38 protein-coding genes, 2 tRNA genes and 3 rRNA genes (1 of these 43 running past the window's edge) are annotated in these 57,671 nt (G+C 64.8%); 26 read left to right on the plus strand and 17 right to left on the minus strand.

Annotated elements, in window-relative coordinates; translation table 11 throughout:
• The first annotated feature begins 263 nt into the window (after positions 1 to 263).
• From RHOOR87_RS19335 to glpK, 6 genes are all read left to right on the plus strand, one after another.
• A 16S ribosomal RNA gene (locus tag RHOOR87_RS19335) occupies positions 264 to 1,808 on the plus strand.
• Between the two features lie 221 nt (positions 1,809 to 2,029).
• Positions 2,030 to 2,106 (plus strand) — tRNA-Ile (locus tag RHOOR87_RS0115990).
• A 1-nt stretch (position 2,107) separates the two neighbouring features.
• A tRNA-Ala gene (locus RHOOR87_RS0115995) sits at positions 2,108 to 2,183 on the plus strand.
• A gap of 203 nt (positions 2,184 to 2,386) precedes the next feature.
• Positions 2,387 to 5,266, plus strand: a 23S ribosomal RNA gene (locus RHOOR87_RS0116000).
• A gap of 250 nt (positions 5,267 to 5,516) precedes the next feature.
• Positions 5,517 to 5,630: ribosomal RNA gene (gene rrf / locus RHOOR87_RS0116005) — 5S ribosomal RNA — on the plus strand.
• The 16S, 23S and 5S rRNA genes sit together here with 2 tRNA genes alongside, the layout of an rRNA operon.
• A gap of 238 nt (positions 5,631 to 5,868) precedes the next feature.
• Positions 5,869 to 7,368, plus strand: coding sequence for a glycerol kinase GlpK (gene glpK / locus RHOOR87_RS0116010; RefSeq protein WP_027485586.1), 1,500 nt, complete (start codon positions 5,869 to 5,871; stop codon positions 7,366 to 7,368).
• A 47-nt stretch (positions 7,369 to 7,415) separates the two neighbouring features.
• Here the strand turns inward: glpK and RHOOR87_RS0116015 are convergent, their stop codons facing one another.
• Positions 7,416 to 8,351, minus strand: a complete 936-nt coding sequence (locus tag RHOOR87_RS0116015; RefSeq protein ID WP_015446640.1) for a carbohydrate kinase family protein — start codon at positions 8,349 to 8,351, stop codon at positions 7,416 to 7,418.
• 276 nt (positions 8,352 to 8,627) lie between these two features.
• On the opposite strand from RHOOR87_RS0116015, the gene RHOOR87_RS0116020 reads away from it, so the two are divergent.
• The 12 genes from RHOOR87_RS0116020 to RHOOR87_RS0116075 all read left to right on the plus strand — a co-directional run bounded on the left by RHOOR87_RS0116020 (position 8,628) and on the right by RHOOR87_RS0116075 (position 21,981).
• On the plus strand, positions 8,628 to 9,674 hold the full coding sequence (locus RHOOR87_RS0116020) for a rod shape-determining protein (RefSeq protein WP_015446641.1): 1,047 nt from the start codon (positions 8,628 to 8,630) through the stop codon (positions 9,672 to 9,674).
• Positions 9,675 to 9,686: 12 nt separating this feature from the next.
• Positions 9,687 to 10,637 (plus strand): rod shape-determining protein MreC, encoded by a 951-nt coding sequence (gene mreC, locus RHOOR87_RS0116025; protein WP_027485587.1) that lies wholly within the window; start codon positions 9,687 to 9,689, stop codon positions 10,635 to 10,637.
• Positions 10,634 to 11,119: a rod shape-determining protein MreD gene (gene mreD, locus RHOOR87_RS0116030; RefSeq protein WP_027485588.1), complete on the plus strand. Its 486-nt coding sequence runs from the start codon at positions 10,634 to 10,636 to the stop codon at positions 11,117 to 11,119. Before mreC ends, mreD begins: the two co-directional genes overlap by 4 nt.
• Positions 11,120 to 11,135: 16 nt before the next feature.
• Entirely contained in the window at positions 11,136 to 13,142 is a 2,007-nt protein-coding gene (gene mrdA / locus RHOOR87_RS0116035) for a penicillin-binding protein 2 (protein ID WP_015446644.1), read from the plus strand.
• Entirely contained in the window at positions 13,139 to 14,254 is a 1,116-nt protein-coding gene (gene rodA, locus RHOOR87_RS0116040; protein WP_015446645.1) for a rod shape-determining protein RodA, read from the plus strand. Before mrdA ends, rodA begins: the two co-directional genes overlap by 4 nt.
• Positions 14,255 to 14,350: 96 nt before the next feature.
• Entirely contained in the window at positions 14,351 to 15,361 is a 1,011-nt protein-coding gene (gene mltB, locus RHOOR87_RS0116045; protein WP_015446646.1) for a lytic murein transglycosylase B, read from the plus strand.
• Positions 15,358 to 16,263, plus strand: a complete 906-nt coding sequence (locus RHOOR87_RS0116050; protein WP_015446647.1) for a septal ring lytic transglycosylase RlpA family protein — start codon at positions 15,358 to 15,360, stop codon at positions 16,261 to 16,263. Before mltB ends, RHOOR87_RS0116050 begins: the two co-directional genes overlap by 4 nt.
• A gap of 70 nt (positions 16,264 to 16,333) precedes the next feature.
• Positions 16,334 to 17,584, plus strand: a complete 1,251-nt coding sequence (locus tag RHOOR87_RS0116055; RefSeq protein ID WP_015446648.1) for a D-alanyl-D-alanine carboxypeptidase family protein — start codon at positions 16,334 to 16,336, stop codon at positions 17,582 to 17,584.
• Complete coding sequence (locus tag RHOOR87_RS0116060) at positions 17,584 to 17,874, plus strand: DUF493 family protein (protein ID WP_027485589.1); 291 nt, start codon at positions 17,584 to 17,586, stop codon at positions 17,872 to 17,874. The genes RHOOR87_RS0116055 and RHOOR87_RS0116060 overlap by 1 nt, the downstream gene beginning before the upstream one ends.
• Positions 17,875 to 18,052: 178 nt before the next feature.
• Complete coding sequence (lipB, locus tag RHOOR87_RS0116065; RefSeq protein ID WP_085999890.1) at positions 18,053 to 18,715, plus strand: lipoyl(octanoyl) transferase LipB; 663 nt, start codon at positions 18,053 to 18,055, stop codon at positions 18,713 to 18,715.
• Positions 18,716 to 18,724: 9 nt separating this feature from the next.
• Positions 18,725 to 19,732 carry a lipoyl synthase gene (lipA, locus tag RHOOR87_RS0116070; RefSeq protein ID WP_027485590.1) on the plus strand — a complete coding sequence of 336 codons (1,008 nt, stop codon included), beginning with the start codon at positions 18,725 to 18,727 and terminating at the stop codon, positions 19,730 to 19,732.
• 8 nt (positions 19,733 to 19,740) lie between these two features.
• The gene (locus RHOOR87_RS0116075) at positions 19,741 to 21,981 is read left to right on the plus strand and encodes a carboxy terminal-processing peptidase (RefSeq protein ID WP_027485591.1); all 2,241 of its coding nucleotides are present in this window, start codon (positions 19,741 to 19,743) and stop codon (positions 21,979 to 21,981) included.
• Between the two features lie 145 nt (positions 21,982 to 22,126).
• Here RHOOR87_RS0116075 and RHOOR87_RS0116080 read toward each other — a convergent pair whose 3' ends face one another.
• The 8 genes from RHOOR87_RS0116080 to RHOOR87_RS0116115 form a co-directional block, all read right to left on the minus strand.
• Entirely contained in the window at positions 22,127 to 23,989 is a 1,863-nt protein-coding gene (locus tag RHOOR87_RS0116080) for a sulfotransferase (RefSeq protein ID WP_027485592.1), read from the minus strand.
• Between the two features lie 92 nt (positions 23,990 to 24,081).
• Complete coding sequence (locus RHOOR87_RS0116085) at positions 24,082 to 26,943, minus strand: TonB-dependent receptor (protein WP_081602835.1); 2,862 nt, start codon at positions 26,941 to 26,943, stop codon at positions 24,082 to 24,084.
• A gap of 202 nt (positions 26,944 to 27,145) precedes the next feature.
• A complete protein-coding gene (locus RHOOR87_RS0116090; RefSeq protein ID WP_015446655.1) occupies positions 27,146 to 28,465 on the minus strand; it encodes an aspartyl/asparaginyl beta-hydroxylase domain-containing protein in 1,320 nt (439 codons plus the stop codon).
• Between the two features lie 58 nt (positions 28,466 to 28,523).
• On the minus strand, positions 28,524 to 30,266 hold the full coding sequence (locus tag RHOOR87_RS0116095) for a M1 family metallopeptidase (protein WP_015446656.1): 1,743 nt from the start codon (positions 30,264 to 30,266) through the stop codon (positions 28,524 to 28,526).
• Positions 30,267 to 30,306: 40 nt separating this feature from the next.
• Complete coding sequence (locus RHOOR87_RS0116100) at positions 30,307 to 31,713, minus strand: leucyl aminopeptidase family protein (protein ID WP_027485593.1); 1,407 nt, start codon at positions 31,711 to 31,713, stop codon at positions 30,307 to 30,309.
• Between the two features lie 100 nt (positions 31,714 to 31,813).
• Complete coding sequence (locus tag RHOOR87_RS0116105; protein WP_027485594.1) at positions 31,814 to 32,512, minus strand: HAD family hydrolase; 699 nt, start codon at positions 32,510 to 32,512, stop codon at positions 31,814 to 31,816.
• Positions 32,513 to 32,524: 12 nt separating this feature from the next.
• Positions 32,525 to 33,865 (minus strand): substrate-binding domain-containing protein, encoded by a 1,341-nt coding sequence (locus RHOOR87_RS0116110; RefSeq protein ID WP_027485595.1) that lies wholly within the window; start codon positions 33,863 to 33,865, stop codon positions 32,525 to 32,527.
• Between the two features lie 274 nt (positions 33,866 to 34,139).
• The gene (locus tag RHOOR87_RS0116115; RefSeq protein ID WP_027485596.1) at positions 34,140 to 35,546 is read right to left on the minus strand and encodes a Do family serine endopeptidase; all 1,407 of its coding nucleotides are present in this window, start codon (positions 35,544 to 35,546) and stop codon (positions 34,140 to 34,142) included.
• 415 nt (positions 35,547 to 35,961) lie between these two features.
• Here RHOOR87_RS0116115 and RHOOR87_RS0116120 point away from each other — a divergent pair, with 415 nt between their 5' ends.
• The 3 genes from RHOOR87_RS0116120 (at position 35,962) to RHOOR87_RS0116130 (ending at position 40,823) form a co-directional block, all read left to right on the plus strand.
• Positions 35,962 to 39,222, plus strand: a complete 3,261-nt coding sequence (locus RHOOR87_RS0116120; RefSeq protein WP_027485597.1) for an LAGLIDADG family homing endonuclease — start codon at positions 35,962 to 35,964, stop codon at positions 39,220 to 39,222.
• 58 nt (positions 39,223 to 39,280) lie between these two features.
• The gene (locus RHOOR87_RS0116125) at positions 39,281 to 39,970 is read left to right on the plus strand and encodes a hypothetical protein (RefSeq protein WP_027485598.1); all 690 of its coding nucleotides are present in this window, start codon (positions 39,281 to 39,283) and stop codon (positions 39,968 to 39,970) included.
• Positions 39,971 to 40,070: 100 nt separating this feature from the next.
• Positions 40,071 to 40,823 (plus strand): hypothetical protein, encoded by a 753-nt coding sequence (locus tag RHOOR87_RS0116130; protein WP_007511742.1) that lies wholly within the window; start codon positions 40,071 to 40,073, stop codon positions 40,821 to 40,823.
• A gap of 181 nt (positions 40,824 to 41,004) precedes the next feature.
• Here the strand turns inward: RHOOR87_RS0116130 and RHOOR87_RS0116135 are convergent, their stop codons facing one another.
• The 4 genes from RHOOR87_RS0116135 to RHOOR87_RS0116150 form a co-directional block, all read right to left on the minus strand.
• A complete protein-coding gene (locus RHOOR87_RS0116135) occupies positions 41,005 to 42,117 on the minus strand; it encodes a macro domain-containing protein (protein WP_027485599.1) in 1,113 nt (370 codons plus the stop codon).
• 12 nt (positions 42,118 to 42,129) lie between these two features.
• Complete coding sequence (locus RHOOR87_RS0116140) at positions 42,130 to 42,714, minus strand: DUF4433 domain-containing protein (RefSeq protein ID WP_007511739.1); 585 nt, start codon at positions 42,712 to 42,714, stop codon at positions 42,130 to 42,132.
• Positions 42,715 to 42,946: 232 nt separating this feature from the next.
• Entirely contained in the window at positions 42,947 to 43,231 is a 285-nt protein-coding gene (locus RHOOR87_RS19340) for a helix-turn-helix transcriptional regulator (RefSeq protein WP_027490010.1), read from the minus strand.
• A 228-nt stretch (positions 43,232 to 43,459) separates the two neighbouring features.
• Positions 43,460 to 43,780, minus strand: a complete 321-nt coding sequence (locus tag RHOOR87_RS0116150; protein WP_027485600.1) for a helix-turn-helix transcriptional regulator — start codon at positions 43,778 to 43,780, stop codon at positions 43,460 to 43,462.
• 279 nt (positions 43,781 to 44,059) lie between these two features.
• On the opposite strand from RHOOR87_RS0116150, the gene RHOOR87_RS0116155 reads away from it, so the two are divergent.
• Entirely contained in the window at positions 44,060 to 46,696 is a 2,637-nt protein-coding gene (locus tag RHOOR87_RS0116155; protein WP_027485601.1) for a TonB-dependent receptor, read from the plus strand.
• 10 nt (positions 46,697 to 46,706) lie between these two features.
• Complete coding sequence (locus RHOOR87_RS0116160; protein ID WP_027485602.1) at positions 46,707 to 48,890, plus strand: Atxe2 family lasso peptide isopeptidase; 2,184 nt, start codon at positions 46,707 to 46,709, stop codon at positions 48,888 to 48,890.
• Here RHOOR87_RS0116160 and RHOOR87_RS0116165 read toward each other — a convergent pair.
• The 3 genes from RHOOR87_RS0116165 to RHOOR87_RS20510 form a co-directional block, all read right to left on the minus strand.
• Positions 48,875 to 50,623 carry an asparagine synthetase B family protein gene (locus tag RHOOR87_RS0116165; RefSeq protein ID WP_027485603.1) on the minus strand — a complete coding sequence of 583 codons (1,749 nt, stop codon included), beginning with the start codon at positions 50,621 to 50,623 and terminating at the stop codon, positions 48,875 to 48,877. The two genes, RHOOR87_RS0116160 and RHOOR87_RS0116165, sit on opposite strands and share 16 nt — an antisense overlap.
• On the minus strand, positions 50,623 to 51,258 hold the full coding sequence (locus RHOOR87_RS0116170; RefSeq protein WP_231381819.1) for a lasso peptide biosynthesis B2 protein: 636 nt from the start codon (positions 51,256 to 51,258) through the stop codon (positions 50,623 to 50,625). Before RHOOR87_RS0116170 ends, RHOOR87_RS0116165 begins: the two co-directional genes overlap by 1 nt.
• Positions 51,259 to 51,358: 100 nt before the next feature.
• Positions 51,359 to 51,499 (minus strand): benenodin family lasso peptide, encoded by a 141-nt coding sequence (locus RHOOR87_RS20510; RefSeq protein WP_155950967.1) that lies wholly within the window; start codon positions 51,497 to 51,499, stop codon positions 51,359 to 51,361.
• Between the two features lie 427 nt (positions 51,500 to 51,926).
• Between RHOOR87_RS20510 and RHOOR87_RS0116180 the strand changes: the two genes are divergently transcribed.
• Entirely contained in the window at positions 51,927 to 52,343 is a 417-nt protein-coding gene (locus tag RHOOR87_RS0116180; protein ID WP_027485605.1) for an H-NS histone family protein, read from the plus strand.
• Between the two features lie 177 nt (positions 52,344 to 52,520).
• On the opposite strand, the gene RHOOR87_RS0116185 is transcribed toward RHOOR87_RS0116180, so the two are convergent.
• Complete coding sequence (locus RHOOR87_RS0116185; RefSeq protein WP_027485606.1) at positions 52,521 to 53,141, minus strand: GntR family transcriptional regulator; 621 nt, start codon at positions 53,139 to 53,141, stop codon at positions 52,521 to 52,523.
• 516 nt (positions 53,142 to 53,657) lie between these two features.
• Between RHOOR87_RS0116185 and RHOOR87_RS20515 the strand changes: the two genes are divergently transcribed.
• Positions 53,658 to 54,095, plus strand: a complete 438-nt coding sequence (locus tag RHOOR87_RS20515; RefSeq protein ID WP_155950968.1) for a hypothetical protein — start codon at positions 53,658 to 53,660, stop codon at positions 54,093 to 54,095.
• Positions 54,096 to 54,138: 43 nt separating this feature from the next.
• Positions 54,139 to 57,671: the 5' portion of an RHS repeat protein gene (locus tag RHOOR87_RS19345; protein WP_196806990.1), read on the plus strand. It continues 484 nt past the right edge of the window; 3,533 of the gene's 4,017 nt are visible here — the first part of the coding sequence; it begins with the start codon at positions 54,139 to 54,141; its stop codon lies off the right edge, out of view.

Here is a 57,671-nt window from a genome sequence, read left to right on the forward strand (position 1 = left end):
GGTGTTGACGGTCGTAAAAAGCGATGTAGAATGGGCGGCTCACCCGGGACGAAAGGTCACGGGGCGATCACCGAAACGGTGGTCGGCAAGGTGAAGATCTTTGACAGTGTGCGCAGGTGAATTGTGTGGACGTCTTGTGCTGGAGGGTTGCGACCTGTCCAAGCAATGCAAGCGTCCCACCAAGTAAAAAGTCAGTAATGAGTTTTGATTGGTTGGGAACATACGCTTCAGAAAGATAGATCGACTTCGGTTGATCGAAAACTTAAGTGAAGAGTTTGATCCTGGCTCAGATTGAACGCTGGCGGCATGCCTAACACATGCAAGTCGAACGGCAGCACAGAGGAGCTTGCTCCTTGGGTGGCGAGTGGCGGACGGGTGAGTAATGCATCGGGATCTACCCTGACGTGGGGGATAACCTCGGGAAACCGGGACTAATACCGCATACGTCCTACGGGAGAAAGCGGGGGACCTTCGGGCCTCGCGCGGCAGGACGAACCGATGTGCGATTAGCTAGTTGGCGGGGTAATGGCCCACCAAGGCGACGATCGCTAGCTGGTCTGAGAGGATGATCAGCCACACTGGGACTGAGACACGGCCCAGACTCCTACGGGAGGCAGCAGTGGGGAATATTGGACAATGGGCGCAAGCCTGATCCAGCAATGCCGCGTGTGTGAAGAAGGCCTTCGGGTTGTAAAGCACTTTTATCAGGAGCGAAATACCACGGGTTAATACCCTATGGGGCTGACGGTACCTGAGGAATAAGCACCGGCTAACTTCGTGCCAGCAGCCGCGGTAATACGAAGGGTGCAAGCGTTAATCGGAATTACTGGGCGTAAAGGGTGCGTAGGCGGTTACTTAAGTCTGTCGTGAAATCCCCGGGCTCAACCTGGGAATGGCGATGGATACTGGGTGGCTAGAGTGTGTCAGAGGATGGTGGAATTCCCGGTGTAGCGGTGAAATGCGTAGAGATCGGGAGGAACATCAGTGGCGAAGGCGGCCATCTGGGACAACACTGACGCTGAAGCACGAAAGCGTGGGGAGCAAACAGGATTAGATACCCTGGTAGTCCACGCCCTAAACGATGCGAACTGGATGTTGGTCTCAACTCGGAGATCAGTGTCGAAGCTAACGCGTTAAGTTCGCCGCCTGGGGAGTACGGTCGCAAGACTGAAACTCAAAGGAATTGACGGGGGCCCGCACAAGCGGTGGAGTATGTGGTTTAATTCGATGCAACGCGAAGAACCTTACCTGGCCTTGACATGTCCGGAATCCTGCAGAGATGCGGGAGTGCCTTCGGGAATCGGAACACAGGTGCTGCATGGCTGTCGTCAGCTCGTGTCGTGAGATGTTGGGTTAAGTCCCGCAACGAGCGCAACCCTTGTCCTTAGTTGCCAGCACGTAATGGTGGGAACTCTAAGGAGACTGCCGGTGACAAACCGGAGGAAGGTGGGGATGACGTCAAGTCATCATGGCCCTTACGGCCAGGGCTACACACGTACTACAATGGTCGGTACAGAGGGTTGCAAGACCGCGAGGTGGAGCCAATCCCAGAAAGCCGATCCCAGTCCGGATTGGAGTCTGCAACTCGACTCCATGAAGTCGGAATCGCTAGTAATCGCGGATCAGCTATGCCGCGGTGAATACGTTCCCGGGCCTTGTACACACCGCCCGTCACACCATGGGAGTGGGTTGCTCCAGAAGGCGTTAGTCTAACCGCAAGGGGGACGACGCCCACGGAGTGGTCCATGACTGGGGTGAAGTCGTAACAAGGTAGCCGTATCGGAAGGTGCGGCTGGATCACCTCCTTTCAAGAAACGACGGCGTGAGTCTTCACGCAAGACGTCCACACAAGACACCTGTACTTCACGCGAAGGGTTTGCTTTACGCAACGTCCCTGTTGCGAAGAGCAGACATCAAGACCGGCCATCCATGGCCGGACTCTTCACAACAGCCGCTTCGAACGAGGCTTACGGCCACGTCAAGCGGGACCAGGTAGCTTGGCTCGCGGGTTCTGGGGTTCACCTTTCATGGGTCTGTAGCTCAGGTGGTTAGAGCGCACCCCTGATAAGGGTGAGGCCGGTGGTTCGAGTCCACCCAGACCCACCATGGGGCCATAGCTCAGCTGGGAGAGCACCTGCTTTGCAAGCAGGGGGTCGTCGGTTCGATCCCGACTGGCTCCACCACTCAAGCGCCGCGTGAAGTATCAGCACACACAAGATTTGAAGTCATCCGGCATTGAGGCCGGTGTGACGTTCTTTGAAAACAAGTAAACGAGTGACAAGCGTCTTGGTTCGAACCGAACCGAGGCAAGTGTTAAGGCACGAAAACGAAGTAACTTGGCTGCACCTGAGGAGGGTGCATGCCCCGAGGCGACTTGGGGTTATATGGTCAAGCGACTAAGCGTATACGGTGGATGCCTTGGCAGTCAGAGGCGATGAAGGACGTGGCAGCCTGCGAAAAGTGTCGGGGAGCTGGCAACAAGCTTTGATCCGGCAATGTCCGAATGGGGAAACCCACTCCGCAAGGAGTACTGCATGGTGAATACATAGCCATGCAGGGCGAACCCGGGGAACTGAAATATCTAAGTACCCGGAGGAAAAGAAATCAACCGAGATTCCCTGAGTAGCGACGAGCGAACGGGGACTAGCCCAAAAGCACATTGTGTTCTAGTCAAACGGCATGGAAAGGCCGGCCATAGATGGTGATAGCCCAGTCGACGAAAGGGCACTTTGTGTGAAATTGAGTAAGGCGGGGCACGTGAAACCTTGTCTGAACATGGGGGGACCATCCTCCAAGGCTAAATACTCCTGACTGACCGATAGCGAACTAGTACCGTGAGGGAAAGGCGAAAAGAACCCCGGAGAGGGGAGTGAAATAGACCCTGAAACCGTATACGTACAAGCAGTGGAAGCCCGCAAGGGTGACTGCGTACCTTTTGTATAATGGGTCAGCGACTTACTGTCAGTGGCAAGCTTAACCGTATAGGGGAGGCGAAGAGAAATCGAGTCTGAATAGGGCGCATAGTCTCTGGCAGTAGACCCGAAACCGAGTGATCTATCCTTGGCCAGGTTGAAGGTGCGGTAACACGCACTGGAGGACCGAACCCACATCTGTTGCAATAGATGGGGATGAGCTGAGGATAGGAGTGAAAGGCTAAACAAACTCGGAGATAGCTGGTTCTCCTCGAAAGCTATTTAGGTAGCGCCTCGGACGAATCTTCCTGGGGGTAGAGCACTGTTATGGCTAGGGGGTCATCGCGACTTACCAAACCATGGCAAACTCCGAATACCAGGACAGACTATCCGGGAGACACACGGCGGGTGCTAACGTCCGTCGTGAAAAGGGAAACAACCCAGACCCGCAGCTAAGGTCCCAAAGTCATAGCTAAGTGGAAAACGATGTGGAAAGGCATAGACAGCCAGGAGGTTGGCTTAGAAGCAGCCATCCTTTAAAGAAAGCGTAATAGCTCACTGGTCGAGTCGGTCTGCGCGGAAGATTTAACGGGGCTAAGCTATGCACCGAAGCTCGGGGTGTGCACGCAAGTGCACGCGGTAGAGGAGCGTTCCGTAAGCCTGTGAAGGTGGATTGTAAAGTCTGCTGGAGGTATCGGAAGTGCGAATGCTGACATGAGTAACGATAATGGGGGTGAAAAGCCCCCACGCCGAAAGCCCAAGGTTTCCTCGCGCAACGTTCATCGGCGCAGGGTGAGTCGGCCCCTAAGGCGAGGCAGAAATGCGTAGTCGATGGGAAGCTGGTTAATATTCCAGCACTTTTCTACAGTGCGATGTGGGGACGGAGAAAGTTAGGTCTACCGGGCGTTGGTTGTCCCGGGGAAAGGCGGTAGGCATGGATCTTAGGCAAATCCGGGATCCTTTATGCCGAGCACCGAGACGAGCCCTTTTGGGCGAAGTGACCGATACTACGCTTCCAGGAAAAGCCACTAAGCTTCAGCTGTAGAAAAACCGTACCGTAAACCGACACTGGTAGGCAGGGTGAGAATCCCAAGGCGCTTGAGAGAACTCGGGTGAAGGAACTAGGCAAAATGGCACCGTAACTTCGGGAGAAGGTGCGCCCTTCGATGTGGTCACGTGCGTGACTGAGCATTGAAGGGTCGCAGTAACCTGGCCGCTGCGACTGTTTATCAAAAACACAGCACTCTGCAAACACGAAAGTGGACGTATAGGGTGTGACGCCTGCCCGGTGCTGGAAGGTTAATTGATGGGGTCAGCCGCAAGGCGAAGCTCTTGATCGAAGCCCCAGTAAACGGCGGCCGTAACTATAACGGTCCTAAGGTAGCGAAATTCCTTGTCGGGTAAGTTCCGACCTGCACGAATGGCGTAACGACAGCGGCGCTGTCTCCACCCGAGACTCAGTGAAATTGAATTCGCTGTGAAGATGCAGCGTTCCCGCGGCAAGACGGAAAGACCCCGTGAACCTTTACTATAGCTTTACACTGAACGTTGAGTTCTTCTGTGTAGGATAGGTGGGAGGCTTTGAAGTGCAGACGCCAGTTTGCATGGAGCCATCCTTGAAATACCACCCTGAAGTGCTTGACGTTCTAACCTCGGCCCGTAATCCGGGTCAGGGACCGTGTATGGTGGGTAGTTTGACTGGGGCGGTCTCCTCCCAAAGAGTAACGGAGGAGCACGAAGGTACGCTCAGCGCGGTCGGACATCGCGCACTGTGTGCAAAGGCATAAGCGTGCTTGACTGCGAGATCGACGGATCAAGCAGGTACGAAAGTAGGTCTTAGTGATCCGGTGGTTCTGTATGGAAGGGCCATCGCTCAACGGATAAAAGGTACTCCGGGGATAACAGGCTGATACCGCCCAAGAGTTCATATCGACGGCGGTGTTTGGCACCTCGATGTCGGCTCATCACATCCTGGGGCTGTAGCCGGTCCCAAGGGTATGGCTGTTCGCCATTTAAAGTGGTACGCGAGCTGGGTTCAGAACGTCGTGAGACAGTTCGGTCCCTATCTGTCGTGGGCGTTGGAGATTTGAGGGGGGCTGCTCCTAGTACGAGAGGACCGGAGTGGACGTTCCGCTGGTGTTCGGGTTGTCTCGCCAGAGGCATTGCCCGGTAGCTATGAACGGAAGTGATAACCGCTGAAAGCATCTAAGCGGGAAGCACGCCCCAAGATGAGATCTCCCGAGAGCTTGACTCTCCTTAAGGCACCATCAAGACCAGGTGGTTGATAGGTCAGGTGTGGAAGCGCAGCAATGCGTTCAGCTAACTGATACTAATGAGCCGTGCGGCTTGACCATATAACCCCAAGTGGCTTTGTTTTACGCAGGTCCCTCTGCGAAGCTACCGGCCATCCATGGCCGGAGCCTTCGAAAGAGCGATCGTTCCAAGGCACTTGCCAAATATCGAATTCACCTCGACGCTTGTCACTCGTTTACGATTTATCTCACGTGAGATCCCTCTCACGAAAAGAAGAGTCAAAACCCCGCCATCCGTGGCGGACTCTTCAAAAATGCGGAGCCGGCGCGTCAGCGCTGCTCCCACCCCTTCCCTGGCGGCCATAGCGGCGTGGTCCCACCTGATCCCATCCCGAACTCAGAAGTGAAACGCGCATGCGCCGATGGTAGTGTGGCTTTGCCATGCAAGAGTAGGTCACCGCCAGGGGCTTTATCCTTAGAAGGCCTCCCCATCCGGGGAGGCCTTCGTCTTTATCAGCCTCACTCCCCCAACGGCAACGCTCGGGGGCTTTGGTACGGCTGGCGCTTCACCCCGGGTCTCGGCCAGCAGCGTGTTGCCGCCCGTGCGCCAACACCTTCGGCGCCGCTCCGGAGCCCCCCGGGATCCGCCGTGCGCGCGCTCTCTTGCTAATCTTTGCCGGCAGGTTCGCGTGGAAGGAATGGCTGTGGCACAACGTTATGTACTGGCGATAGATCAGGGCACCACCAGTTCGCGCGCCATATTGTTCGACCGGGCCGGTGGCGTGGTCGGCTCGGCGCAGCGCGAGTTTCGTCAGATCTTCCCCCGGCCAGGCTGGGTCGAGCACGATCCTCAGGAGATTCTGGCCAGCGTGCTGGCGACGGTTGGCGAGGTGCTGGGCGCGGCACGGGTTGGCGCGCGCGAGCTGGCCGGCATCGGTATCGCCAACCAGCGCGAGACCACCGTGGTGTGGGATCGCCATACCGGCCGACCCGTCCACAACGCGATCGTCTGGCAATCGCGACAGAGCCTGGCGATCTGCGAGGGGCTGGAGGCGGAGGGTTATGCCGCGCTGGTGCGCCAGAAGACCGGACTGCTGATCGACGCGTACTTTTCCGGCAGCAAGATCCGCTGGATCCTCGATCATGTCGCTGGCGCACGTGCCCGCGCGGAACGCGGCGACCTGCTGTTCGGCACGATCGACAGCTGGCTGCTCTGGAACCTGACGGGGGGCGGGCTGCACGCCACCGACGTCAGCAACGCCGCGCGCACGCTGTTGTTCGACATCCACATGCGGCAGTGGGACGACGAACTGCTGCGCATGCTGGATATTCCGCGCAGCATGTTGCCGGAGGTGCGCTCGTGCAGCGAGGTCTACGGCCGCACCGTGGCACTGCCCGGCGTGCCGGCCGGCGTGCCGATCAGCGGCGTGGCCGGCGACCAGCAGGCGGCACTGTTCGGCCAGGCCTGTTTCGAGCCCGGCATGGCCAAGAACACCTACGGTACGGGCTGCTTCATGCTGATGCATACCGGGGCCCGGGCCGTACCGTCGCGCCACGGGCTGCTGACCACGATTGCGTGGGAACTGGATGGGGCCGTCGAGTACGCGCTGGAAGGCAGCATCTTCGTCGCCGGCGCGGTGGTGCAGTGGTTGTGCGATGGCCTGCAGATGTTGGCACGGGCCAGCGATTCACAGGCGTGCGCGGAGAGCGTGGAATCCAGCGAAGGCGTGTATGTGGTACCGGCCTTCGTCGGGCTGGGCGCACCGTACTGGCGCAGTGAGGTGCGCGGCGCGATGTTCGGCTTGTCGCGAGGCACGCGCAAGGAGCATGTCGTGCGCGCGGCGCTGGAGTCGATGGCCTATCAGTCGCGCGACGTGTTGGCCGCGATGGAGGCCGACGCCAGCATTCCGTTGAAGGAACTCCGCGCGGATGGCGGCGCGATCGCCAACGACTTCATGGCGCAATTCCAGAGTGACATGCTCGGCGTACCGGTACTGCGGCCGAAGGTCGCCGAGACCACGGCGCTGGGCGCGGCTTACCTGGCCGGTCTCGCCGTGGGCTTCTGGGAAAGCCGCGAGCAGATTGCGGCGTTGTGGCAGGTTGACCGGCGCTTCCTGCCTGCGATGGAGGCGTCGCGCCGTGAGCGGCTGTATCGCGGCTGGCTGGCTGCGGTGAACGCCACCATCGGCTTTCGCGTCGATTGAAGGCCGGCGCGCTGGCCGCCGCGACCGCGCCCGCCTTCAAGCCGCGATCAGTCCAGGCCGTAACCGAACTGGTCCAGGAATGCTGCGGCGAACTCGCCGTAGCTGAAGCGCTGATTCTGCGTGCCGGGGTGCTCCACTTTCAGCGCGCCCATCAGCGAGGCCATGCGGCCGGTCGTCGGCCAGTCCTTGCCGCGCATGATGCCGAAGATCAGCCCGGCGCGATAAGCGTCACCGCAGCCGGTCGGGTCCACGATCTGGCGCTCGCGCGCCGGCGGGATGTGGTGGGTGTCGCTGCCGGCGTGGATGACTGAGCCGCGCGGGCCCTGGGTCACGATGTACGCCGTCACCTGCTCGGCGATCTCGGCGGCACTCCAGCCGGTGCGCGCCTGCAGCAGCTGCGACTCGTAGTCGTTGACGATCACGTAGGTCGACTTGCCGATCATCGAGCGGAACTCGTCGCCGCTGAACAGCGGCATTGCCTGGCCCGGGTCGAAGATGAACGGTACGCCGCGCAGGGCGAACTCGTCGACGTGCTGCAGCATCGCCTCGCGGCCGTCGGGAGCAACGATCGCGAAGTCGATCTGTGGAATGTCCCGCACGTGGTTTTCCTGCGCACTGGACATTGCGCCGGGATGGAAGGCGGTGATCTGGTTGTTGTCCAGGTCGGTGGTGATGAAGCACTGCGGGGTGAACTGGTCGTCGAATTCGCGCACGCCGTCGAGCCGGATGCCGCATTGCTCCATGTGCTTGCGGTACGGCCCGAAATCCTGGCCCACGGCCGCCACCGGCAGCGGGTCGCCGCCGAGCAGCTTGAGGTTGTAGGCGATGTTGCCGGCGCAGCCGCCGAACTCGCGGCGCATCCGCGGCACCAGGAACGACACATTCAGGATGTGCATCTGGTCGGGCAGGATGTGGTTCTTGAACTGGTCCTGGAACACCATGATGGTGTCGTAGGCCAGCGATCCGCAGATGACGGCAGACATGTGTGCGGGAGCCCCCGGAGCAAGGTATGGAAAGAGCGGCAGCCGTGTCCGGCATGAGGCCGGGCCGGACGGCTCCGGTCAAAGCGGTGAATCGTACCGCCATCCGCCCGGATTGGCGACTTCCGGCGGCGGCCCCCAGTTCATTTCGAGGCGCAGAAAGTGTGCTTATGGTCGTGTTGTACAAGGGTTTCTTAACGTTATTGTCCTTGCGCATGCCGGTCACGCTGACTAGACTGGCGAGCTTACTTTTTAGCCAGGCCGAACCACGGCGGACCCATGTTCAAGAAGTTTCGCGGGATCTTCTCCAACGACATCTCCATCGACCTCGGCACGGCCAACACGCTGATCTATGTGCGCGGCCAGGGCATCGTGTTGAACGAGCCCTCGGTGGTGGCGATCCGCCAGGATCGCGGCCCCGGCGGCCCGCGCACGATCGCTGCGGTCGGCAGCGACGCCAAGCGCATGCTCGGCCGCACGCCGGGCAACATCGCCACCGTGCGGCCGATGAAGGATGGCGTGATCGCCGACTTCACCATGACCGAGGCGATGCTGCAGCACTTCATCAAGCAGGTGCACAAGTCGCGCTTCCTGCGCCCGAGTCCGCGCGTGCTGGTCTGCGTGCCGTGCGGTTCGACCCAGGTCGAGCGCCGCGCGATCAAGGAATCGGCCGAAGGCGCCGGCGCCCGCGACGTGTTCCTGATCGAGGAGCCGATGGCTGCCGCGATCGGCGCCGGCATCCCGGTGCACGAGGCGCGCGGCGCGATGGTGCTGGACATCGGCGGCGGCACCTCGGAAGTGGCGGTGATCTCGCTCAACGGCATTGTCTACTCGCAGTCGGTGCGCGTGGGCGGCGACCGCTTCGACGAGGCCATCATCAACTACGTGCGGCGCAACCATGGCACCCTGATCGGCGAATCCACCGCCGAGCGGATCAAGCTGCAGATCGGTTGTGCGTTCCCGCAGGGCGAGGTCAAGGAAATCGAGATCTCCGGCCGCAACCTGGCCGAGGGCGTGCCGCGCATGTTCACGATCAACTCCAACGAGATCCTGGAGGCGCTGCATGAGCCGCTCGCTGGCATCGTGGCGGCGGTCAAGTCGGCGCTGGAGCAGACCCCGCCGGAGTTGTGCTCCGACGTCGCCGAGCGCGGCATCGTGCTCACCGGCGGCGGCGCGCTGCTGCGCGATCTGGACCGGCTGATCTCCGAGGAGACCGGCCTGCACGTGCAAGTGGCGGACGATCCACTGACCTGCGTGGCGCGTGGCGGCGGCAAGGCGCTGGAGCTGATCGATCAGCACGGCAGCGATTTCTTCGCGCCCGAATAAGCCGCGTCCACGATGGCGCGCACCCGTGACGAGTCCTCGCCGCTGTTCGCCGGCAATGCCGCCGGCACGCTGCGGCTGATCGTCTATCTCGCACTGGCCGTGGTGCTGATGGTGCTCGACCATCGCAACGGCTGGCTGTGGCGCCTGCGCTATGCCGCCTCGGCCGTGGTCGAGCCGGTATACCGGCTGGCCGGCCTGCCGGCGGTCGGGATTCGCACCGTGAGCGTGGCGTTCGCCGATCGCCAGCGGCTGACCGAGCAGAACCAGCGCCTGCGCGAAGACCTGCTGCTGGCGAACGCCAAGTTGAACCGGATGGCTGCGGTGGCCGAACAGAACCAGCGGTTGAAGGAACTGCTCGACACCCAGCACAGCCTGGAGCTGAACGTGCAGCTGGCACGGGTGATCGGCGTGGATCTCGGCGCCTACCGCTATCGGCTCACGCTGAACATGGGCGCCCGCGACGGCGTCAGGCCGGGTCAGCCGGTGATCGACGCGCACGGCGTGATGGGCCAGGTGAAGGAAGTGCTGCCGACCACCTCGGTGGTGATGCTGATCACCGATCCGGCGCATGCGATCCCGGTGGTGATCGAACGCACCGGCCTGCGCACGGTGGCCTACGGCTCGCGCGACGGCGACCAGCTCAGCTTGCCGACCATTCCGCTGGCGGCCGACGTGCGCGCGGGCGACAAGCTGCTCACTTCGGGGATCGGCGGGCGCTTCCCGCCGGGCTTCCCGGTCGGTGAGGTGCGCTCGGTGGCGCCCTCGGCGACCGGCATGTTCCTGGTGGCGATGGCGCAGCCGGCAGCGGATCTCGACCGCGGCGAGGACGTGCTGCTGCTGCACGACCTGGCCGAGCCGGATGGCCCGCCGGCGCCGGTGACGCCGATGGGGCCGCCGACTGATCTGGCGCCGACCGGCGCCACCTCGGCCGCCCCGCCGGCAGCCGTCGGAGCGCCGCGATGAACCGGCAACGCCTGAGCCTGTGGTGGTTCGTCGGCACGCTGGTGTTCGCGCTGGTGTCGATGCTGGTGCCGCTGCCCGGCGTGCTGGAGCCGTTCAAGCCGTACTGGCCGGCCCTGGTCCTGTTGTATTGGTCGCTGGAATCGGAAGACCGGGTCACCCTGGGGCTGGCCTTCAGCGTGGGTCTGGCGGCGGACCTGCTTAACGGCGTGGTGCTGGGTGAGCAGGCGCTGCGCCTGTGCGCGCTGGCGTTCATCGCGTTGCGTTTCCGTTCGCGGCTGCGCTTCTTCCCGATGTGGCAACAGGCGCTGGCGGTGCTGGCGCTGCTACTGAACGACCGCATCCTGCTGCTGATCGTGCGCGTGCTGGCTGGCGCCTCGCTGCCGCCGGCCAGTTGGTGGATCTCGCCGTTCGTCGGCGCTGCACTATGGCCGTTCCTGTTCTTGCTGCTCGACGACCTGCGCGCGCGGCTGCGGATCCAATGAGCCGTGAACCCGTGACATGAAACCCCGGCGTTCGATCAAGGACCCCCGCGGCGAAAGCCTGTTGTTCCGGCGTCGCGCGCTGGCCGGCTTCGTGCTGATCGTACTGTGCCTGTGCCTGCTCGTCGGCCGCTTCGTGTTCCTGCAGGTGCTGCATCACGACGAGTTCGTCACCCGTTCGCAGGCCAACCGGGTCAAGCCGCGCGCGATCCCGCCGGCACGCGGGCTGATCTACGACCGCAACGGCGTGCTGCTGGCCGACAACGTGCCGGCGTTCCGGCTGGAAGTGGTGCCCGAACAGGTCAAGGACATGCCGGCGCTGCTGGAGCGGCTGGGCCAGGTGGTGCCGCTGGACCAGGACGACCTGGACGCGTTCCGCAAGCAGCTCAGGCAGAGCCGGCGCTTCGAGAGCGTGCCGCTGAAGCTGCGCCTGAGCGAAGACGAGATCGCCCGCTTCGCGGTGAACCGCTGGCGCTTTCCCGGCGTGGACGTGGTGCCCTACCTGACCCGGCGCTATCCCTTCGGCGGGCTGTTCGCGCACGTGGTGGGCTATGTCGGGCGCATCGATGCGGACGACCTGGAACGGCTCGATCCGCAGCGCTACCAGGGCACCAGCCACGTCGGCCGCAGCGGCATCGAGCGCTCCTACGAGAACATCCTGCACGGCACGCCGGGCTACGAGCTGCTGGAAGTGAATGCCGACGGGCGCACCCAGCGCGTGCTGGAAACACACGCGCCCACGCCCGGCAGGAACCTCTACCTGAGCCTCGACGTGCGCCTGCAGAAGGCCGCCGAGGCGGCGTTCGACGGCCGCCCCGGTGCGGCGGTGGCGATCGATCCGCGCAACGGCCAGGTGCTGGCGATGGTCAGCGTGCCCAGCTTCGATCCCAACCTGTTCGTCAACGGCATCAGCCAGGCCGACTACGCCGCGCTGACCAACGACCCCGACAAGCCGCTGTACAACCGCGCCCTGCGCGGCGTGTACCCGCCCGGCTCCACGGTGAAGCCGCTGATCGGCCTGGCCGGGCTGGAGACCGGCATGCGCACGCCGCAGGACAGCGTGGTCTCCACCGGCGTGTTCTACATTCCCGGCCAGCAGCGCGGCTACCGCGACGACCAGCGCGGCGGCGTGGGGCGGGTCGATCTGGTCGGCGCCATCGAGCAGTCGGTGAACACGTATTTCTACAAGCTCGCGCTGGACATGGGCATCGACCGGCTCAGCGAATACATGGGCAAGTTCGGCTTCGGCCGGCCGACCGGGATCGACCTGATCGGCGAGTCGTCCGGCGTGCTGCCCTCGCGCGAGTGGAAGGCGGCGAACCTCAGGCAGCCGTGGTATCCCGGCGAGACGGTGATCGCCGGCATCGGCCAGGGTTTCTGGGCGGTCACCCCGCTGCAGCTGAGCCATGCGATCGCCACCTTCGCCGGCCACGGCATCCCGTACGCGCCGCGCGTGGTGATGGCCACCCAGGACGGCGTCAACGCGAAGCCGCAGGCACTGGCCAATCCGCCCAGCGGACCGTCGCTGATCCGCAAGCCGTCCGACTGGGACGTGGTGAACCAGGGCATGCAGCAGGTGATCTACGGCGCCCGGGGCACCGGCCGCAAGCTGGGCGTCGGCTTCCCGTACCTGATGGCAGGCAAGAGCGGCACTGCCGAGCGATTCTCGCGTACCTCCGAGGCCTATGACACTAATCGCAACACGGCCTATCTGGCCACCCGCCACCGCGCCTGGTTCGTTGCCTACGCGCCGGCCGACAACCCGCAGGTCGCGGTGGCGGCGATCCTCGAATCCGGTGCCTGGGGCGCGGAGGCAGCCGGACCGATCGTGCGCGCGATTCTCGATACCTGGCTGGCCGGGCGCGGTGGCGTGATTGCCGACGCGAAACGCCTGCCGGTGTCGGTCGCGCCGTTGGCGCCGGCTGCCGTGCCGGCCGGGAACGTTTCGCCCGACGCCGGCGTGGAAGACAGCGAGCCGCTCGAGGATCTGCCGGCGCAGGCGACGAGCAGCGGGGGCACGCCATGATCGAGGCGCTGTACGCACGGGCGCGCCGTTTCGCGCGCCGCCTCCTCAGCCGGCCGCGGATCGACCTGCCGCTGGCGCTTGGTCTGTTCGTGCTGGCGCTGACCGGGCTGGTCACGCTGTACAGCGCCGGCGACGGCAATCTGGCGCTGGTCGGCGGCCAGGCCGCCCGTTTCGTGCTGGGCGGCGCGCTGCTGCTGGTAGTGTCGCGCATCCCGCCGGCGGTGCTGCGCGGCTGGACGCCGTGGCTGTACGCCGGCAGCACCGCACTGCTGGTGGTGGTGGCGATCCTGGGCGAGGGCCGCGGCTCGATCCGCTGGCTGGACCTCGGCTTCATGCGCTTCCAGCCGTCCGAACTGCTCAAGCTGACCATGCCGATGATGGTGGCCTGGTACCTGCACCCGCGCCAGCTGCCGCCCGGCTGGAAGGACATCGTGATGGTCGGCCTGCTGATCGCGATTCCGGCGGGGTTGATCGCCGAGCAGCCGGACCTGGGCACCGCCGTGCTGGTGACCGCGGCCGGCGCGTTCGCGCTGTTCCTGTCCGGCATGGCATGGTGGCGCATCGGCCTGCTGCTCGGCGCGGTCGCCGGCATGATCCCGGTCGGCTGGCACTTCATGCACCAGTACCAGCGCGAGCGCGTGCTGACCCTGCTCAACCCCGAGTCCGACCCGCTCGGCAACGGCTGGCACATCATCCAGTCGCAGATCGCGGTGGGCTCCGGCGGCGTCTTCGGCAAGGGCTGGCTGCACAGCACGCAATCACGGCTGGATTTCCTGCCCGAGCACACCACCGACTTCATCTTCGCGGTGTTCTCCGAGGAGTTCGGCCTGGTCGGCGTGGCCGCCTTGCTCGCGCTGTACGCGTTCATCATCGGCCGCTGCCTGTGGATCGCGATGGAGGCGCGCGACACCTATTCGCGCCTGCTCGCCGGCGCGATCGGCATGAGCTTCTTCGTCTACGTGTTCGTCAACGGCGGCATGGTCGCCGGCATGCTGCCGGTGGTCGGCGTGCCGCTGCCGCTGATCAGCTACGGCGGCACCTCGGCGGTGTCGCTGCTGACCGGCTTCGGCGTGCTGATGTCGATCCACGCGAACCGCAAGATGCACCTCTGAACGTTGCCGGTTTTCCGCCCGCCCTTCACCCGGAGTTGCGCCCGCGTGCGTGTTAGGCTTTCGACGACATCGTTGTTCTGTGAGCGAAGCCACGACATGACAGTTGCACCCATGCCGTTCCCGGTCCGTTTCCTCGCCATCCTCGCCTTGCTGTGGATGGGCGCGCCGACCCCGGCCACGGCGACGACGCATCCCGGCCAGGCCGAGCTGGTGCGCGAGGTGGCGCGCGAGACCGGCAAGAGTCCGCAGGCGCTGAATGCGCTGCTCGACGGCGCGACGAGGCAGCAGGCCATCCTCGATGCGATCAGCCGCCCGGCCGAGGCCAAGCCGTGGAAGGACTACCGGCCGATCTTCCTGACCGAGCAGCGCATCGCCGATGGCGTCGCGTTCTACCGCGCGCATCGGGCATTGCTGGAGCAGATCGGCAGGCAGTACGGCGTGGCGCCCGAGTACATCGTGGCGATCGTCGGCGTGGAGACCAGCTATGGCCGCAACACCGGCAAGTACAAGGTGCTCGACGCGCTGGTCACGCTGGGCCTGTACTACCCGCCGCGGGCGACGTTCTTCCGCGAGCAGCTGAAGGAACTGCTGGAGATGCCGGACAACCGCCTGGCTGGGCCGATCGACACCCTTACCGGCTCCTACGCCGGCGCGCAGGGCTGGGGCCAGTTCATGCCCACCAGCATCCGCGATTTCGCGGTGGACGCGGATCAGGATGGCCATATCGAGCTGTCGAATTCACTGCCGGACATCTTTGCCAGCGTGGCGAATTACTTCGTGAAGCACGGCTGGATCGCCGGAGGCCCGGTGGCGGCGCGGGCGCAGCCGGACGGCGCGGCCAGGCCGATCGCGGTGAAGGACGCCAAGCCGCAGTGGCCGCTGGAGCAACTGGAGGCCTGGGGCTACGCGCCGCTGCAGCCGCTGTCGCCGGCCGAACCCAGCAGCCTGCAGACACTGGAAGGCGCGCGCGGGCCGGAGTACTGGTTCACCTTCCAGAACTTCTACGTGATCACCCGCTACAACCGCAGCCCGCTGTACGCGATGGCGGTCGACCAGCTGGCGCAGGCGATTGCCGCCGGCGTGGGCCAGGCGGAAGTGGCGCGATGAGGGCGCTGCGCGCGGCGGCCGCGCTGGCGGCGATCCTGCTGCTGGCCGGTTGCGGCAGCCACCGGACCAAGCCGTCCCATGGTGGCAGCCGGCAGGATGGCGCCCGGGATCAGTCACGCTCCCGCGGTGGCGACGCTTTCCATGACGACCTCAGCAAGCCGCAGGGCAGCCGCTATCGCGACGGCGAAGACAGCGTACCGCCGCCGCTCGACGTCAGCCAGCTGGTCGAGCCGGTGCCGAAGGCGGAGCCGCGCTCGCTGTACGGCAACAAGTCGCCCTACACCGTGCGCGGGCAGACCTATCGCGTGCTGCCCAGCGCGCGCGGCTACGACGAGCGCGGCATCGCCTCGTTCTACGGCAACAAGTTCCACGGCTACAAGACCTCCAGCCTGGAGACCTACGACATGTATGCGTTCAGCGCGGCCAGCACCACGCTGCCGCTGCCCAGCTACGCGCGCGTCACCAACCTGGAGACCGGCAAGAGCGTGATCGTGCGGGTCAACGACCGCGGTCCGTTCCACGACAACCGGCTGATCGACCTGTCCTACGCCGCCGCGGTGAAGATCGGCATCTGGCCCAAGGGCACCGGCCTGGTCGAGGTGCGCGGGATCGACCCCGGCCAGCCGCTGCAGGAACTGCCGCCGCCGACCGTGGTCACAAGCGGACATCCCGGGATCTACCTGCAGGTGGGTGCGTTCGCCGACGCGGACAACGCCGATCGGCTGGCCCAGCGCCTGCGCCGGGCCAATCTCGGCGCGGTGCAGGTGAGCGAGGCGGTGATCAACGGTCAGCGCGTGCGCCGGGTGCGGGTCGGGCCGCTGGCCAGCGTGGATCGGGCCGACCAAGTCACCACGCGGATCGAGGGCATGGGTCTGCCGCGACCCCAGGTCGCGGTAGACTGAGCAGGATTTGCGCAGCTTTTTTCCATCATGTCGGCGATGCCGGCATCCAGCTACCGGACTGAACCACACGATGAATTTTTTCCGCCGTACCCTGACCCCGTTCGCCGCCGTCCTGCTGGTCGGTGTTGCCGTTGCCCAGACGCCGCCGCGCCCGTCGCCGGTGCCGCGTCCGGTGGTACCGGACGCGCCGGTGCCGCCGCCGCCGGACGTCGACGGCAAGAGCTGGGTGCTGATGGATTACGCCACCGGCCAGATGCTCGCCAGCAAGGAACCCGACCAGCGCGTGGAGCCGGCCTCGATCACCAAGGTGATGACCGACTACGTGGTCTCGGCCGAGATCGCCAACGGCAAGATCCACATGACCGACCCGGTCACCATCAGCGAGAACGCCTGGCGCGGCGGCGGCGCCGGCACCGACGGCTCCACCAGTTTCCTCAAGCTCAACAGCCAGGTGCCGCTGAAGGACCTGCTGTACGGCATGATCATCCAGTCCGGCAATGACGCGGCGATCGCGCTGGCCGAGCACACCGCCGGCTCCGAGCCGGCGTTTGCCGGGCTGATGAACGCATACGCCAAGCAGCTGGGCATGGTCAATTCGAACTTCGAGAACGCCTCCGGCTACCCGATCGCGAACCACTACACCACCGCGCACGACATCGCGATCCTGTCGCGCGCGCTGATCCACGACTTCCCCGAGGACTACGCGATCTCCGCGGTCAAGGAGTTCGAGTGGAACGGGATCAAGCAGCACAACCGCAACACGCTGCTGTGGCGCGACCCCAGCGTGGACGGCATCAAGACCGGCCACACCGCGGCCGCCGGCTACTGCCTGGCCGCCTCGGCGAAGCAGGGCGATGCACGCATGATCGCGATCGTGATGGGTGCCAGCAGCGAGAAGGCACGCGCCGATTCGGCGATGGCCCTGCTCAACTACGGCTTCCGCTTCTACGAGACGCACAAGCTGTACGGTGCCGGCAAGCCGCTGGCCACGCCGCGGTTGTGGAAGGGCGCGGCCAACCAGCTGCCGCTGGGCGTGGCCGACGACGTGCTGGTCACCGTCAAGCGCGGCCAGTACGACCAGCTCAAGGCGACCATGGACATTCCCGCCACGCTGATCGCGCCGTTCAGCAAGGGCCAGCAGATCGGCACGCTGCGCATCACGCTGGACGGCCAGCCGGTGCAGAGCGTGCCGCTGGTGGCGCTGGCCGACGCGCCGCAGGGCGGCTTCTTCTCGCGCTTGTGGGACAGCATCCTGCTGTGGTTCCACAGCGACAAGAAGGTCGACGCGCAAGCACCGGCCAAGGACGCGGGTGCGAAGTGATACGGCCGATCGACTTCAGCAAGGCGAAGCAGGAAGGCAAGGGCTTCCAGTTTCCCGGCGAGTTCGAGATCACCGCGGTCGGCAGCGCCAGCGCGAACCTGCCGACCCACGTGCCGCAACTGCTGGAGCGCGCCGGCCTGCACGTGCTGCACGAGACCGTGCGCCACCGGCACTCCGGCGCGGGCAACTTCGTCTCGGTCACGGTGAGCTTCCGCTGCGACAGCCGCGAGCAGTACGAGGCGGCGCATCATGCGCTGCGTGCCGACCCGGATATCCGGTACACGCTGTGAGGGCAGGGAATAGGGAATCGGAAGCAGGGAAAGCCAGCGTTCCTGGTGCCCGGCTTGGGCAGCCAGCATGAGCACCCCTTGCACGCTTCTCGCCTCAAACAACGATTGCCCGTCCCCTCTTTCCTGATTCCCTTCGCCAACCGTGAACGCCGATTCGCCATTCCCCAATCCCGATCCCCTGCCTTTGGCCATCCGTCGCCTCGGCCGTCAGCCGTACGCGGCGACCTGGCAGGCGATGAGCGCGTTCACCGACAACCGCACCGCCGGCACGCCCGACGAATTCTGGCTGCTGCAGCACGACCCGGTGTTCACCCTGGGCCAGGCCGGCAAGATGGAGCACGTGCTGGCGCCGGGCGACATCCCGGTGATCCCGGTCGACCGCGGCGGCCAGGTGACCTACCACGGCCCCGGCCAGATCGTCGGCTACCCGCTGATCGACCTGCGCCGCGCCGGCGTGGGCGTGCGCGAGCTGGTGCACCGGATCGAGCAGGCGCTGATCGACACGCTGGCGCACTGGAACGTGATCGCGGCGCGCCGCGAGGGCGCCCCCGGCGTCTACGTGGCCGACGCCAAGGTCGCCGCGCTCGGCCTGCGCGTGCGCCGCGGCTGCAGCTTCCACGGGCTGGCTTTCAACGTGGCCATGGACCTGGAGCCGTTCCACCGCATCAACCCCTGCGGTTACAAGGGTTTGGCGGTCACGCAGCTGCTAGACTTGGGCGGCCCGTCGCAGCTGGCCGCGGTCGAGGACGTGCTGGTGGAGGAGTTCTGCCGCCAGTTCGGCTTCGTCGCCGAGCCCGCCGCCCCCATCCTGCCCGAACTCCCCGCCCGCGCCGCGGTCTGAGCTGTCTACATGAGCGAAATGTCCACCTCTCCCAAGGTCATCCCGATCGCCGTCGTCAGCGGCGCGCCCGCGGGTGAAAAGCAGCTGGGCAACGACAAGATCGCGCTGAACCGCGCTGGTTTCGACACCAGCGTGCCGACCCTGCGCAAGCCCAGCTGGATCCGCGTGCGGCTGCCGCAGGGCAACGCCGTGCAGCAGCTGAAGGCGCGCCTGCGCGAGAACTCGCTGATCACCGTGTGCGAGGAAGCCTCCTGCCCGAACATCCACGAGTGCTTCAGCAAGGGCACCGCCACCTTCATGATCCTGGGCGAGGTGTGCACGCGGCGCTGCTCGTTCTGCGATGTGGCGCATGGCCGCCCGGTGGCGCCCGATCCGCTGGAGCCGGCGCGGCTGGCCGAGACCATCGCCGACATGCGCCTGAAGTACGTGGTGATCACCTCGGTCGACCGCGACGACCTGCGCGATGGCGGCGCCGAGCACTTCGCCGCCTGCATCCGCGCCACGCGCCACGCCAGCCCGAACATCCGCATCGAGATCCTCACCCCGGATTTCCGCGGCAAGGGCCGCATGGAGCGCGCGCTGGAAGTGCTGAAGGACTTCCCGCCGGACGTGTTCAACCACAACCTGGAAACCGTGCCGCACCTGTACCGCGAAGTGCGCCCCGGCGCCGACTACCGGTGGTCGCTGGATCTGCTGAAGCGCTTCAAGGCGCAGCACCCGCAGGTGCCGACCAAGTCCGGCATCATGCTCGGCCTGGGCGAGACGCACGAGCAGGTGCTGGAAACCATGCACGACCTGCGCGCCCATGACGTCGAGATGATCACCATCGGCCAGTACCTGCAGCCCACGCCGCACCATCATCCGGTGGTGCGCTACTGGACGCCCGACGAATTCGACGCGCTGCGCGAGGAAGGCGAGGCGATGGGGTTCCACCACGTCGCCTCCGGTCCGTTGGTGCGTTCGTCCTACCACGCCGACCTGCAGGCCCATGCAGCCGGTGTCACCGAGTCAGCCTGAGAGCCTCCATGAAATTTCGTCCCGCGCTGGTCCTGCTGCTTGCCTTCACCGCGACCTGCGCGCTCGCGCAGTCGGCCGCCGACCTCGGTGCCGGCAAGGCCCGCAAGGCGGCGACTTGGCCGCTCACGTCCACCCCCGAGGAAGCGCAGGCCGCGCAGCTGTCGGCACGCTTCCTGACCCGTTTCCACTACGACGCGCAGCCGCTCGACGATGCGATGTCGGCGCGCATCTACAACGCCTACTTCAAGTTGCTGGACAGCGAGAAGGTGTTCTTCACCCAGGCCGACATGGCCAAGTTCGCGCCGCTGAAGACCCAGCTCGACGACGCGATCTGGAACCAGGACCTGTCCGCGCCGTTCGCGGTGTTCAACCTCTACGTGCAGCGCGCGGTCGAGCGCATGAACTACGCGCGCGGCCTGCTCAAGCAGGGCTTCGACTTTGCCGCCGACGAGAGCTACACCTTCGACCGCGAGCACGCCGACTGGCCGAAGGACCAGGCTGCGCTGGACGACCTGTGGCGCAAGCGCACCAAGAACGACTGGCTGCGGCTGAAGCTGGCCGGCAAGGGCGACGCGGAGATCCGCAAGACGCTGGACAAGCGCTACGCCGGCTACATCGAGCGGGTCAGGCAGCTCGACGGCCAGGACGCGTTCCAGACCTTCATGACCGCCTACGCCGAGACCACCGACCCGCACACCGACTACCTCGGCCCGCGCGCGGCGGAGAACTTCGACATCTCGATGAAGCTGTCGCTGGAAGGCATCGGCGCGGTGCTGCAGCCGCGCGACGACTACACCCAGGTGCGCGAGCTGGTGCCGGCCGGACCGGCCGCCAAGTCCGGCCGGATCCAGGTCGGCGACCGCATCGTCGGCGTCGGCCAGGGCGACAACGGCCCGATCGTCGACGTGATCGGCTGGCGGCTGGACGACGTGGTCAACCTGATCCGCGGCAAAAAGGATACCACCGTGCGGCTGGAGGTCATCCCCGCCGACGTCGGCGTGGACGGCAAGCACGAGATGGTCAGCCTGGTGCGCAAGAAGGTCAGCATCGAGGAGCAGGCGGCGAAAAAGAAGGTCGTGGAGATCAAGGACGGTGACGTCACCCGCAAGATCGGCGTGATCGAGCTGCCCACGTTCTACTCCGACTTCGGCGCGCGCAGTGCCGGCGACAAGAATTTCAAGAGCGCCACCCGCGACGTCGCCCGCCTGCTCGGCGAGCTGAAGCATGAGGGCGTGCAGGGCGTGGTGGTGGACCTGCGCAACAACGGCGGCGGTTCGCTGGCCGAGGCCAATTCGCTGACCGGCCTGTTCATCGACAAGGGCCCGGTGGTGCAGGTGCGCGACTCCAAGGGCGAGGTCGAGGAGCAGGGCGACGACGACCCGGGCATGGCCTGGAGCGGGCCGCTGGCGGTGCTGGTCAACCGCGGCACGGCGTCGGCGTCGGAGATCTTCTCCGCGGCGATCCAGGATTACCATCGCGGCCTGATCATCGGCGAGCCGACCTTCGGCAAGGGCACCGTGCAGAACCTGGTCGACCTGGACCGCTTCGCGCAGAGCGACAGCGAGAAGCCGCAGCTGGGCGAGCTGAAGATGACCATCCAGGAATTCTTCCGCATCAACGGCGGCTCCACCCAGCTGAAGGGCGTGACGCCGGACATCGCGTTCCCGAAGAACGGCGACGACAAGGACTTCGGCGAGTCGACCTACGACAACGCGCTGAAGTGGACCCAGATCGCGCCGGCCGATTACCAGGCGGTGGCGAACCTCAACGCCTACCTGCCGCAGCTGCAGCAGAAGCACGCCGAGCGCGTGGCGCAGTCGCCGGCGTGGAAGCTGATGCTGGACGAACTGGCGCAGTACCGCACGATGCGCGCGAAGACCGCGATCTCGCTGAACTTCGCCACGCGCGAGGTCGAGCGCAAGCAGCTGGAGGCGGTCCAGGCCGATTTCCGCGCGCGGCACAAGGCCATCGACGGCACCGACGCCTCGCTCGCCGACGAGGCCAGCAGCCTGGACGACGGCCTCAACGCGAACGAGCGCAGCCTGAAGAGCGAGCTCAAGCAGGAGAAGGAGGCGAAGAAGGCGAAGGACGTGCAGCTCAACGAGACCGCGCACATCCTGTTCGATGCGATCGGCATGATCAAGGCCGACCCGCAGCTGGCCGCCGAAGTGCTGCCGTACGGCGGCAGGTTCTCGCCCCACGCGCTGGCCAGCGTACCTGCACCGGCCGCAAGCAGCGTCGCACACTGAGTACCCGCTCTGGCGAAACGAAGAAGGCAGCGCATGGCGCTGCCTTCTTCGTTCTGCGGGTAGGAGCCCGCTGGCGGGCGATGCTTTTGCCTTTGCTTTTCAAACCCCGGCTCCCGGCTCCAAAGCATCGCCCGCCAGCGGGCTCCTACGCCTCGTAGCCGAGGCGGTCGAGCCACGGCTGCAGCACCGGCAGCACCGGCTCGAACTGCTCGCGATAGTGCTGCCAGCGCCCGACCGCCTTGCGATGGACGCCCTCGGTGACCTGCGCGTAGCTGGGCGTGCTGATGAAACGCTTGCGCCGGGCGTGTTCGGCAAAACGCGTCATCGGCGACGTGTCGGCGATGTCGAGGAATTGCCCCAGGCGGGCGACCTGCGCGTCGAACTGGTCGACCACCGATTCGTAGCGCCACTCCAGCACCTGCGGCGCACAAGCCTCGACGTCACGGTACCACTGCTCGAAGGCGCCGGCGTAGCCCTGCGCCAGGCGCTGCAGCGACGAGCACAGCACCATGAAAGCCGGCGAGCGGAACGGCTGCATGCTGCAGCTGAGCAGCACGTCGCACGGGTGGCGCAGACACAGGATGATCCGCGCGTGCGGAAACAGCCGCATGATCATCGGCAGGCACAGCATGTTGAGCGGATTCTTGTCCACCAGGCGGCGTCCGCCGAGGTCGGGCAGCACCTCGCCGACCATGCGCCGGTAGACGCTGCGCAGCTGATCGGCGTCCTGCTGCGTCAGGCTCGCCAGATCCTCGGGATACCGCTGGCCAACCAGCTCCATGCCTTCGATCAGGTCGTGGACGTAGGCGCGCTCGTCCATCGACCGGAAATCCGGATGGGCGTCGAGCATCTGTTCCAGCAAGGTGGTGCCGGAACGGGGGAAGCCGACCACGAAGACCGGACTCTGTCGGCTGCCGGGCGAGGACAGCGGTTTCCAGTCGGCACAGGTGCCGCGCGCGACGTTGCCGCCTGCCACCTGCAACGGTCGGCTGTCGGTGGCCAGCAGTTCCGGCACCACGTTCCGGGCGGTGTCGAGCTGGATCGCGTGCGCCTGCTGCAGGGCCTGCCACGCCTCGGGGTAGCGGCCTTGCCGATCGCGGGCGGAAGCCAGGCCGAAGGCGGCACTGGCCCGGCTCTCGTCGTCGATGGCGCAGGCGAGCACGCGCTGGTACAGCGCGTCGGCCTCGGCATGCGCGCCGCTGCGCATGGCCAGTGCGGCGTGTGCGCGCCAGCCATCGGCGCGGGCTTGCTGTTCATCCGGCAGCAGGGCGTCGAGCGCGGCCAACGGCAACTGCCGCAGTTCGTCTTGCGCTGCGTCGATCCGGTTGTTTCTTTCGTACAGCAGGACGCGTTGCGCAGCGATGCGCAAGCGCATGCTCCCGGCCGCCGCTCCGTCGGGCAGTTGCGCATGCGCCAGCGTGCGCAGCGCCGCGTCCAGGTTGCCCTGGACCGACAGCATGGCGGACAGCACCAGGGCTTGCTCGGCCGGTTGCGCCGGCCAGTCGCCGGCGCCGCTCAGCATGGCTTCCTGGCGGGTGTTGTCGCCGCAGACATAGCAGGCGTACGCCGCCTGCAGCCGGGCTTCGATGAAATGCGGGTCCAGCTGCGCCGCATCCAGCAGCGCCTGCCTGGCCGGCAGCCAACGCCGTTGCTGCGTATGGAGCAGGCCGAGGTTGTAGTGCAGCTCGGCGTCGTCCGGCGCCAGCGTCAGCGCGGTCAGCAGGGCCTGTTCGGCGCCGGCGAGATCGCCCGCCTGGCGGCTGACCACGGCCAGGTTGTTCCAGTAGGCCGAGACGTCCGGTCGCCGCTGCGCCAGCCGCCGGAAGGTGGCCACGGCCTGCGCCAGGCGCGCGGTTGCCTGTTGCGCCAGGCCGAGCAGCAGCAGCACGCTTTCGTCGCTCGCCTGCGCCGGCGTGGCCTGTGCGGCCAGGGCAATCACCCGCTCCGGTTCGCCGGCGTTCCAGGCGCCAGCCATGGCGCCGGCCAGATCCGTGCTCGCGGTGGGCATGCCTTCTCCGTCGATGGTCTTGCGTAACCCATTATGCAAGAGGGCCGCGAATGTTCGCGGCCCTCCCGTTTGCTGCCGGTTTGCTCAGGCGATCAGAACTTGATCGTCGCCCGCGCCCAGTAGTAGCGGCCGAGCACGTCGTACGTGGCGGTATCCACGTTGTAGTTCGCCCCGTTCTGGTAGACCAGCGGCGGCAGCTTGTTGCTGAGATTGTCCACGCCGACGTCGAAGCGGGTGTGGATCGATGGCACCGCGTAGCCCAGCTGGATCGAGTGGTAGATCACCGAAGCCATCGGGATGTTCACCCCGGCGATGGCGGCGTCGGCATTGAGGGCGGTCAGCTTGTTGATGTAGCGCGACTGCCACTGGGCGTTCCAGTTGCCCTTGTCCCAATTGAGCGTGACCGTGCCGCGCCAGCGCGAGATGTTGCCGAATTGCGGGCTCAAGGTGCCGGCGTAGTTGACCGTCTTGGTGTTCGGCTCGCCCGGCGTGGCGTTGACCTTGTAGGTCGAGGTGTAGCTGGTGCTGAGGCCGGCGCGGAAGTTGCCCGGATCCACGCTGCCCAGGTCGAAATGCGGGATCTTGTAGCGCAGCGTGTAGTCGATGCCGGTGGTGCTGAGGGTGCCCAGGTTGACCACCGGCGTGTTGATCAGGAACACCTGGCCGGGCTGGCGGCTGGTGTTGTCCTCGCGATGGATGAACGAGCAGTACGGGCTCGCGTTGTTGTTGTAGCAGGAGCTGACCACCGTGTCGGCCTGGATCGCCGTGAGCGTATCCCGCAGGTAGATGTGCCAGAAGTCGAGGCTGGTGGACACGCCGGGCAGCCAGTCGGGGTCGTAGACCAGGCCGAGGTTGATCGACTTGCCCTTCTCGGGCTTCAGCGTCGCGCCGACGGTGGAGGCGCCCGAATAGAACGTGTTGACCTGCGCGGGCGAGTTGCCGGCCCAGTTCACCGGCACGAACTGGCAGGCGGCCGGATGCGCCGCCAGGTCGGCCGCGGTGCGTCCGACGCAGGGGTCGTTCAGGTTCGGCTGGACCAGGGTGCGGCCGTCGTAGAGCTCGTTGAGGTTCGGCGCACGGAACACCTGGGAGATGGTGCCGCGTACCAGCAGGTCGGCAACAGGGCGCCACTCGATCGCGATCTTGCCGTTGGTGGTGGTGCCGGTGGTGCTGTAGTTGGACGAGCGCACGCCGAGGTCGAGGTTCAGCGAGTGGGCCCATGGCTGGTCGGAAAGCAGCGGGATCAGCGTCTCGGCGTAAACCTCCTTGACGTTGAAGCTGCCACGGCCGGGCGAGCCGCAGGCTTCCTGCAGGATCTGGCAGGTGGTGGTGGTCGGATCGAGCACGGCGAAGTCGCTCACCGTGTAGTTCATGAACTGCTTGCGGTACAGGGCGCCGGCGGACAGCTGCACCGCGCCGGCAGGCAGATCCCACAGCTCGCCGTTGGCGTCGAACTGGGCCTGCTTGGTGGACTGGGTGTAGATGTAGATCGGCGTCTTCACGCCGGTACTCAACACGTTGCCGGCATTCGCCTGGTCGAAGATGTTGGCGCCGGCGTCGACGGCCGCCTGCAGCGAGGGGATGTCCACCTCGTTGGAGTCGCGCTGGTCACGCTTGGTGTGGCTGTAGTTGATCGACGCGTCCCAGTTCCAGCTGCTTTCCTGGCCGAAATTGCCGCGCAGCCCCGCGTTGATCTGCGAGGTGTCGGTGGTGTAGCTGTGCACGCGGGTGCCGGCCCCGGTGAGGCGGGTCTGGAAGTTGTAGCCGCTGTTCGGGTCGCCCGGAACGGGGTTCTGGCTGAAGGTGATGCCGAACGGATTGATCGGGTTGCTGGAGGAGATGATCAGGCCGTCGCCGGTGCCGACCGGCGAGGGCGCGTCCTGGCCGCTGGATACCGTGTGGTTGTAGAACGCATTGACGAAACCGGTCAGATTGTCGGTGAAGTCGTAGCTGCCGAGCACGAAGCCATTGGTGCGCTTCTGCGCGGTCTGGATGTAGTTGAGCGCGGCGTAGTTGAAGGTGTCCGAGCCGAGCCGGCAGCGGTAGTCGCCCAGCGACGAACCGTTGCCCGTGGCCAGGGTCACCTGCGCGTAGCCGCTGGAATTGAGCGTGCAGCCGTATTGGCTGGCGATCGAGGCGGGCACCTGGATGCGGCCGGTCGGGATCGAGCTGGAACCGGCCGGGATGACCGAGCCGCTGGACAGGTACAGCTGCTGCTTGGAGAACTTGCGCCTGGCGCCGAGCGTCGCGTCGTACTTGTTGTAGTCGAGGCCGGCGGCAATGCTGTAATGCTCGCCGGTCATGCCGCCGGTGAGGTTGAACCCGCGGCGCTGGGCGTCGCCGTGGCTGGAGATGCCGTCGTTCAGGCTGAACTGGGCGCCCTTGAAATCCTTGCGCAGGATGAAGTTGACCACGCCGCCGATGGCGTCGGAGCCGTACACCGTGGAGGCGCCTTCGGCCAGCACGTCGACCTTCTCGATCATGTCCGGCGGGATCAGGTTGATGTCCGGGTTGGACATGCGCTGGCCGTTGACCAGCACCAGCGTGCGGCTGATGCCCAGGCCGCGCAGCGAGACGCGCGAGGCGCCATCGCCGGCTTCCAGCAGCGGGCTGGCGACGCCGCCACCGTTGCTGTTGTTCTGCGGGTTGGTCGCGTTGCCCGAAATGCTCGGCATCTGCTGCAGCACGTCACCCAGCACGGGCTTGCCGGAGTTGCTGATGGTCGCGCGGTCCAGCGTCACCACCGGGCTGGCCGTCTCCACATCCACGCGGCGGATCAGCGAGCCAGTCACCACCACCGCTTCCAGATTCTTGGCCTTGCTCTTGGACGGCGGCGTGGCCTGGTCCGTCGAGGTCGGGTTGTCCGTCTGCGGTGCCTGCGCCTGGACGGCGCCCGCCGCCGCGAAAACGCCCGCGGTCAAGGCCAGTCGCACCGCCAGTGACAAGTGATTCATGCCGTATTTCATTTGGTCTCCCCGTTGAATGTTGTTATGTGATGCGTTCCCAGCCTTCGAGCCTGTCGCGTCCCCTCCCCGGGGTACACACTGGGCCACGTCACGACAACCGTCCGCGGTGCCCAGCCGGCAAGAGACTACTCCCAGTATTGGCGCCGCGCACCACCGTCGTCGGCGCGGCCGGCGGTCGACCCGCCCGCGCTCAGGGCTGTCGGGGTGGCGCGGCAGGCGCCGTCCCGCTTTCGCGGTTGAAGTCGCCGATGGCGGCGACCAGGTCGGCCACCGCCGCCCGTTCGGCCTCGCTGAGGTCGGGGTTCCAGCTGTCCACGATCAGCACCACGCGGGTCTGCGTGCTGCGGTTCCACGCTTCGTGCTCGAAGGTGTCGTCGAAGGTGACGCAGCGGCCGTGCTGCCACACGTGGGTTTCGCCGCCCACGCGCAGGGCACAGTCCGGCGGCACGATCAGCGGCAGATGGGTGACCAGGCGCGTGTTGGTGACGCCGCGGTGCGGCAGGATGTGCGTGCCCGGGCCCAGTACCGAGTACAGCGTTTCCGGCGCGTGCTCGCGCACCCGCACCAGTGGCAGCGAGTCCAGCATCGCGCCGGTCTGCGGGCAGCGGGCGCAGTGCAGGTCGTGGCGCAGGCCGTGCCGGTAGAAGAAGAACGCATCCCAGGCCGCCCCCTGCGTACCGGACGAACCGAGCAGTTCGTTGCTGGTATTGGTGCCCAGGAATGGCACCAGCTCGTCCTGGGCGAGCACGCCACGCAGCTCCTCGCCGATCGTCTCGGTGGCCGCCTCCAGCCGCGCATGCTCCGGAAACTGCTCGCGCGGATAGAACGTGCGGCTGGGAATGCCCGGGAAATACAGGAAGGTGGGGCGTTGGCGCGGGTCCGGCAGGTCCGCTTCGCGCTCGTGCAGGTAGATCGCCAGGCACTGGTCGACGCGGGTCAGTTCCGAGCAGCCGTAGCGCTGGCGCAGCGGCTCGATGATCGCGTCGAACAGTTCGCGCCGGCCGGCGGCCACGAAGCGTGCGGCCTGCTTCACCGCTTCGCGCAGGCCGGGCGCGGTGGTGGCGTCGCTGAGCCAGCGCCCTTGCGCCTGCGCCGCATCGATCGCGCCGAGGTAGGCCAGCATCGCGTCGTGCCGGTGCCCCAGCCGTTCCAGCGCGACGCCCAGGCGCAGGCGCGCCACGAACATGCCGGGCGCGAGCTGCAGGCCCTGGCGCAGGCTGTCGACGGCGGCTTCGTCTGCGCCGGCCAGCATCTGCACCTCGCCGAGGCGGTGCAGCACGGCCGCGTCCTGCGGCTGCGCTCGGTGCGCCGCGGTCAGCAGGGCGATCGCGCGCTGCGAATCGCCCCGGCCAAGTTCGCAGGTGGCCACGAACTGCAGCGCTTCGGCGTCGTCCGGCAGGACTTCCAGCAGCCGTCGGAAGGCCTGCTCGGCGGTCGCCGCATCGCCGCGCTGCCAGGCGGCCAGCGCCTGCTCGCGGCACGCGGCGGAAACGGCAAGGGGCGACTGCATCGGCAGGATCCATGGCGGGACGTGCGCCGATTATAAGGACGCGCGGCCCCGCGGCCGGTTATTTCCCCGCGCGCGGCGCCGCCCGCTGCTGCTTCAGCCATTGCTGGTAGGCCGCGACGTGCGGCAGCTCGCGCAGCACCTTCGAGCGCGGGTCGACGATCGGCAGGCTGCCGGCCGGCACCTGCAGCTGGCTGCTGCCGTCGCGCATCGGCAGGGTGTGCACGCTGTCGCCTACCTGCACCTCGATCGGCATCGGGAACGGCTTGCCGTGTTCGGTGACCCAGCGCAGTTTCAGCGTGTCGCCCACGCGCTGCTGCTCCAGGCGCGGCAGCGCGGCGTCGCGCAGGTAGACGTCGAAGAGCCAGTCGAGCTTGCGCCCGCTGACCTGGTCGACGATCGCGACGTAGTCGCCGGTGCTGGCGTAGCGCGGGCTGAAGTTGCCGGGTTTCGGGTCGGGGCGGCCGTAGACCAGCCGGCGGATGCTGTCGAAGAAGGCCTGGTCGCCGATCAGCTGGCGCAGCGTGTGCAGCATCAGCGCGCCCTTGTTGTAGATGTCCTGGCCCGGGCCGGCCTTCTCGTCGTAGACCTGTTCCTCGGTGCGGCTGCTGCCGGAGACGATCGGGTGGCGGTTGCGCAACTTCAGGCGCAGCTCGTGCAGCCAGCTGAAATAGTCCATGTCGCCGTTGAGGTACTGGCTGTACAGCGGCTGCATGTAGGTGCCGAAGCTCTCGTGCAGCCACATGTCGTCCCAGTCGGCGTTGGTCAGCTGGTTGCCGAACCACTCGTGGGCGAATTCGTGCTGCAGCAGGCTGTCGTAGCCGTATCCGTTCAGGCGGTACTGGTTGCCGTAGGCGTTGAGGGTCTGGTGCTCCATGCCCAGGTGCGGGGTTTCCACCACACCCATCTTCTCGTCGCCGAACGGATACGGGCCGATCTGCTGCTCGAAGAAATCCAGCATGCGCGGGAACTCGCCGAACAGCCGCTGCGCGCCGGCCGCGTGTTCGGGCAGGTACCACAGCTGCATCGGGATGGTGTTGCCGTAGCGGCTGGCGTAATCGCCCTTGAGCAGCTTGAAGGGTCCGACGTTGATCGCGATCGCGTAGGTGTCGGGGTGCCTGGCGCGCCAGTGGTACGTGTGCCGGTCGCCCGCCTCGGTGATGCCGACCAGCACGCCGTTGCCGGGCGCGGCCAGCGTCTTCGGCACGGTGATGAAGGTGTCGACCAGGTCGGGTTCGCCCTGCGGCTGGTCGATGCACGGCCAGAACAGGTCGCAGCCCTCGCCCTCGACCGCGCTGGCCACCCACGGCTGGCCGTCGGCACTGTGGCTCCACACGAAGCCGCCGTCCCACGGCGCCTTCTTCGCCACGTGCGGTTGGCCGCCGTAGCGGATCGTCACGCTGACCTTGCCGCCGGCGGCGAGCATCGCCGGCAGGCGGATGCGCAGGCGACCGTCGGGGTTGCTCCATGTGCCGGCGGCGAGCGGGCGGCCGTCGAGGTCGATGCCGCCGATGGCCAGGTTGCGATCCAGATCCAGCAGCAGCGTGTCGGTGGTGGATGTCGCGGTGAAGCCCAGGGTGGCGACGGCGTCGATGCGCTGCGCGGCCGGCTCGACCGTGAAGTGCAGCTCGGCATGATCGAAGTGCACGCGCGCCTGTTCGGCCGGCATTGCGCCGCCGGAGTTCAGCGTCTGCGCGGTCAGCGCCGGCTGGGCGGTGGCCACGGTCCGGGCGACGGGAACGCCGCTGCAGGCGGCAAGGCCGAGTGCCGTGCAGGCGGCGAGCAGCTGCTGGCGGAAAGGCATGGCGGGTTTCCGGTCGGGGGAACCCGCAGGATGCAGTCTTTCACTCCGGCACGACAACGCCGGAGGTCATGTTGCCGTAGCGCTGCTGCAGGAACGCGAACGTCGCGCGCAGGCCCATCGCCTCGCCGCCGCGCGGGCGGCCGGGACGGTCGGCGTCGTTCCAGGCGTAGGTGTCCAGGTGCAGCCACGGCGTGCCGTCCGGCACGAAGCGCTCCAGGTACAGCGCCGCGGTGATCGCGCCGGCGTGGCGCGACGGGCCGGCGTTGGCGAAGTCGGCCAGGTAGGAATCGAGCATCTTGCGGTACGGCCGCCACAGCGGCAGTTGCCACAGCGGATCGCCGACCGCGCGGCCGGCGGCCAGCACGCCGGTGGCCGCGGCCTCGTCGTTGGCGAACAGCGCGGGCAGGTCCGGGCCCAGCGCCACGCGCGCGGCGCCGGTGAGGGTGGCGAAGTCGAGCATCAGGTCGGGCTGCTGTTCCGAGCCGTAAGTCAATGCGTCGCACAGCACCAGGCGGCCTTCGGCGTCGGTATTGTCGATCTCGACCGAGTGGCCGGCACGGGTGACCACCACTTCGCCCGGGCGCAGCGCATTGCCGGCCACCGCGTTTTCCACCGCGGGGATCAGCAGGGTCAGGCGCACCGGCAGCTGCGCCTGCATCACCAGCCCGGCCAGCGCGATCGCGTGCGCGGCGCCGCCCATGTCCTTCTTCATCCAGCGCATGCCGTCGGACGGTTTCAGGTCGAGCCCGCCGGTGTCGAAGCAGACGCCCTTGCCGACGATCACCAGTCTCGGGTCGGCCTTGCGGCCCCAGCTCAGCTCGACCAGCCGCGGCGCGCGATGACTGGCGCGGCCGACCGCGTGGATGGTCGGGAAGTTCGCCTTGAGCAGTTCGTCGCCGACCCAGTCGCGCACCTTCGCCTGGTGCGTCTTGCCGAGCCGGCGGATCGCATCGCCGAGCTGCTCCGGGCCCATGTGCTCGGTCGGCGTGTTGACCAGGTCGCGCACCAGCGCGGTGGCTTCGACCAGCGGCGCCAGCTGCTGCAACTCGGCGGTCCGCACGGCGAGCCGGGCCGGCGCGCGCTTCGGCTGGCGGTAGCGGTTGAACTGGTAGGCGCCCAGTGCCCAGCCCAGCGCGGCCTGGACCGGATCGGCCAGCACGCCTTCGTCGGCGAGGTGGTAGCTTGCTTCGGGCAGGCTGCATGGCAGCGCGGCCAGCGCCGCCAGCGGCTCGCGCGGGTCGACGCCGGCCAGCACGCGCACCAGCTTGCCGGCGGCGTCGGACAGCAGCGCGAACGTGCCTGGCGCGGCCGCGAAACCGCTGTCGGCCAGCCAGCGCCGCTGCGCCGCGGTGAGCCGGCGACGGCTCGCCGCGTAGTGCGCGGCGTCGGTGGTCTCGATGGCGATGCTGTGGCGGTTGCCGGACTGGCGTTCGATCAGGGCGGACATGCGGGATCCTTCGGGCTTGCGGCGGCACGGTGCGCCGCGTCATGGGCGATCAGCCGCCAATGATGCGCGCATCGCGCGCAGCTTGCCTATGGTCCTTTGGTCAGCGGGCGCCGTGCGCGTCGAGCCAGTCGGCGAGCGCGGTCATGTCGCGCAGGTCCAGCTCGGGCGGCTGACCCAGTGCGGCCGGCCAGGGCAGGCCCGCGCGGTTGATCCAGGCGGTGCGCAGGCCGGCGTCGCGGGCGCCGGCCATGTCCATCGCCGGATCGTCGCCGACATGCAGGATCTCCCCGGGCGCCACGCCCAGCCGTTCGGCCGCGGCCAGGAAGATCCGCGGGTCGGGCTTGGCCACGCCGCTGTCGCGCGCGCAGACGTGGTGGGCGAAGTGCGCATGGATGCCGATGCGCTGCAGGTCGGCGTTGCCGTTGGTCAGGCTGGCCAGCGGCCAGCGTGCGGTGATCCGCTGCAGCGCGGGCAGGCTGTCCGGGTACAGCTCCACGCTGTTGCGCGCGGCGAAGTAGATTTCCCACAGCGCCTCGACCGGCGCCTCGTCCACGCCGCAGGCGGCGAACGCCTGCCGCAGGGTGAGCTGGCGCTGGCGGGTGAAGTCGTGCGCCAGGTCCAGCCGCTCGGCGGCGACCTGCATGCGCAGCGCGCGCATGGCCGCGATCGGCCACGCGCGGGCGACCTCGGGGTGGTGCCGCCGCAGCCACGCATCCACCGCCTGGTCGGCGCGTTCCAGCGCCGGCAGCACCGGCCACAAGGTGTCGTCGAGGTCGAGTGTCAGCGCGAGGATCGGCACGTCCGCGCGGGCTTAGCGATTGCGGATGCGCAGCACCTGGCCCAGCTTGATCTGGTCGTTCTTCAGGTGGTTCCACTCGCGCAGCTGGGCTACCTCGACCGAGTGCCGCTTGGCGATCGTCGACAGCGTGTCGCCCTTGGCCACCTTGTAGGTGGTCATGGTCTGGCTGGCGTTCGCATCGACCTTGCCGAAGTTCTTGCCCGCGGCCTGCTCGCGCGTGGTGGCGCTGCCGTTGGCGTGGGTCACGCTGGAGACGGTGACGTCGCTCACGCTGCCCTGGATCCGGCTCAGGCGGGCGTTGTCCTTCTCGTCGGCGCGGCGGCGCTCGACCGCCTGCCGGGCCGCCACCGTATCGGGCGAGGTCGGCGCGATCGCGGCGCGTGCCGCGTAGGTGGCGCCCGGCGCCGACACCGGCGTGCCGCGGACCGGGCGCGCGCCGACTTCGGCCAGGATCCGGCTGCGCCGCGAGGTGTCCAGCGCCACCAGCGCCGCGCCATCCTGGTACGGCAGCACCGCGTGCTTGCGCAGCGCGGCCTCGGCCGGCGCGGTCTGCATGAAGTCGACGAAGGCCTGCGCCTGGGCGGCCTTCGGGCTGCGCGGGTTGGTCACCAGGTACAGCGGGATGAACAGCGGGTAGCTGCCGTCGGCGATGTTGGCGGCGGTGGCCGACTTGCCGTTGACCGGGATCGCCTTGAGCTTCGGGTTGCCGCTGATGCTGGCCAGGGTGCTCACGCCCAGGCCGTTCGGGTTCAGCGCGATGCCTTCCTCCAGCTTGCGCGTGTTGACGTACAGCCGCGGCGCCGCCACCGGCTGGTTGCCGCGGCCGAACAGCAGGCTGCGCAGGCTGTATTCCACGCCGTCGCCGGGGCTGGCCACCGCGTAGACGTCGATCGGCGCATTGCTGCCGCCGACTTCGCTCCAGTTGTGGATGCGGCCGTAGTAGATGTCGTGCACCTGCTTCAGGCTGAGGTTGCGCACCGGGTTGGACGACTGGGTGACGATCACCAGCGCATCCCAGGCTACCGGGGTGAAGGTGAGGTTTGCGTTCTGCGCGCTGTTGTCGCTGGCGCGCGCGCTGCCGGCCAGGTCGGCGGTGCCCGAGGCCACCGCGTCGATGCCCGAGGCGGTGTTGAACGGCTGCAGCTCGATCCGCCCGTGGCCGCTCTTCTCCCACGCCTTCGCCACTTCGTTGACCACGCCGTTCGCGGTGGCGACGTCGCCGCGCCAGACCAGGCTGCTCTTGGCGGGAGCGTTGGCGTGGTGCGTCCTGGATTTGCTCTTGGCGAACGCGGGGGTGGCGAGGCAGGTCCCGATCAGGGCGACGGACAACAGGCGGGCAAGACGGACAGACATGGTGGTGGGGAGCCCCGGCATGATTTGGGTGTGGATGGGAAGGCGCAAGTATGGCGCCTCGCAGGCGCACGCAGGATGAAACGACGAGGGTATTTCATCGGCCTGAATGCTGGACATCAAGCGCTTTCATGGGTTTGCGCGGAGGCAGGCGCCCAAGCTGTGCGCCCGGACACGGCCCGGAGGCGATCCCGGCCACGCTTTCGCCTGAAGCCTTTCCCGGCAGGGTGTTGAAAACATCCTGCCGGGAAAGGCCCGAACAAGATCCGGGGCGTGCCTAGTTGACCACCACGTAGCGCGTGCCGTCGTCGTCGGCGACCACCAGCACCAGCTGGCGCGGGTTCACTCCGGCCAAGCCGCGCAGCATGTGCAGGCTGGTGATGCGCTGACCGCCCACGCCGATCACCACGTCGCCGGCGTCCAGCCCGGCGCGTGCCGCGCGGCTGCCCGGCTGCACCGCGTCGACTGCCGCGCCGTACCAGCCCTGGTTGCGTTGGCTCTGGCTGAGTTCGCTGAAGCGGACGCCGGCTAGGCGCGGGTCGAGCTGGCCGCCGTCGACGCTGGCCAGTTTCTCCGCGGTGAGCGTGGCGCTGACCTCGCGCAGCTTGCCCTCGCGCAGCACGCCCAGACGCAGCGTGCTGCCCAGCGGCAACAGGCCCTCGGCATTGTTCAGTTCCTGCACGCTGTGCAGCGGCTTGCCGTTCAGCGAGGTCAGTACGTCGCCGGGCTGCAGGCCGGCGTGCGCAGCGGCCGAGCCGTCGGTCACGCCGGTGATCACCACGCCGTTGCTGTCCTTCAGGCTCAGCAAGCGGGCGATGCGCGGGGTGATCGCCTGGGTCTGTACGCCCAGGCTGCCGCGCTGCACCTTGCCGTGCGCCAGCAGCTGCGCCATCACCTCGCTGGTGAGGTTGCTGGGAATCGCGAAGCCGATGCCCACGTTGCCGCCGGACGGCGAGAAGATCATGGTGTTGATGCCGACCAGCTCGCCGCGCAGGTTGACCAGCGCGCCGCCGGAGTTGCCGGGGTTGATCGAGGCGTCGGTCTGGATGAAGTTCTGGTAACCGGAGCTTCCCGAATTGGAGCTGCCCAGCCCCGAGCGGCCCAGCGCCGAGACGATGCCGGCGGTGACCGTCTGGCCCAGCCCGAACGGGTCGCCCACCGCCACCACGTAGTCGCCCACCTGCAACGCGGAGGAGTCGGCCAGCGGCAGCGCCTTCAGGTTCTGCGCCGGGATCTGCACCACCGCCACGTCGGTGGCCGGATCGGTGCCGAGCAGCTTGCCCCTGAACGTGCGCCCGTCCTGCAGCGTCACGCTGATGTCGTCGGCGCCGCCGACCACGTGGTTGTTGGTCAGCACGTAGCCTTTCGCCGCGTCCACGATCACGCCGGAGCCCAGGCTCTGCTCGACCCGCTCGCGCGGCGTCGCCGGCAGGCCGAAGAACTGGCGCACCATCGGGTCGTCGAAATACGCGTCGCGCACCTGCACCCGCGTGGTGGTGGAGATGTTCACCACCGCCGGCGTCACCCGCGTCAGCATCGGCGCCAGCGACGGCATCGGCTGGCCGCCGACCGCGGCCGGCAGGGTGGCCGCGCGACCGGCGCCCGGCACGCTGCCGAGCATGGCGACGGCCACGGCCAGCAAGCCGGTCAGCCAGGGCACAAGACGGGAAGGCGGCTGCGACATGGAGTCCTCCTGAGGCGGTGAAAGCGGCGCTGCTTCGACCGGGGCGCGGCGCCACGGTTCCGTCCGGACGAATGCTGCCGTGGGACTTTACAAGCATCGACGTCAGGGTTAACTTGCTTACCCGATATCAACCACAACATCTTGTGTTCACGAGCCAGCGCCAAGACAAGCACTGGTGTCGACCGTCGCACTCTTGAGGGGGAGTTGTTGCCGTCGGGAATATCAGGTGGCGCATGGGCCGGAGGGCAATCCTCGTTGGCCCTTCAGGTGCCACAGACACTGCGTGAACGACATTGCCGTATCGAATAAAAAAACAACGCCGGCCGCAGGGCCGCCGCGAGAGGTCAGGAAGCCGATGAGCACAATGCGTGCGCCAGCCACAAGTTCAGCCCCCAGCGCGAACCCAGGTTCAACCATGAACCCAGTTACCAACCGTGATGCCGCCGTGGAAATCCCGCTGCAGCCGGCGTCGTACGACATCTGGGACAAGAAGTATCGTCTGAAGGCGAAGTCCGGCGAGCCGGTCGACGCCACCATCGACGAGACCTACCAGCGCGTGGCGCGCGCGTTGTCCGACGTGGAAGCCAGCGACGAGCTGCGCGGCCACTGGTACGAGCGTTTCCTGTGGGCGCTGCGCCGCGGTGCGATCCCCGCCGGCCGCATCACCTCCAACGCCGGCGCGCTGGCGCACAAGCCGGCCACCTCCACCATCAACTGCACCGTCTCCGGCACCATCCGCGACTCGATGGACGACATCCTGGAGAAGGTGCACGAAGCGGGTCTCACGCTGAAGGCCGGCTGCGGCATCGGCTACGAGTTCTCCACGCTGCGCCCGCGCGGCGCGTACGTGTCCGGCGCCGGCGCGTACACCTCCGGCCCGCTGTCGTTCATGGACATCTACGACAAGATGTGTTTCACCGTCTCCAGCGCCGGCGGCCGCCGCGGCGCGCAGATGGGCACGTTCGACATCAGCCATCCCGACGCCAAGGAATTCATCCGCGCCAAGCGCGAGGACGGCAGGCTGCGCCAGTTCAACTTGAGCCTGCTGATCACCGACGGCTTCATGCAGGCGGTCGAGCACGACCAGGACTGGCCGCTGGTGTTCCCGGTGCACGTCAAGGAACAGGACGAGATCGACCTGGCCGACCCGGCCCAGGTGGTCTGGCGCGAGTGGCCCACCCACGAGAACTACGTCGACCGCGAGGACGGCCTGGTCGCCTGCAAGATCTACGGCCACATCCGCGCGCGGCACCTGTGGGACATGATCATGGTCTCGACGTACGACTACGCCGAGCCCGGTTTCATCCTGATCGACAAGGTCAACGAGATGAACAACAACTGGTGGTGCGAGCACATCCGCGCCACCAACCCGTGCGTCACCGCCGACACCTGGGTGCAGACCGCCGAAGGCCCGCGCCAGGTCGGCGACCTGCTCGGCCACGGTTTCATGGCGCGGGTGGACGGCCAGGATCACGCCACCGGTGCCGAAGGTTTCTTCCGTACCGCGACCAAGCCGGTGCTGGCCTTGCAGACCGAAGAGGGCCACCGCCTGCGCCTGACCGAAGATCATCGCGTGCGCCGCGTCTCGCGCCTGACCCGCTGGAGCGTGGACACCGAGTGGTGCGCCGCCGGCGCGTTGCAGCCGGGCGACCGCGTGCTGCTCAACGACCACCGCGCCAACGCGCAGTGGCCCGGCGCGCTGAGCGCGGAGCAGGGTTACCTGCTCGGTCTGCTGGTCGGTGATGGCACGCTCAAGCACGAGGCCGCGGTGTTGTCGGTGTGGCCGCAGGCGGCCGTCGTGAACGGCTCGGTGAATGGCGGCACTCGTGCCCTGATGGCCGAAGCCCTGCGCTGCGCGCGGACGCTGCCGCATCGCGCCGACTTCGCCGGCTGGTCGGAAGTGGCCGGCCGTGGCGAGTTCCGCATGAAGTCCGCCGCGCTGCGCGACCTCGCCTTCGAGTTCGGCATGGGCGTCGGCGACAAGGCGATCACCCCGGCGCTGGAACAGGCATCGAGCGAGGCCTATTGCGGTTTCCTGCGCGGCTTCTTCGACGCCGACGGTTCGGTGCAGGGCAGCCAGGCCAAGGGCGTGTCCGTGCGCCTGGCGCAGTCGGACCTGCCGCGGCTGGAAGCGGTGCAGCGCATGCTGCTGCGCCTGGGCATGCCGTCGCGCATCTACCGCGATCGCCGCGCCGCCGGCGCAAGCCGGTTGCCGGACGGCCATGGCGGCACGCAGGCGTACGCCACCCAGGCCCAGCACGAGCTGGTCATCGCCGGCGAGTCGCTGCAGCGTTTCGCCGAGCTGATCGGCTTCGCCGACAGCGACAAGGCGACCTGCCTCAAGGCGGCCCTGTCCGGTTACAAGCGCACCCTCAACCGCGCACGATTCGTCGCCACCGTCGAGTCGCTGCAGGCCGATGGCGTCGAGGACGTCTACGACGTGCAGGTGCCGGGCATCAACACCTTCGACGGCAACGGCCTGCACGCGCACAACTGCGGCGAACAGCCCCTGCCGCCGTACGGCTCGTGCCTGCTCGGCTCGATCAACCTGACCACCTTCGTGCGCGACCCGTTCGGCCCGAAGGCGCGCTTCGACTGGGACGAATACCGCGAAGTGGTCAAGGTGTTCACCCGCATGCTCGACAACGTGGTCGAGATCAACGGCCTGCCGCTGGAGCAGCAGCGCAACGAGATCATGGGCAAGCGCCGCCACGGCATGGGCTTCCTCGGCCTGGGTTCCACCGTGACCATGCTGAAGATGCGCTACGGTTCGGCCGACGCGGTGAGTTTCACCGAGGACGTCTCGCGCGAGATGGCGGTGGCCGGCTGGGAAGTGGCGCTGGAGCTGGCGAAGGAAAAGGGCGCCGCGCCGATCCTGCTGCGCGACTACACCGTCACCGGCGACATGCTGCGCAAGCGCCCGGAAATGGCGGCCGACGGCTACAAGATCGGCGACGCCATCCCCGGCCGCGTGCTGCACGCCAAGTACAGCCGCTACATGCAGCGCATCGCCACGGTGGCGCCGAACCTAGTCGAGCAGCTGGCCGAGACCGGCGCGCGCTTCACCCACCACAGCTCGATCGCGCCCACCGGCACCATCTCGCTCAGCCTGGCCAACAACGCCAGCAACGGCATCGAGCCCAGCTTCGCCCACAGCTATTCGCGCAACGTGATCCGCGAGGGCAAGAAGTCCAAGGAAAAGATCGAGGTGCTCAGCTACGAGCTGCTGGCTTACCGCGCCCTGATCAACGCCGACGCCAAGGTGTCCACCGACGAGGCGGCCAACAAGCTGCCGGACTACTTCGTCTCCGCCGACGACATCAGCCCGAAACAGCACGTGGACATCCAGGCCGCCTCGCAGAAGTGGATCGACTCGTCGATCTCCAAGACCGCCAACGTGCCCACCGACTACCCCTACGAGGACTTCAAGGACATCTACTTCTACGCCTACAAGCAGGGCCTGAAGGGATGCACCACGTTCCGCTTCAACCCTGCCGCGTTCCAGGGCGTGCTGGTCAAGGAAGCGGACCTTGAAAGCACCCTCTACCGCTTCGAGCTGGAGGACGGTAGTGTTGTCGAACTGAAAGGCAATGAGCAGGTGGAATACGATGGCGAAATGCACTCCGCCGCGAACCTCTTCGATGCCTTGAAGGAAGGCTACTACGGCAAGTTCTGAACCGTCGCACGCGCCCGCGTGCGGCAACTCAAGCGATCCACCGGAGGGGAACACCAGCATGTCCATCGATAACGAAGTTGAAATGAACGCCACCACCACGCCGGTCGCCGCCGAGGCACCTGCCGTAGTCCTGCCGGTTCTGCCGGAAGTGCCGCCGGCCGCGCCGGTTGCCGCACCCGCGCCGGCAAAGAAGAAGCCGGCAGCGAAGAAGAAGGCCGCCCCGAAGAAGGCCGCGGGCAAGAAGGCGGCGCCGAAGAAGGCTGCCGCCAAGAAGGCCGCGTCGAAGAAAGCCGCGGCAAAGAAGAAGGCAGCGCCCAAGAAGGCTGCGGCGAAAAAGGCCGCCCCGAAGAAGGCCGCCGCCAAGAAAGCCGTGAAGAAGGCGGCGAAGAAAGTGGCCCGGAAAGTTGCGAAGAAAGTGGCGGTGAAGAAGACCGCCGCGAAGAAGGCCGTCAAGAAGGTGGCCGCCAAGGCCGCTAAGAAGGCCGGCGCCGCGAAGAAGGCGGTGAAGAAGGTCGCGAAGAAAGTCGCCAAGGTGGTGAAGAAGAAGGCCACCAAGGTCGCAAAGAAGGTCAGCAGCAAAAAGACGGCCGGCAAGAAGGCCGCACCGAAAAAGGCGGCAGCGAAGAAGTCCGCCAGCAAGAAGGCCGTCGCCAAGACGGCCAAGAGGTCCACTGCCAGCAAGAAGGCGGGCACCCGGTCGGCGGCGCGCAAGCCTGCCGCCAGGAAGGCCGCCGCAAAACGGAAGTAGGCAACACCCATCCGGCCCGGCCGTCGCGCCGGGCCGGATCTTTCGCAGCACGCCGCGTCCACTCCGGCACCAACACCGATAAATAGAAGAAGCGAACACCATGGCGATCAAGATCGACAAGAAGATCACCGGCTACAACGTGGTCAAACCCGAAGACAAGGTTGCCGCCACCCCGGTCACCGCCGCCGCGCCGAAAGAGGCGCCCACGGCCGAAGTGATCCAGATGCACGAAAGCGTCGAGCGCCCGGAAACCCTGGTCGGCTCCACCTTCAAGATCAAGTCGCCGCTGTTCGAGCACGCGTTGTACGTCACCATCAACGACATCGTGCTCAACGCCGGTACCAAGCACGAGCTGCGCCGCCCGTTCGAGATCTTCATCAACTCGAAGAACATGGACCACTTCCAGTGGATCGTGGCGCTCACCCGCATCCTGTCCGCGGTGTTCCGCAAGGGCGGCGACGTCACCTTCATCGTGGAGGAGCTGAAGGCCGTGTTCGACCCCCGCGGCGGCTACTTCAAGGCCGGCGGTGTCTACATGCCCAGCATCGTCGCCGAGATCGGCGGCGTGATCGAACAGCACATGAAGAACATCGGGCTGATCCACGATCCGGAAATGGACGAGGCCACGCGCAAGCTGATTGCCGAGAAGCGCGCGGCCTACGAGGCGCTGGACTCAAAAAAAAACTCTGAAGTGAGCGGTACGCCGGCTGCCCCGAGCGCCGATGCCGCCGCGTCCGAGACGCTCACGTTTCCGCCCGGCTCGATGATGTGCGACAAGTGCAACACCAGGGCACTGGTGCTGATGGACAATTGCCAGACTTGCTTGAATTGCGGGTATAGCAAGTGCGGGTGAATGTGCGCATACGAGTGAATTGAGCAAGGGGTGGCAGTCATGCCACCTTTTTTATTCTGCGCAATTCCTCGCAGTAAGTTTTCGCTTGTCGGCGAGACCGCTCAGGCTAACGCACCTGAGCTTCCTCGCACGGTCAGGCGATGCACTTCAGAGTTGAATCCGCGCCCACTGGTTTCGGCAGTCACGCGGCTTCCGGCAAGTCATCGCTCAGATCCAAGCCCATCCAGCCAAGCAGTACCAGGCTGCGAATCGCATGGGCGACGGCGAGTCGCTTCTCGCCCGAGTCCCAAGCCTTCTTCCATTCGAGGATATAACTGTAGAGTTGCTGCTCGCTGACCTTCTGGTTCGGGTACGCTGCCTTGAGTTGCCGGCTGGCATACAGGACGGTGATCACCTCTTCAGCCTGCTCGGTACTCTTGATGCGGCTGAAAAGGTCTACTGTCTTGGCGATTTTCCGTTCGTAGGGACGATAGGCGACCTCAAGCTTTGCACGCTCTTTCTCGTACTGGGGCGTTGCCCGCAGTGAGATCATCCGGCCGAGCGGCTGTTCGTGCAGCCAGTTGCGGTTGGCAAGATCGGCCAAGGCGGGATTCACATCATCGGAAAAGGGGCCATAACTGCCCTTGCCGAATTGGAATCCGGTAGGTACGCCCATCTCGGTGACGACGTAGCAAATCTTCTGGAAGATCGTCCGCCCCACCGGATTGGCGTACGGCTGCCGTTGCAAACGTAGCAAGACCTCCATCAGCACGGTCCACGATGGATTCGCCCTCTCGTGTCTCCGACCTTTGCCGTCCAACGTCATTTGCGACGGACTCGCCAGGAAATCGTTCTCCAGTTGCGAACGCGGCGTGCCGTAGGGCGCGTAGACTTCCACGTCGACAGGCAGGTGGGCGAGTTTGCGATAGATCAGTGGGCCGACCTCTTCCCAGCTCAGGCCGCCATTGCCGCATCCGAGCGGCGGCAGGGCGATGCTGTGGATATCCCATTTGTCGAGGTGTGCAGCGAGGTAATCCAGGCCTGCTTCTATATCGGCGATGCGCGAGGGCGAGCGCCAATGTCGCTTGGTTGGGAAGTTGAGGACCCAGGCACCAGCCGTGTCGCGGTACAGGTACGGCTCGCCGATACGCACCCGGCCATCTTTGCAGCGGGATGCATAGTCCTTGAACATCGCCGGGTAGCGCTTCCTGAACTCCTGCGCGATACCTTTTCCCATGACGCCCACGCAGTTGACCGTATTCACCAAGACTCGCGCTTGGCTGGTAAAGAGGTCGCCGATGAGTGCCTTGAACATGACTGCAATCCGTCAACGGAAGAATAAAGCCGGATTGACGCTGACCGGCAGCGTGAACCCGAGCGCGGACAGCTTGTCTCGTGCAGCAGCGTCCACGACGTGCGCTCCGACCAGGAAGCCGGATGGAACCTGGTGGGGAACCAGTACCTCGGCGCACTTGGCCGCTTTCCGGCGGAAGTAGGTGATCCGGTCCGGATCCCGCCAGTCCTCAGCATAGACCAGATCCATATCGATTTCTGAGATTTGGCCGGGGGCGAGGAATCGGACGTAATCGCCGGCCGCGTTCTGGTCGGTCAGCACCACTCCGGGGAGGGCCAGTACGTCGCACGATACCCGTAGGACGCAAAGCGCGGACGCTTGCGCGAGGCGTGCGTACAGCATGGGGTTGCGGGCATGGAAATACAGGTTGGCGTACTGATGCAACCGTAGGCCGCCGGGAACCTGTTTCCGGTCGCGGCGCTCCTGGACCTCCGCCATGGCGACAGAGGCGTGCGGCAGTCTGGCTGTCGATTCGTACGAGAGAATGCCATGGGCCAGAACCGACAGGATATTGCCCATCGGCATGATGCAGTGCAGTTCGGTGATGCGTGAGTCCACGCTGCAGGTCGCTCCAGGACAGTGCCTCATTGTGCCCTAGCGGCTGAGTATGAGGTCAATTCGGAAAGGAAGCCGAGCCGGCGACGTCCCCCGCTTTGAGTAGCGGGAGGCGGTGACTTCGACGGCATGGGGATCCCCCACCGTAACCAGGCAGGCAAGTCACCAGTTACGCCCTGCCGGGCCTACGGACTATCTATGGAGAGCGACTGCGCATCTACTTGGCAGCTTCCGATCAGCGCTTGCTCTTGCTTCGTCCTTTGAAATTGGCAATCAACTGCGCAAGTTCGTCGTCTTCGGCATAAAAGTAGGCTACTGGTAGCTTGAGGATTGCTGCGAGGCGCTGCAGGGTCTGCAAGTCGGGCTGGTGCACACCCGTTTCATAGCGGTTGACCCGCGTGCTGGCGACGAATTCGTCCAATCCAGCTTCGATACCTAGGGCGCGCTGTGAAATGCCGTAGGCTTCGCGTGCTTCGCGCAGCCTACGGCTGTACACAGGGAGTGGTCCCTTCTCAACCACGGTCGCGTGCGTCTTGAACTTCCATGTGTGGAAGCTTCCAGATACGCGCGCATATGCGATACTACGTTAAACGTAGTAAGTGTTTGGCGTGCCGAGAAGTCCAAGTGTGCGTGTGAACAAGTAGGCATGACGGCAGCCGATCGCACGGCGGCCGCACTTCTCAAGCACGTCGTTTATGCAGGGGTCGAGAGCCAGGAGGATGGCGAGGGTCCGTTCCCATCTGGGGATCTACTTTCCCTTCACCTTTCTCTCGATCGCCTCTTTCAGCTTGACCGGCTTATCGCTGCGCGAAGCTTCCGCGAGCAGTCGCGCTTCCTCGTCATCCTCGATGTAGAAGTATTTCAAAGGCAGTGCCAAAGCCTTGGCGAACAATTTCTGCAGACCAAGTTTCACTTCGTGCTTGCCCGTCTCGTAGCGGCTGACGCGGCTGCTCGCTACTGACTGATCAAGTCTCGCCGCTACCCCCAGCTCCGCCTGAGAGAAGCCATAGCTGTTTCGTGCCTCGCGTAGGCGACGGCCGTAGATGGTTGCCGGGCACTTCTCGGTCATAAGCGCATATCAGTTTCGATACGCAGCAGCTTCCCGGTGGGCGCTTGACATTGATACTACGTAAAACGTAGTGTTAACGAAGCTACGTTTATCGTAGCTACGGGGCTTTTTGCTGGTGATTCGGCGCAAATGCAATTCAGCCGAAGCCAGTGAGGGGTGAAGACAGAGACATGGCGGCTTAGCTGGCGGCAGGTATGTAAGCGCTGAGAAGCGCGATCCGAGCCTGTGATCAAGCAGTGACCAGCAAGGCGCCAACCAGGGGAAAGCTGAGGACGCAGCATGAATACACGCACGCTACGCAACGCCATTTCCGTCGTTCTGTTCGCCCTCGCCACCGGCTTGACCGGACTGGCGCTGGCCCAGGAGACCACGATAGACACAACTAGGTCGGGCCGAACCGCGACGACCGCTTCGCAGGTAGAAACCGCCTTCGATCTGCCTGCGGGCAAGCTTGCCGCGGCTCTCAATGCGTTCGGTATGCAAAGCGGCCTGCAGATGGACTATCCACCCGAACTGGTTGCGAGCCGGCAGGCGAGGGCGGTCCTCGGCTACATGACCTGGCGCGAAGCGCTGACCCAGCTGCTTGAGGAGTCGGGCCTGGAATACGAAGTGCTCGACAGCCGGACTGTGGCCATCCGGCGTGCAGCCGGGCAGGCGAGGGCGGCAGGTTCCACGGTAACTACATCAAGCGCAACACATCCGGCACCTGCCGCCACGAACTTGGAAAGCGTACAGGTCACGGGAACGCGCATTCGCGGCGGTAGTTCGCCATCGCCGGTCATCACGATCGGTAGCGAGCAAATTCAGCAGGAAGGTTTCGCGGATCTCGGCGAAGTGATCCGCAGCGTGCCGCAAAACTTCTCGGGTGGGCAGAATCCGGGGGTGGGAGCGGTCTCAGGTGGGTCGGACAGCAATCAAAACCTCACCGGTGGCTCGAGCATGAATCTACGCGGGCTGGGGCCAGATGCGACCTTGACCCTGCTCAATGGTCATCGCCTGTCCTACGGTGGCTTCGCACAGGCAGTCGATATCAGCACGATTCCGGTTGCGGCGGTGGAGCGCATCGAGATCGTCCCGGATGGCGCTTCGGCCATCTATGGCTCCGATGCGGTGGGCGGCGTGGCCAACGTGATCCTCAAGCGCGACTTCGACGGCGTGACCTTGGGCGCGCGCTATGGGGGCGCCCCCGAGGGTGGTTTGACCACGCGTGAATACACGGCTACTGCCGGTACTATCTGGACTACGGGCGGCTTGATCGCGGCGTTGGAGAAAACTTCCAATGATCCGATCTACTCCAACCAGCGTGACTACGCACGCTCAATGTACCGGCCCTCGACATTATGGCAGGGCAGCAATCTTCGCAGCGGCTTGTTCAGTCTGCATCAGTCGCTGGGAGAGGCCGTCGAACTGCATCTGGATGCACTCGGGAACGACCGGAACAGCCACATCGCCTATGCGCAGCGCCGCGTTTACCACCCCTACGACGTAAAGACGAGAACCACCTTGCTGGCGCCCAGTCTCGAAATAGGGTTGCCGGGCGACTGGACGCTCACGCTCAGCGGGGCAGTGGGAAAAGAGAGGAACTCGATTGCGCGACCGACGGTGAAAAGGGCCGACGGAGCGGTCACTGCCAACGGCCTCGAAGCGTTCAGGAACAAGAGCTTGGCTTACGAGATTGGCGCGGAAGGGCCACTGTTCATGTTGCCTGGGGGTGAAGCGAGGCTGGCTACGGGTGCAGGCTATCGATACAACGACTATCTGGACCTCCTGAGCGGTGACACGATCAACGTCGATGGTGACGAGAGCAGCCGCTTTGCCTATGCCGAATTGAACCTTCCGTTGGTCGAGCCGGAGCAGGACATTGGCGGAATCGAGCGACTTGAGCTGACCGGCGCGATCCGAACCGAGGATGGCGATTACGGGAGGGTGACCACGCCCAAGCTCGGGGTGATCTACTCACCCAGCGCCGATTTCGCGCTGAAAGCCTCATGGGGCAAGTCGTTCAAGGCGCCTACGCTCGATCAACGCTATTTCGCAGGGTACGCCTTCTACTATCCGGCAGCGATATGGGGCACCGATTACCCCACGGATGCTGCGGTACTAGCGCTGTCGGGTGGCAATCCGAACCTGCACCCGGAGCGGGCTCGGACATGGAGTGCCTCGCTGGCATTCCACCCGGAGGTGTTGCCCCAGCTCGAAACGGAGTTGACCTGGTTCGATATCGACTATACCCAGCGTGTTGTGCGGCCCATCGCCAACACCGATGTGCTAGGCAATCCGATCTACGCGGATTTCGTCGATTACAACCCAACCGAGGCCGCGCAGGCGACAGCGATTGCAAACGCTGGCAACTTCTACAACTACGTTGGCACACCTTACGACGCCAGCAAGGTCGTGGCGATCATCGATGACAGGTCTACCAATGCATCGCGACAGCGGATCAAAGGGGTCGATCTATCAGGATCGTACCGGCTCGATTTTGGCATGCGGCGACTGACGATCCGTGGTTCGGCCGGTTGGCTGGACAGTACCCAAGTGCTGACGGCGGCACAAAGCCCTTATGAGTTGGCCGGAACGTTGTTCAATCCGGCAAGGATCAACAGCCGGATCGGTGCAGTTTGGCAGCAGGGTGGTTTTACTGCTTCGCTGTTTGGAAACTACAAGGGCGGAGTGACCAATACCGCTGACGGCAGAAAGGGTGCCTCGGTTACCACCTTCGACGCCACGCTGCGCTACGACACCGACGTACGTGATGACGCATGGTCAAACCTGACGTTGGAGTTGTCGGCACAGAACCTGCTCAACCGCGCGCCACCTTTGTACACCCCAATTTCACCCAGCTACCCACCTTACGACTCGACCAACTATTCGGCAGTGGGGCGTTTCGTCAGCGTCTCGGTTTCCAAGCACTGGTAGGGAAGAAATCATGAACCTTTTTCATCAGCCGCCCCTGTTGGCGGCCGTGAGGGCATGTGTGCGCTTGAATTTTCCAATCAGGATGCGCCGCACGCATTGGTTTCCGGCGCTTGCATTTGTTCTGCTGAGCGTGATTGTCGTCAGTTCATCGCATGCGGAGACGATCTCGCCGCGGCGCTTGCTGGAGGTGACCGATCTGGGGAACCCGGTGATCTCGCCTGATGGACGGTACGTGGCGTTCCGATCAGAGCAGGCTTCGGTCGAACGCAACACGTATGACACCACATGGTACGTGCAAGCCTTGAGCGGAAAATCCCCGCCACTTCGTGTAGCGAATGGCGGTGTGCCGTTGCGCGAGCACAACAGCGGACTCGCGCTGCCATCGCCGGCTACTTGGTCACCGGATGGAAAGTGGGTCTACTATCGCGCCCGTCTCGATGGCCGCGTCTCCGTCTGGCGCGCGGCAGCGGATGGTTCCGGAGCTCGGGCGGTGACGTCGGACCCGTCGGACGTGCGGGATTTCACGCTGAGCGGCGATGGTCAAACACTGAAGTACAGCGTCGGCGCGACACGGGAAGAAGTCGGCAATGCGGAAGAGGCTGAGTACGATCATGGCATCCGCATTGACGACACGGTGAATATCGCGGCCGGATTATTCCGATCGAGTAAGGTCGACGGACGTTCGACCACGCAGCGATTCGTGGGGCCTTGGTTTTCAATGGGGCCCTTGCTGGCGAAAGTACCGGACCGTTGGAAGGTCGTCGACTTGGCAACGATGACAACCCAGAGCCCGTCCGCATCGGAGCCGCCGGCGCCCACCCTGACGCCGACCGATCTTTCGCCTCATTTGCATGCGATTCCGACCTGGATAGTCCAGAGTCCAGACGATGGACGTATTGCGGTGCTATTGCCTGGGCACAAGGACAAAGGGCTCGAAGACAGTCGATATTCCGAACTGGCCATGCTGCCGGACAGGCGCGCGTCGCACCCGATCTTCTGTACGGCCAGGCTGTGCATCCATAGAAACATTACGGATGTCCAGTGGCGGCCCGGAAGCGGTGAAGTTGTGTTCACGGTTACCAACTATGACCGGACGCAGTCAATCTACGGATGGAATGTCGTAACAGGCCAGGTGCGGCCGATCGTACTCTCCGACGGACTCATCAGTGGGAGCCAGCGCTATTGGGGCATTCCCTGTGCACTGTCGTCCGACACGCTAGTGTGCGTCGCAGCGGAGGCGGATCACCCACCACGCCTCGAGGCGATCGATGCAGAGAGTGGCCATCGGCGAATTCTCTTTGCGCCTAACAAGGGACTGGATGCGGACATCGCGACTACGGTACCGGCGAAACTGATCCGCTGGAAGGACGCGCAGGGACGGGAGTTCACCGGTCAGCTTTTCGAAGCCCGAGGAGCGGATGCCGGTCATCCGCCGCCACTGTTTGTGAATTTTTATCACTGTTATGGTTTTTTGCGCGGCGGAGTAGGCGATGAGTGGCCGTTTGCCAGCTTGGCCGAGGATGGCATCTCGGCGCTATGCATCAATGCGATCCCGGAGTACCGCCTTGACGCTACAGCGCGCTACGACCAAGGTCGCGCAGCCGTCGAGAGTGTCGTGAAGCTTCTGTCCGCCGAGGGGCGTATCGATCGAACCCGCATCGGCATGGGCGGAATCAGCTATGGAAGCGAGGTGGCGCTATGGACGCTTACCCACTCGGATGTGGTGACTGCCGCCTCAGTCAGCGGTGTTTCAGTGACGCCAACGCTTTATCTACTCAATAGCTTGCGCAAAGCCTTTCGATCTCAATTCAGGCAGGAGTGGCAACTTGGTCCGCTGGAGGAGACGCCCAAGCGATGGCGGGAAGTCTCGCCAGCGTATCGTCTCGGCAGGATCAAGGCGCCGATTCTGTTCCAGCTGCCGGAGCAGGAATACCAGATGACGCTGGAATATTCTTTGCCTCTGGCGAGCAGACATCAAGCAGATATCTACGTGTTCCCGGACGAGACCCATATCAAGTTTCAGCCTAGGCACAAGCTGGCGGTATACGAGCGCAACGTCGATTGGTTCCGCTTTTGGCTACAAGGCTATGAAGACCCCCGGAGCGACAAGGCAGGGCAGTACCGCATCTGGCGTGGGATGAGGGAAAAGACCGCGCAGTCTCGTTCGGGCGTGGGTGCTCACGATGGATCATGACGTTGTTGACGTACCCAGTTCTCAGCCGCACATAAGTCGAAGATGCGAAGAAACGACAGGTCCCCGGAGGCAAGGTCCTTGGCGAAGAAATTCGCCAAGGCAGGGCGGTCAAGCAGGGCATGCGCACACAGCTGCCCTTCTTCCAGGAACTTGTGCATTTTCTGCTTGTTGCGCATATAGATGGTGGCCATATAGCCCATATACGAGCCTTTGCTGCGTCGATCGAGAATGGCTTGTGGCAGGCGATCGGCAAAGGCTTGGCGGGCGACGGCACGGTTTCGACCGTCGGCGATCCACATCCAGGTCGGGACTTTGAGGCACGCTTCCATGACGGGCTGGGACAACAGCGGGAAGTGCGTGGAGTGCTCCGCCCCGCGAAGTGCGGTTTCCCTAAACAGTTGAGTCCCGATCAGGTTATAAATTTTCTCGCGATCGCCGGGAAGCGAGCCCCGGGGCGCGTCCATCCAGGGATGATGGTCCGGTACCGCTATCACGTAGGCTGGGTTGAGCAATGTGCGGTCTTCTTTCCAGGCCGTACGTGGCTGACGCAGCATTTTCTTGAGAGTCAATCGGCAGGCCTTGAAGACCGTGCATCGGTGCAGGGCCGCGAGGTTCTCGATGGCGGCGATGCCTGCCATGACGCCACGCTCCCGGAACGCGTCGACGGCGGGGGCAGCGGTCTTCAGGTAGCAGAAGATAGTGTCGCCGCCGCCTCCCGAAATGAAGCCGTCTACGCCATACTTGAGGCCTGCTGCTTCCCAGATTTCGTTGGTGGCGTTCTGCGGAATCCCGACCACAGGGACGACGGACGAACGCGGTACGGAAAATTCCAGACGAACGTTGTCGAACCCGACGTCCACCGGGAAAAGTTCCTGCCCCAATGCCTCCGTCACCAATCGGGCGTATGGTCGCTCGTCCGTGCCGGACACGGGCATGACCATCGTGCAAAAAGTAGCGCGCGGCGAAGCATCGCGCAGACAAACAGCTACGATGGAGGAATCCAGTCCACCCGATAGCTCGACTACGAACCTGTCATCCCCTGTGGATAGGGCCCTGACCACGTTGGATATGGCAGCTCGGATATCCTCGGCTGCCGCACGAGGATCCTTGTGCCGGACACCTTCTTCCACGAAGCGCCACGGCGACCATGCGGGACGGGCTGAGACTTCCTTTCCTTGACAGGTCAGCACGCTTCCTGGGAGCAATTCACTGACATGCTTCAATGCTGTACGCGCCGTCTTTAGATAGGGAAAGTTGAGGCAGTGTGCGATGGCTTGCCAGTCCACTTCCTTGCGATAAAGTCCCAGATCGACTGCGAGACCGATGTCCGAGGTGATAAAGCCTTCGTCATCGAGCAGCGAATAGACGCATGGCATCGCGCCGGAAGGATCGCGTAACAAGGTGATTGCGGCGCTGCTGTCGCGTTCGACAAGAACGGCGAGATAGTCGCCCCACGTATTTTGCAACAGCCAACTGATGAGTTCGTGTGTAGAGCCGTCGACATCCCGGCATTGCGAGATGGGCTGACCATCCTTGGTGAAAACCCGGCCGATGAGCAGGCCGTGCCCGGGTATGGCAAGGGTGGGGACATCAACGGAAGCAAAGACCTTGGATGAGGCTGATCCAAACTTGCAGATCATTCCCTCGGCGCACAGTGACCTTTCCAGTTGGAGCGCGTAGTCGGTATCCCGGTTCAATCTCCCGCCGAGCAGAATGATATAGCGGCAATTCATCAGACCACCCTGATGGGAGTGTGTGCATGAGCGTCGGAGAGCGTTTCATTCAAGACCATGTCGCCGGCTTGTACCCAGCAATGCGCAGCGAAAGGCTCTGGCGTCACCCCGAAAACGATGTTTGCCGACAGTCCTCGCCGTGAAAGGAACCGGAGCAGAGACAAGGAATCCAGAAGGCAGACCGGCTCGATGGGCACATAGTGGCGCGCACGAGCGAATTGTCCGTTTGCCAGGAGCAGGCTGCGTTCGAGAGCGGTGGGTGTGGCGATCTCTTGCGCATCTACCTTTCTACTGCGGTATGCGCTGGCTTTGTCGAGAATCGTTTTGAATGTGCAGCTTTTCAGTTGGAGGCGAATCGACAAGATGATCGCCATGACTTCGAAGACGACGGCTGCGCTAAGTCTGCAATTCTTAGTCGCGGAGGCTTGTTCGATCGCACTACGCGACGGGCGCTGGATGTTCGCTATCGTGACATTCGCTTCCAGGTCCGATGCCTCAACCAGTATTCGCGCGGCCGCGAGGCGCTCCAGAAGTGTGGAAGCGACGCCTTCATGCGCACGGAAGCGACGCATGGCTTTCTCGAGAGGGCCGGTTAGCCTGAAGTACCGATCTTGCGCGATGTCGAGAAAAATCATGTGACCGTCGACGTCACAGCACGAAAGGTTTTCTCTGAGCCGATAGCACATCGTCTGTCCCCCGGATAGGGCACGCACCAGGGTGCGTGCCCTGGAGTGGTTACTCCTCGGAAATGCCTGGAATCATCGGAGCGCCGGTCCCAGGAACCTCGCCTCGGATACCATCGCCCTTGGTCTCGACGCTGGCGACGCCGAGCACGATGACGTCTTCCGGTGTGTCGTTGCGGATGTTCTCGTTCATCTCAGTCTCCTACGGTCGCGTCATGGCAGTCCCATGACGCGGGCAGCGTAGGAGGAGGAAATTTTGATTTTCAAATGATTTTTGCGCTGTCATCCGGTGATTATTCCGGAAGCGTGACGGTCGCCCTGTAATGCCGGGCCCTGCTTCGACGCCTCGTCGACTGGCGGCATAGCCGCACATTGCGCACACCGCTGAACTTGATCGCCCGTACCCACCGCTCGTGATCGACTCGCTGGCGCTGATCGGCTTCGGGCTGCGCTGTACGTGAGGCTCCTCGACGTTAGTTCTGAGGCATTCACCCACTCATCGCCACCCATGCAGTGAAGTAAGCGGGAGACGTGTAAGGGAATGCCCTTTCCATTTGTAGGTGAATTCCTATTCACTCGGGTAGACTCTCGTCTTTGACCCACTGCCGAAGAGCACAATCATGGCCATTAATCTCGACACGCTGTCTCCTGCCGAACTCAAGGCGCTCATCGCCAATGCCCAGTCGCAGATGCAGGCTGCCCACGCCAATCACGTCAACGAGGTACGGGAAAAAATCGAGCGTTTGCTGAAAAGCAGTGGGCTCACCCTGGCCGACGTGTATCCGACACGTAGCGGCAAAGGTGCCAAGGGGCCGAAATCGGTAGTGGCCCCCAAGTATCGCAACCCTGCGAACGCTGCCCAGACATGGTCGGGTCGTGGCAAGCGACCGTTGTGGTTCGTGCAGGCCTTGAAGAAGCGCGGTACCACCGCCGAGAGCCTCCTGATCGATGGCGCACCCAAGGCGGTTCCGGCGAAGGCCGTCAAGAAGGGCGCAGCGAAGAAAGTTGCAAAGACCGCTGCCAAGAAAGCGTCCTGAGGCCTGGGCGAACCACGTTCCGCGGCGCAGGCGAAAACCTGCGCCCGGAATTCGGGCATCTTTCCAGGCCCCCTGAAAGCGGCTGTTTGAGACCCGATTGTCGGCAGGGTAACGCCGAAGCGGGCAACCGTTGCGGTCGCGCAAAGCGGATCCGCTGGCAGGGGACATCGGCGAGGTCTAGTGAAGGTAATCGCTGCCGTCGCTCAGCAAGGCCACGATGCACGGGACGAGCTGTTTCCGTCGCTCGTGATAGTCGCGTAGGGCAGACCTCAGGGCCTGGATGTCGCGTGTCTCCCAATGCCGGTTCAGCTCCGAAAGCTCTTCGAAGCGGTTCTTGAGCAATCCTTGCTTGGCCCGGCGTATCGGCGCCAGTCGGTCGTTGGCCTGCTTCACTGCATGGTGCAGGGACCCGTGTGCTGTCGCGCGGGCGATCGCATCGAACAGCTGCCACGTCAGCTTCACCAGATCGCCATCGGCAGCCGCGAGTTCCAGTTTCTCTGTCTTCTGGATTGCCGGCGACTCGCCGATATCGCATGCCATCAGCAACAGGCGTTCCATCCAGTCGTAGAGGTTGCGCAATGCGACTTCGTTGAGCAGCGGCACGTGCAATCCGTTTCGGGCATGGTCGGTGACCATGCCTTCACCAACCAGGCGGTACAGCGCGAATCGAACCGGCGTAGGACTGGTCTTGAATTCAGAGGCGAGCTTGGCCGGATCGATCCGCTGCCCGGGCGTGTAGCGTCCCGCCTGCAGGGCACGCCTGACCCGTCCATACACGAGTGCGCTCTTGGAGTCCATTCGGGCGGACCTCCCGGCCTGCTTTTAGCACGAAGGTTATTGCGGCACAACGTAATATCTTACAGACCGAAAACCAAGGGCAGGCAGGACTGAATGAATGGCACTTCAGTTGGAACTACGAGCGAGTTCCTGATTAGTAGTGCCATCGAAATTTCTTGCTCATTGACGCTGGCGCGCGGGCAACACGATGATGCGTACCTTCGTCATCCGCCGCTCGGCCTGTGACGACACATCGAAATCAGGACTGGGGGGTCGCTGATGTCAGGGATGACAAAGGATCAAAGCAGAACCGCATGTTCGCTCACGGCGGGCGGGTTCATTGCATGCATGGGAAGTGGACAACGTGCTGTCGCACGGCTGGCACTCACTCTGCTCTTGGCCTGCGCCTCCATTCACGCTACCGAAAATCACCCTTCGCCATTTAAGTGCAGCGCGGGGCAGTGCGGACTGCTCACGGATGGCGCGTATGCGAACGTGGTGATCGGCCGGCTCGATGACGTAGGTACGGCTGCGGACATGACCCAGGTCTTGCATTGGGCCAGGGCGCATGGGTTCTGGAAAGCCTTGCCCGCATCGATCGAACCCTATCTCCGCGATGTGCAACTGGTAACGATTGCCGTGCCAAAAGAGCTGGCAAGCCAGACGGTCACGTTGTTCATGCTGCGAACCGAATACGACTCCGCGCCCTATCACGTGGGGGATCTGGTGCGTTATGCCCCCCATGATGCCGCGCACGATGAAACCGCCACCGGCAGTCCGGTCGATCTCGCCCTTTTTCATGGCTTGACCGGTTGCGTGGCGACCTTGTGCCAGAAGGGCGACGGAGCCTGTTTTGCGCGGTACCGGCAGGGCGCATTCACGACGGCACATGGCCAGCAGGTCAGCCTCACCACCGGTCATATCGTGCACGGTGGCGCGCGGATTGATCCGGTCTCGCTCCTCCCAGTTCATTGAACCCGACTCACCGCATATCAACCTGCATGGACGAGAAAGCATCATGAAGATGTTGGGCAAACTTCTGCTGTTGGGGCTTCTGACCGTTACCGCCACTCACGCCTGGGCCGGCGTCACGCAGGGAAACGATCCGCAAGCCAATACGCCGCAGGACAGCAGTGACGGATGCGCTTGTGGCAGTTCCAGGGGTATGCCCGTTTACTCCTTCAAGTCGCTGCTAGCGGGCCTGAGCATCCGCGACACTCCGATCGGCTATGCCCCGCCGGTGGGGCCGGCGGTCGACACCACGATCACCTACAACGAGCGCGAAACCCTCCAGCCAGGCGTATTCGACACCTTCAACGTGGGGCAGAAGTGGACGCTCAACTGGATCAGCTGGATTCAGGACAACCCGGCGTCCCCCGGCAACCAGGTGCTGCGCTACGTGGCTGGTGGCGGTGGATGGGCCTACAGCGGCTACAACGCTGCTACGGGTACGTTTTCACCGGAGCCGGACAACGGCGCGGTGCTGGTCAGGACTTCAGCCAACCCCATCACCTATGAACTGCGTTTCGCCGATGGGCGCAGGGACATTTTCGCCTCGCCGAACGGTGCCACCGGCTACCCGCGCCGGGTGATGCTCACCGAGATCGTCGATGCGCAGGGCAATGCCCTCACGCTGAACTACGACAACCAGTTGCGTCTGACCACGGTGGCCGACGCGATCCATCAGCTGACGAGCTTCACGTACGGCGACAGCGCAGATCCACGCCTGGTCACCGGCGTCACCGACCCGTTCGGCCGGCACGCGACGCTTGCCTATGACAGCCATGGCCGGCTGATCTCGATCACCGATGTGATCGGCCTGACCTCAACCTTCACCTATGACGGCAGCACGTTCGTCAAGGCGATGACCACGCCCTACGGCACCACCACCTTCACCCACACCGAAGGGGCCAACGGCAACAGCACGGAGCTTTCGATCCAGGCCACCGATCCGGACGGCCATACCGAGCGCACCGAATACCTGCCGTCCGCGCCGGGGGTTCCCTTCAGCGTTTCGCAAGTCCCCAGCGGCATGAACGCGTTCAACGCCTATCTCAATTATCGCGACTCGTATTACTGGGACAAGGACGCTTTCGGCGCGGCCTGCACGCAAAGTGGCGGTGCGACGAACTGCGACTACAGCAAGGCGAGGATGAAACACTTCCTGCACGTCAACCCGTGCTGCTACTACACCTCACGGGTGCTGGAGAACGTCAAGTACCCGCTGGAGGGCATGATCTGGTACGACTACGCGGGGCAGGCTGCGCCGTATTATCCGGGCACGCTGAACAAACCGAGCAACGTCGGACGGGTGCTGAACGACGGCAGCACGCAGATCACCCACTACACCTACAACGCCAATGGCCTGGTCACATCGAAGGTCGACCCCGCTGGCCGGCAAACCGTCTACACCTATGCCCCCAACGGCATCGACCTGATCAAGGTGCAACAGAAAACCGCCTCTGGCTTCGATACCCTGGTCAGCACCACCTACAACGGCCAGCACGAGCCGCTGACCATCACCGATGCGGCCGGAGCAACGACCACCTACACCTACAACGATCGTGGCCAGCGCACTTCGGTCACGGACTCGTTGGGCAACACGACCGCTTTCACCTACGACGGCAACGGCTATCTCACCACCGTCACCAATGCGCTGGGTCATACGCAACAAAGCTTCACCTACGATGCCGATGGTCGCGTCGCCACCGACACCGATTCGCAGGGCTATACACGCCGCTATACCTACGACGCACTGGATCGCCTCACCCAGATCACGTATCCCGACAAGACCGCTCGCACTTTCGTCTGGAGCCGGCTGGACCTGGCTTCGGTCACCGACCGTCAGGGCCATACCACCACCTACACCTACGATGCCAACCGCCATCGGATTACCGCCATCGACCCGCTGGGGCACACCACCACGTACGGCTACTACCCCGACGGCGAACTGCAGACACTGACTGACCCCAGTGGGAATGTCACCACGTGGACGCGTGACCTTGAAGGTCGAGTGATTGCCAAGACCTTCGCCGACGGTTCGGGGAAGACCTATGCGTACGACAACAGCAGTCGCCCAGCCAGGGTGACGGATGCCCTGGGGCAAACCACGGTGTATGGCTATGACCGTGCCGATCTGCTCACCAGTGTGCAATACCAACAGGCCGTCAATCCTACGGCCGCGGCCTTCTATGCGTACGATGCGTACTATCCGCGCATGGTCGGCATGACCGACGGGCTGGGTGCCACCAGCTTCAGCTACGTACCCGTCGGTCAGCCCGGCGCCTTCGAACGGGCCGCCGAGGCAGGTCCCTTCGGCACCAACGACACGGTGCGCTATGGATACGACGTGCTGGGCCGGGTCATTCAGCGCAGGACCGACGTTGCGGTGGACTACGCGTACGACCCCCTCGGACGCCTGAGCCAGCAGAGCAACCCGCTCGGGACCTTCAGCTATAGCTATCTTGGGGACACCGCCCAACTTGCATGGCGGCTCCTGGCCACTCCGGTCGGTCGTCCCGGCCTCGCGCTCGGCGTGGACTACGACAGCAACACCCGTGACAGGCAACTGCGGCGTCTGACCTACCTAAGCGCGACAGGGCAGCACCTGACGGCCATGCTGGCCTATACCCACGCTCCCGAACACCAGCTGACATCGGCTTTCATGCTGGCGCCGTGGATGCCGGCCCGGCAGGGGCACGGAGACGACCAGGGTGAAAGCGCGTCCTACCCAGGAGGCGCCCGGCAGGGTGATGCGCTCCATGAAGACCGCGCCGACGCCTCAGGCGACCACGATGAGCGTGATCGCGATGGCTGGGACCAGAGTGAGGGTGGCCGCGGTGACTATCAGCGCTATGGCTACGATGATGCCTATCGCCTCACCGACGTGCGCGGACACCTTGCCAGCCACTTCGATTACGACGCTGCCGATAATCTGACGAAAGCGTCCGGTACGCCCTCGCCCTTTTCTGCCACCGCCAACACGCTGAACCAGCTGACTTCGGTCAACGGGCAGGCCCGGCAGTACGACGCCGACGGCAACCTGCTGAACGATGGCACCCACCAGTACGCCTGGGACGCTGCCGGCCGCCTGATTGCCGCCACCGACATCGCCACGGGACAGGTCACAGCCTTCCATTACGATGGGCTCGGTCGGCGTCTGGAGATCACCAGCCAGAGCGGTGGCAGCACAACCGACACGCGGTATCTGTGGTGCGGATCGACCATCTGCCAGACACGCGACGGCACCGATACGGTGACCACCGATGCCTTCGATCAGGGTGAGGTGCGCGGAACGGCGGCGTTGTACTACGTGCGCGACCAGCTGGGCAGCGTCATCGGCGTCACCGACACCGACGGCAAGGTACTGGGCGCTACCCGATACAGCGCCTATGGCACGGTGGAGGCATCGCGAGGTGCGCAGCCGGCCTTCGGATATGCGGGGATGCTGCACGCGCCGAACTCGGCTCTGTATCTGACGCTGTTCCGTGAGTACGATCCGGCGATGGGCCGTTGGCTGAGCCGCGATCCGATCGGGGAACGTGGTGGTCA

This window comes from Rhodanobacter sp. OR87, assembly GCF_000473345.1.
Classification (GTDB): Bacteria; Pseudomonadota; Gammaproteobacteria; order Xanthomonadales; family Rhodanobacteraceae; genus Rhodanobacter; species Rhodanobacter denitrificans.

Excerpts from the sequence above, each read along its gene's own strand:
- RHOOR87_RS0116015 (WP_015446640.1), bottom strand. The coding sequence starts at position 8,351 with ATGTCTGCCGTCATCTGCGGATCGCTGGCCTACGACACCATCATGGTG.
- RHOOR87_RS0116020 (WP_015446641.1), top strand. The coding sequence starts at position 8,628 with ATGTTCAAGAAGTTTCGCGGGATCTTCTCCAACGACATCTCCATCGAC.
- mreC (WP_027485587.1), top strand. The coding sequence starts at position 9,687 with ATGGCGCGCACCCGTGACGAGTCCTCGCCGCTGTTCGCCGGCAATGCC.
- mreD (WP_027485588.1), top strand. The coding sequence starts at position 10,634 with ATGAACCGGCAACGCCTGAGCCTGTGGTGGTTCGTCGGCACGCTGGTG.
- mrdA (WP_015446644.1), top strand. The coding sequence starts at position 11,136 with ATGAAACCCCGGCGTTCGATCAAGGACCCCCGCGGCGAAAGCCTGTTG.
- rodA (WP_015446645.1), top strand. The coding sequence starts at position 13,139 with ATGATCGAGGCGCTGTACGCACGGGCGCGCCGTTTCGCGCGCCGCCTC.
- mltB (WP_015446646.1), top strand. The coding sequence starts at position 14,351 with ATGACAGTTGCACCCATGCCGTTCCCGGTCCGTTTCCTCGCCATCCTC.
- RHOOR87_RS0116050 (WP_015446647.1), top strand. The coding sequence starts at position 15,358 with ATGAGGGCGCTGCGCGCGGCGGCCGCGCTGGCGGCGATCCTGCTGCTG.
- RHOOR87_RS0116055 (WP_015446648.1), top strand. The coding sequence starts at position 16,334 with ATGAATTTTTTCCGCCGTACCCTGACCCCGTTCGCCGCCGTCCTGCTG.
- lipA (WP_027485590.1), top strand. The coding sequence starts at position 18,725 with ATGAGCGAAATGTCCACCTCTCCCAAGGTCATCCCGATCGCCGTCGTC.
- RHOOR87_RS0116075 (WP_027485591.1), top strand. The coding sequence starts at position 19,741 with ATGAAATTTCGTCCCGCGCTGGTCCTGCTGCTTGCCTTCACCGCGACC.
- RHOOR87_RS0116080 (WP_027485592.1), bottom strand. The coding sequence starts at position 23,989 with ATGCCCACCGCGAGCACGGATCTGGCCGGCGCCATGGCTGGCGCCTGG.
- RHOOR87_RS0116085 (WP_081602835.1), bottom strand. The coding sequence starts at position 26,943 with ATGAATCACTTGTCACTGGCGGTGCGACTGGCCTTGACCGCGGGCGTT.
- RHOOR87_RS0116090 (WP_015446655.1), bottom strand. The coding sequence starts at position 28,465 with ATGCAGTCGCCCCTTGCCGTTTCCGCCGCGTGCCGCGAGCAGGCGCTG.
- RHOOR87_RS0116095 (WP_015446656.1), bottom strand. The coding sequence starts at position 30,266 with ATGCCTTTCCGCCAGCAGCTGCTCGCCGCCTGCACGGCACTCGGCCTT.
- RHOOR87_RS0116100 (WP_027485593.1), bottom strand. The coding sequence starts at position 31,713 with ATGTCCGCCCTGATCGAACGCCAGTCCGGCAACCGCCACAGCATCGCC.
- RHOOR87_RS0116110 (WP_027485595.1), bottom strand. The coding sequence starts at position 33,865 with ATGTCTGTCCGTCTTGCCCGCCTGTTGTCCGTCGCCCTGATCGGGACC.
- RHOOR87_RS0116115 (WP_027485596.1), bottom strand. The coding sequence starts at position 35,546 with ATGTCGCAGCCGCCTTCCCGTCTTGTGCCCTGGCTGACCGGCTTGCTG.
- RHOOR87_RS0116120 (WP_027485597.1), top strand. The coding sequence starts at position 35,962 with ATGAACCCAGTTACCAACCGTGATGCCGCCGTGGAAATCCCGCTGCAG.
- RHOOR87_RS0116125 (WP_027485598.1), top strand. The coding sequence starts at position 39,281 with ATGTCCATCGATAACGAAGTTGAAATGAACGCCACCACCACGCCGGTC.
- RHOOR87_RS0116130 (WP_007511742.1), top strand. The coding sequence starts at position 40,071 with ATGGCGATCAAGATCGACAAGAAGATCACCGGCTACAACGTGGTCAAA.
- RHOOR87_RS0116135 (WP_027485599.1), bottom strand. The coding sequence starts at position 42,117 with ATGTTCAAGGCACTCATCGGCGACCTCTTTACCAGCCAAGCGCGAGTC.
- RHOOR87_RS0116150 (WP_027485600.1), bottom strand. The coding sequence starts at position 43,780 with ATGACCGAGAAGTGCCCGGCAACCATCTACGGCCGTCGCCTACGCGAG.
- RHOOR87_RS0116155 (WP_027485601.1), top strand. The coding sequence starts at position 44,060 with ATGAATACACGCACGCTACGCAACGCCATTTCCGTCGTTCTGTTCGCC.
- RHOOR87_RS0116160 (WP_027485602.1), top strand. The coding sequence starts at position 46,707 with ATGAACCTTTTTCATCAGCCGCCCCTGTTGGCGGCCGTGAGGGCATGT.
- RHOOR87_RS0116165 (WP_027485603.1), bottom strand. The coding sequence starts at position 50,623 with ATGAATTGCCGCTATATCATTCTGCTCGGCGGGAGATTGAACCGGGAT.
- RHOOR87_RS0116170 (WP_231381819.1), bottom strand. The coding sequence starts at position 51,258 with ATGATTTTTCTCGACATCGCGCAAGATCGGTACTTCAGGCTAACCGGC.
- RHOOR87_RS20510 (WP_155950967.1), bottom strand. The coding sequence starts at position 51,499 with ATGAACGAGAACATCCGCAACGACACACCGGAAGACGTCATCGTGCTC.
- RHOOR87_RS0116180 (WP_027485605.1), top strand. The coding sequence starts at position 51,927 with ATGGCCATTAATCTCGACACGCTGTCTCCTGCCGAACTCAAGGCGCTC.
- RHOOR87_RS0116185 (WP_027485606.1), bottom strand. The coding sequence starts at position 53,141 with ATGGACTCCAAGAGCGCACTCGTGTATGGACGGGTCAGGCGTGCCCTG.
- RHOOR87_RS20515 (WP_155950968.1), top strand. The coding sequence starts at position 53,658 with ATGACCCAGGTCTTGCATTGGGCCAGGGCGCATGGGTTCTGGAAAGCC.